The 40,912-nt window shown below is 68.4% G+C and carries 38 protein-coding genes (1 of these 38 running past the window's edge); 9 read left to right on the top strand and 29 right to left on the bottom strand.

Annotated elements, in window-relative coordinates:
* The 17 genes from VNF92_03610 to tilS all read right to left on the bottom strand — a co-directional run.
* Positions 1-458, bottom strand: the 5' portion of a protein-coding gene (locus tag VNF92_03610) for a chemotaxis protein CheA (protein HVA56950.1). Its footprint begins 1,453 nt before the window's first position; only the first 458 of its 1,911 coding nucleotides appear in the window; the start codon lies at positions 456-458; its stop codon lies beyond the left edge, outside the window.
* Positions 459-466: 8 nt separating this feature from the next.
* A complete protein-coding gene (locus VNF92_03615; protein HVA56951.1) occupies positions 467-829 on the bottom strand; it encodes a response regulator in 363 nt (120 codons plus the stop codon).
* A gap of 147 nt (positions 830-976) precedes the next feature.
* Positions 977-1,396, bottom strand: a complete 420-nt coding sequence (locus tag VNF92_03620) for a chemotaxis protein CheW (GenBank protein ID HVA56952.1) — start codon at positions 1,394-1,396, stop codon at positions 977-979.
* A complete protein-coding gene (locus tag VNF92_03625; protein HVA56953.1) occupies positions 1,389-2,384 on the bottom strand; it encodes an RluA family pseudouridine synthase in 996 nt (331 codons plus the stop codon). Before VNF92_03625 ends, VNF92_03620 begins: the two co-directional genes overlap by 8 nt.
* Positions 2,377-2,877, bottom strand: a complete 501-nt coding sequence (gene lspA / locus VNF92_03630) for a signal peptidase II (protein HVA56954.1) — start codon at positions 2,875-2,877, stop codon at positions 2,377-2,379. The genes VNF92_03625 and lspA (VNF92_03630) overlap by 8 nt, the downstream gene beginning before the upstream one ends.
* Positions 2,878-2,887: 10 nt before the next feature.
* Positions 2,888-3,433, bottom strand: coding sequence for a signal peptidase II (lspA, locus tag VNF92_03635; protein HVA56955.1), 546 nt, complete (start codon positions 3,431-3,433; stop codon positions 2,888-2,890).
* Complete coding sequence (locus VNF92_03640; GenBank protein HVA56956.1) at positions 3,420-3,833, bottom strand: TraR/DksA family transcriptional regulator; 414 nt, start codon at positions 3,831-3,833, stop codon at positions 3,420-3,422. The genes lspA (VNF92_03635) and VNF92_03640 overlap by 14 nt, the downstream gene beginning before the upstream one ends.
* 1 nt (position 3,834) lies before the next feature.
* On the bottom strand, positions 3,835-7,089 hold the full coding sequence (gene ileS, locus VNF92_03645) for an isoleucine--tRNA ligase (GenBank protein HVA56957.1): 3,255 nt from the start codon (positions 7,087-7,089) through the stop codon (positions 3,835-3,837).
* Positions 7,086-7,934, bottom strand: a complete 849-nt coding sequence (locus tag VNF92_03650; protein HVA56958.1) for a purine-nucleoside phosphorylase — start codon at positions 7,932-7,934, stop codon at positions 7,086-7,088. Before VNF92_03650 ends, ileS begins: the two co-directional genes overlap by 4 nt.
* Before the next feature lie 11 nt (positions 7,935-7,945).
* Entirely contained in the window at positions 7,946-8,449 is a 504-nt protein-coding gene (locus VNF92_03655) for a DivIVA domain-containing protein (GenBank protein ID HVA56959.1), read from the bottom strand.
* The gene (locus VNF92_03660; protein HVA56960.1) at positions 8,442-9,128 is read right to left on the bottom strand and encodes a YggS family pyridoxal phosphate-dependent enzyme; all 687 of its coding nucleotides are present in this window, start codon (positions 9,126-9,128) and stop codon (positions 8,442-8,444) included. Before VNF92_03660 ends, VNF92_03655 begins: the two co-directional genes overlap by 8 nt.
* Positions 9,129-9,139: 11 nt before the next feature.
* Entirely contained in the window at positions 9,140-11,041 is a 1,902-nt protein-coding gene (locus VNF92_03665; protein ID HVA56961.1) for a DUF2723 domain-containing protein, read from the bottom strand.
* 50 nt (positions 11,042-11,091) lie between these two features.
* A complete protein-coding gene (cdaA, locus tag VNF92_03670) occupies positions 11,092-11,892 on the bottom strand; it encodes a diadenylate cyclase CdaA (GenBank protein HVA56962.1) in 801 nt (266 codons plus the stop codon).
* Entirely contained in the window at positions 11,889-12,779 is an 891-nt protein-coding gene (gene folP, locus VNF92_03675) for a dihydropteroate synthase (GenBank protein HVA56963.1), read from the bottom strand. The genes cdaA and folP overlap by 4 nt, the downstream gene beginning before the upstream one ends.
* Positions 12,776-14,761, bottom strand: coding sequence for an ATP-dependent zinc metalloprotease FtsH (ftsH, locus tag VNF92_03680; GenBank protein HVA56964.1), 1,986 nt, complete (start codon positions 14,759-14,761; stop codon positions 12,776-12,778). Before ftsH ends, folP begins: the two co-directional genes overlap by 4 nt.
* On the bottom strand, positions 14,762-15,301 hold the full coding sequence (gene hpt, locus VNF92_03685; protein ID HVA56965.1) for a hypoxanthine phosphoribosyltransferase: 540 nt from the start codon (positions 15,299-15,301) through the stop codon (positions 14,762-14,764).
* Entirely contained in the window at positions 15,294-16,595 is a 1,302-nt protein-coding gene (gene tilS, locus VNF92_03690) for a tRNA lysidine(34) synthetase TilS (protein ID HVA56966.1), read from the bottom strand. The genes hpt and tilS overlap by 8 nt, the downstream gene beginning before the upstream one ends.
* Before the next feature lie 103 nt (positions 16,596-16,698).
* Here tilS and VNF92_03695 point away from each other — a divergent pair, with 103 nt between their 5' ends.
* The 6 genes from VNF92_03695 (at position 16,699) to VNF92_03720 (ending at position 25,245) form a co-directional block, all read left to right on the top strand.
* Positions 16,699-16,881: a hypothetical protein gene (locus tag VNF92_03695; protein ID HVA56967.1), complete on the top strand. Its 183-nt coding sequence runs from the start codon at positions 16,699-16,701 to the stop codon at positions 16,879-16,881.
* 96 nt (positions 16,882-16,977) lie between these two features.
* Positions 16,978-19,848, top strand: coding sequence for a hypothetical protein (locus VNF92_03700; protein HVA56968.1), 2,871 nt, complete (start codon positions 16,978-16,980; stop codon positions 19,846-19,848).
* A 251-nt stretch (positions 19,849-20,099) separates the two neighbouring features.
* Positions 20,100-21,497, top strand: coding sequence for an outer membrane protein transport protein (locus VNF92_03705; GenBank protein ID HVA56969.1), 1,398 nt, complete (start codon positions 20,100-20,102; stop codon positions 21,495-21,497).
* Between the two features lie 35 nt (positions 21,498-21,532).
* A complete protein-coding gene (locus VNF92_03710) occupies positions 21,533-22,750 on the top strand; it encodes an SGNH/GDSL hydrolase family protein (protein ID HVA56970.1) in 1,218 nt (405 codons plus the stop codon).
* 1,035 nt (positions 22,751-23,785) lie between these two features.
* Positions 23,786-24,268, top strand: a complete 483-nt coding sequence (locus tag VNF92_03715; GenBank protein HVA56971.1) for a hotdog fold domain-containing protein — start codon at positions 23,786-23,788, stop codon at positions 24,266-24,268.
* A 2-nt stretch (positions 24,269-24,270) separates the two neighbouring features.
* Positions 24,271-25,245, top strand: a complete 975-nt coding sequence (locus VNF92_03720; protein ID HVA56972.1) for a nitronate monooxygenase — start codon at positions 24,271-24,273, stop codon at positions 25,243-25,245.
* A 20-nt stretch (positions 25,246-25,265) separates the two neighbouring features.
* Here the strand turns inward: VNF92_03720 and VNF92_03725 are convergent, their stop codons facing one another.
* Complete coding sequence (locus tag VNF92_03725; protein ID HVA56973.1) at positions 25,266-26,024, bottom strand: CPBP family intramembrane glutamic endopeptidase; 759 nt, start codon at positions 26,022-26,024, stop codon at positions 25,266-25,268.
* 112 nt (positions 26,025-26,136) lie between these two features.
* Between VNF92_03725 and VNF92_03730 the strand changes: the two genes are divergently transcribed.
* Together VNF92_03730 and VNF92_03735 are read left to right on the top strand one after the other, a co-directional pair.
* A complete protein-coding gene (locus VNF92_03730) occupies positions 26,137-26,634 on the top strand; it encodes a hypothetical protein (protein ID HVA56974.1) in 498 nt (165 codons plus the stop codon).
* Between the two features lie 104 nt (positions 26,635-26,738).
* Entirely contained in the window at positions 26,739-27,539 is an 801-nt protein-coding gene (locus tag VNF92_03735) for a hypothetical protein (protein HVA56975.1), read from the top strand.
* Here VNF92_03735 and fahA read toward each other — a convergent pair.
* The 11 genes from fahA to VNF92_03790 all read right to left on the bottom strand — a co-directional run bounded on the left by fahA (position 27,536) and on the right by VNF92_03790 (position 39,991).
* A complete protein-coding gene (gene fahA, locus VNF92_03740) occupies positions 27,536-28,861 on the bottom strand; it encodes a fumarylacetoacetase (GenBank protein ID HVA56976.1) in 1,326 nt (441 codons plus the stop codon). The genes VNF92_03735 and fahA overlap by 4 nt on opposite strands.
* The gene (locus VNF92_03745) at positions 28,858-29,769 is read right to left on the bottom strand and encodes a hypothetical protein (protein ID HVA56977.1); all 912 of its coding nucleotides are present in this window, start codon (positions 29,767-29,769) and stop codon (positions 28,858-28,860) included. Before VNF92_03745 ends, fahA begins: the two co-directional genes overlap by 4 nt.
* The gene (locus VNF92_03750) at positions 29,766-30,335 is read right to left on the bottom strand and encodes an SET domain-containing protein-lysine N-methyltransferase (GenBank protein ID HVA56978.1); all 570 of its coding nucleotides are present in this window, start codon (positions 30,333-30,335) and stop codon (positions 29,766-29,768) included. The genes VNF92_03745 and VNF92_03750 overlap by 4 nt, the downstream gene beginning before the upstream one ends.
* Positions 30,336-30,363: 28 nt before the next feature.
* The gene (locus tag VNF92_03755) at positions 30,364-30,840 is read right to left on the bottom strand and encodes a hypothetical protein (GenBank protein ID HVA56979.1); all 477 of its coding nucleotides are present in this window, start codon (positions 30,838-30,840) and stop codon (positions 30,364-30,366) included.
* 165 nt (positions 30,841-31,005) lie between these two features.
* Positions 31,006-31,485 (bottom strand): pyridoxamine 5'-phosphate oxidase family protein, encoded by a 480-nt coding sequence (locus VNF92_03760; GenBank protein ID HVA56980.1) that lies wholly within the window; start codon positions 31,483-31,485, stop codon positions 31,006-31,008.
* 98 nt (positions 31,486-31,583) lie between these two features.
* A complete protein-coding gene (locus VNF92_03765; protein ID HVA56981.1) occupies positions 31,584-34,691 on the bottom strand; it encodes an efflux RND transporter permease subunit in 3,108 nt (1,035 codons plus the stop codon).
* Positions 34,688-35,740: an efflux RND transporter periplasmic adaptor subunit gene (locus VNF92_03770; GenBank protein ID HVA56982.1), complete on the bottom strand. Its 1,053-nt coding sequence runs from the start codon at positions 35,738-35,740 to the stop codon at positions 34,688-34,690. The genes VNF92_03765 and VNF92_03770 overlap by 4 nt, the downstream gene beginning before the upstream one ends.
* On the bottom strand, positions 35,737-36,942 hold the full coding sequence (locus VNF92_03775) for a TolC family protein (GenBank protein HVA56983.1): 1,206 nt from the start codon (positions 36,940-36,942) through the stop codon (positions 35,737-35,739). The genes VNF92_03770 and VNF92_03775 overlap by 4 nt, the downstream gene beginning before the upstream one ends.
* A 48-nt stretch (positions 36,943-36,990) precedes the next feature.
* Positions 36,991-38,277 (bottom strand): ATP-binding protein, encoded by a 1,287-nt coding sequence (locus VNF92_03780; protein ID HVA56984.1) that lies wholly within the window; start codon positions 38,275-38,277, stop codon positions 36,991-36,993.
* Between the two features lie 3 nt (positions 38,278-38,280).
* Positions 38,281-38,949, bottom strand: coding sequence for a response regulator transcription factor (locus VNF92_03785; GenBank protein ID HVA56985.1), 669 nt, complete (start codon positions 38,947-38,949; stop codon positions 38,281-38,283).
* Positions 38,950-39,187: 238 nt separating this feature from the next.
* Positions 39,188-39,991 (bottom strand): hypothetical protein, encoded by an 804-nt coding sequence (locus VNF92_03790; GenBank protein HVA56986.1) that lies wholly within the window; start codon positions 39,989-39,991, stop codon positions 39,188-39,190.
* Between the two features lie 320 nt (positions 39,992-40,311).
* Between VNF92_03790 and VNF92_03795 the strand changes: the two genes are divergently transcribed.
* Positions 40,312-40,854, top strand: coding sequence for a hypothetical protein (locus tag VNF92_03795; protein ID HVA56987.1), 543 nt, complete (start codon positions 40,312-40,314; stop codon positions 40,852-40,854).
* The last annotated feature ends 58 nt before the right edge of the window (positions 40,855-40,912 follow it).

A 40,912-nucleotide genomic window follows, 5' to 3' on the forward strand; every position in this document is an offset into this window, starting at 1 on the left:
CCCGTCCCCTCGGGCGCCGGCGCCGTCCACAACTGCTCATCCATCGGCCCCGGCGCGATCGCCGCCTCGGCGCGCGGTGTCACACCCCCCATGGCCCGCAGCCGCTCGAGCACCGGGGCAGCGCTCACGTCATCGCCGTCGCCCGCTACAGCGGCCTCGACCGCCTGCTCCAGGACGTCCGCGGCGCGGAAGAGCACGTCCATCACCTCCGGCGTGATGACCATCGTCTTGCGACGTACCCGGTCCAGAAGACTCTCCATCTCGTGCGACAGCTCCGCCACGACGCCGTACCCCATGGTGGCGCTCATCCCCTTCACCGTGTGCACGGCGCGGAAGATGGCGGTCACCGGCTCGTCACCGCCGGCCCCGCGTTCCAACTGCAGCAGCCAATGGTTCACCGCCGAGACGTGCTCCCGGCTCTCGGTGAGGAAAAGCTCGGCGTAATCAGAAGTATCCAACGCGCCGATTATCCCAGCACGCGCTGGACAGCTTCGAGCACGCGGCTTGGCTGGAAGGGCTTCACGACAAAGTCCTTGGCCCCTGCCTGGATCGCTTCCACCACGAGGGCTTGCTGCCCCATGGCGCTGCACATGAGGATCTTCGCCTGCGGATCGAACTTGGCGATTTCCCGCACCGCGTCGATGCCCCCCATGTCCGGCATCACGATGTCCATCGTGACCAGATCCGGACGCAGCTGCTTGTACTTCTCCACGGCCTGAATGCCGGTCTCCGCCTCACCCACGATCTCGAATCCGGCCGACTGGAGGATGTCCCCTACCATCGTCCGCATGAAGATCGCGTCGTCACAAATCAACACCGTGTGGCTCATGTCGCTCCCGTTGTGGACTGACTGCCCGCGAGCGCCGCTGCGCTCGTTGGTCTGGCCGACGCCCTGGCGGTAGGAGGTTGGAAGGGAGCAGAGAGGAATCCGGCGAGCGAGGGTCTCGGTCTTGCCCTCCCACCCTACTACGGAAGTTTACAGCAGCACCTGACCTATGAGCGCCGCCACATCAAGTACAATGACGACTGTCCCGTCCAGATGTCCCAGCCCCCGCACCACCTCGTCGGCCCGTTCATCCGGCACCGGATCCACTTGCAGCGGGGTCACGTCCATCACGTCGCCCACCACCAGTCCCAGCCGCCGCCCGTTGATCTCGACGATGATCATCGACCCGTCCGCCGTCGCCGCGGCAGCGGCCGCCAGCCTCACCCCGAGATCCACCACCGTGATGATGGTTCCCCGCACGTTCACCAGGCCGTTGACGTACGGCTGGGCGCCCGGCAGTCGGGTGGCCGGCCGGAACGGGACGATCTCGCGCACCGCGGCGATATCACAGCCGTATACCGTCGATCCGACGCGAAAAAGCAGCGCCCGCAACTCCTGAGACTCAGCCATCGACCCGGTAGAAGCCAAAGTAATCCAAGGGATCGGCATCGCCGAACGCAACGTCTTCGCCGGCCACGGCGGCGAGCGCCGCGCGCAAGTCGGCGGGCAGCGCCGAATGGAGTTCGATCCGCTCCCCGGTGACCGGGTGCCGGAAGACCAACCAGGCGGCATGCAGAAAATGTCGCTTCGGCGGGAGCGAGACCAGACGCCGGGCGCCGCCACCGCCGTAGGTGTCGTCGCCCACCACGGGGTGCCCGATCGACGCCAGGTGTACGCGAATCTGGTGGGTGCGGCCCGTGGACAGATGCGCTCGCAGCAGGTCGACGGCGCTGAATCGCGCCAGGCGGTGGAAGACCGTCTTGGCGGCGCGCCCCGTGGCAACGACCGCCATTCGTTTCCGGTCCCGCGGGTCGCGGCCCAGCGGACGGTCCACCGTCACTTCGTCGCCCGCCAGGTGCCCCCAGCAGAGCACGGCGTATCGACGCACGATCTCCCGGCGCGCCAGCGCGGCCCCCAGCATGCGGTGCGCCCGATCGGTCTTGGCCACGAGCAGCAGCCCCGAGGTCTCCTTGTCCAACCGGTGCACGATGCCCGCGCGGTCCTCGGTTTCGCCCCCGCCCTCGGTCAGTGCGCCGCCGCGTCCTTTGAGCGCGTTCACCAGCGTGCCGCTCCAGTTGCCGGGCGCGGGGTGCACGACCATGCCCGCCGGCTTGTCGATCACGAGCACGTCGTCGTCCTCGTACGCCACCGACAGCGGGATCGACTCGGCGATCACCTCACGGGCCGGCGGCGGCGGCACGCTCACTTCCACCATCATTCCCGGTCCGGCCCGGAAGCTGGCCTTCTCACGGGCGCCGTTCACCAGCACCCGCCCCTCGGCGATCAGCGTGGCCGCGTGGTTGCGCGAGAGGTCGAGGCGCGTCGCCACCAGCACGTCGAGCCGCGGTGCGTCATCCGGCGCCGCGAACCGCTCCAGGCGCGGCGCCCGCTCACTCACGCGAGTGCAGCCGCTGGCGCTCCTCCAGCCAGAGCGCCACGGCGAGGAGGCAGGCGCCGATCGTCACCCCGGAGTCCGCGACGTTGAACGTCCAGAATCGAATCGTCCCCACTCCCAGATCGATGAAGTCCACCACCCCTCGCCCTGATTGCAGACGGTCCAGCAGATTCCCCGCCGCGCCACCCCAGACCAGGCCCAGTCCCAGGGTCTTGAGCCGCTCCCCCGGCCGGCTCTCCCGTTGGATGAGCCAGATCCAGACGAGCGCGCCGGCCGCGAACCCTCCGAATACGAGCCGCGAATAGCGGCCGAGCGACATGCTGAACGCCGCTCCCCGGTTGAAGGCCAGGGTGAGGCGGCCGTACGATCCGAGCACGTCGTGCGGCACGAACGGCGTCAGGTATCGCACGGCGAGCAGCTTGGTGATCACGTCGAGCACGACGATACACCCGGCGGCGGTCCAGAACAGGCGGCCGTTGGACTGGGCGCGTGTCATCGAGGGCCGGTCAGGAGGGTTCGCCAGCGGGATGCTCGCCGATCGCCGGGGACGGGGACGGAGCCGCCGCCGCGGCCGCGCGACGGTCCTCGGCCCACAGGACGATGGCGAGTAGCACCGCGCCGACCGTGACCGCCATGTCGGCCACGTTGAACGTCGGCCAGCGGGCGTTGCGAAGTCCGACGTCGATGAAGTCCACGACGCCCATTCCCGAACGGAGGCGATCGACGAGATTGCCGACCGCGCCACCGCACACGAGGGCGAGCGCCAGGGTACGCGGCACGTTGCCCGGACGGGTGGTGGCGTACAGCCGGGACAGGATTGCCAGCGCGGCGACGATCAGCGCCATGAAGATCCAACGCGAGTAGGGCCCGAAGCTGATGCCGAACGCCGCCCCCGGATTGTACACCAGGGTGAGACGCACGGCATTGCCCAGCACCTCGTGCGGCAGCAGAGGCAACGGCAGGAAGCGCTGTGCCATCGCCTTGGTGACCGCGTCGGCCGCCGTCACCGCGACGAGCACCGGCCAGAACAACACGGCGTTATTTCTTGCCATCTTCCTCACGCTGTTTGCACTCGATGCAGTAACGCGCGTGCGGCAGCGCGTCCAGCCGATCGAATCCGATCAGGTTGCCGCACGATTGGCAGAGCCCGTAGGTCTCGGGCGCCCGGTACAGGCGGCGCAGCGCTTCGTCGATGTGCCAGAGGAACCGCCCCTCCTGGCTCGCGAACAGGAATGCCTTCTCGCGCTCCATGGCGTCTGTGCCCTGGTCGGCCATGTGGAACGAATAGCTGCTCAACCCGCCGTCGGCGGATTGTGGCGTGGCGCCAAAGGCTTCGTCGTACTGCCCGAGTTCCTTGAGCACGCGCCGGCGCTCGTCGAGCAGCCGCTTCTCGAAGTGCTGCTGCTGCTTCTTCGACAATCCCTTCACCTTGTTCACGCCTTTGATGGCCATGCTACTCCGCCTTGTTTATGGCGATGCGCGCCGTGGCTCCATCGAGCTCCACGGCCTGCATCGTCGCCTGGTCATTCATTGCGGCGTCTTCGCGCCAGACGACACCCGTCGCCAGCACTTCGCCGCCAATCCACCCACCGTGGGTCTCCACGGCCTCCCGTACGGCGGGTTCGCCGCCGACATACAGCACGATCCGGTCGCTCACCGCAAGACCCGACTCCTTTCGCATCCGCTGCACCCGGCTGACCAGTTCCCGGGCCAGTCCTTCGAGCCGGAGTTCCGGTGTCACGAGCGGGTCGAGCGCCGCAAAGAACCCCGCTTCCTCCTGCACCACAAGCGCTCCCGACGCCCGTCGCACGATCGTGACGTCCTCGGCGTCGAGTTGGTGCGTCTCCCCACCCGCGTCCACGGTTACTGGATCGCCGCGCAGAAACCCGCGCAGTGCGTGGGCCGTCAGCGCCTGGACCGCCCGCGCGGCCAACGGGGTCTGCTTACCGAATTTCTTGCCCAGCGTGCGGAAGTTGGGTTTCGCCTCCAGCGTCACCAACGCGTCGCCGGTAGTCGCGAAGTCTACACGCTTGACGTTGAGTTCGTTGGCCAGCAGCTCGACCAGCGGCGCCAGCTCGGATTCCGGCACATCGGGCGCCACGCACACCATCCGGGACAGCGGGTAGCGCACCTTGACCCCGGCATCCTCGCGCGCCGCGCGGCCCAGCTTGGCCAGGGTGCGCACGGCGGCCATCGCCTGCTCGAGCGCCGGGTCACGGGGCGCCGCTTCGGCGCGCACGTACGGCGCCAGGTGCACCGACTCGCCGGTCAGTTCGCGATGCATCCAATCGCTGAGAAACGGCGCCAGCGGCGCCAGGAGCCGGCAGGTCGTCACCAGCACTTCGTACAGTGTCGCGAACGCCGCCCGATTGTCGGCGGCGTCCACTTCGTAGAAACGGCCGCGGCTCAGTCGCACGTACCAGTTGGCCACGTCGTCGTCCACGAAGCGCATGAGCAGGCGCGCCGCCCCTGTGGCGTCGTACCGCTCGAGCGCTGCATCCACGTCCTGTTCCACAGTGGCCAGCCGCGACAGCATCCACCGGTCGAGCGGCGCCCGATCCGCCACCGGCGGATCGGCGGACGAGGGTGCCCACCCGAAATTCGCGTACTGCGCGAACATGCCGCTGTACACGTTCCGCAAGGTGAGCAGGAATCGGACCGCCTGTTCGCGAATCGCGCGCTCGTCGAACTTGCGCGGCACCGACACATCGGCCGACGCCACGAGGAACAACCGTACGGCGTCCACGCCATACTCGGCGATCACCGCCCACGGATCCACCACGTTGCCCTTGCTCTTCGACATCTTCTGGCCGTCGGCATCGAGCACGAGGTCGTTGACCACCACGTGCCCGTACGGCGCGGCGCCCGCCCCCACGCGGCGCGTGGCCACGCCGGCGTTGTTCGGCAGTGCGTCGCCCAACCCGGTCGCGATCGCGAGCAGCGAGTAGAACCAGCCACGCGTCTGGTCCACCCCTTCGGCGATGAAGTCCGCGGGGTACTGGTGTTCCAGCCGCTCTCGGCTGCCCGCGGTGTGCGGATAGCCCCACTGCGCGAACGACATCGAGCCCGAGTCGAACCAGGTATCGATCACTTCACTCACCCGTCGCATCGTGCCCGCGCAACCGCTCCGCGCGCACCCCCACGCGTAGCCGTCCACGTGCGGCTTGTGCGGATCGAAGTCAGCCGGTAGCGCGGCGCCGCCATGCTCCGCCAGATCGGCGAACCCGCCCACCACGTCGACGTGGGTCTCGTCGGCATCGCACACCCACACCGGCAGCGGCGTACCCCAGTAACGATCACGCGAGATCGCCCAGTCGATGTTGTTCTTGAGCCATTCCCCGAATCGTCCCTCACCCACCTCGGGCGGATGCCAATCCACGCGCGCGTTGCGGGCCAGCATCTGGTCGCGGTAGGCCGTGGTCTTCACGAACCACGAGGTGCGGGCGTAGTAGAGCAGCGGGGTGCCGCACCGCCAGCAGTGCGGATACGAGTGCGTGGTCTTGCCGGCCTTCCACAGCACGCCGCGGCGCTTCAACTCCTCGATGAGCAGCGGGTCGGCGGCCTTGACGAACATGCCACCCACGAGCGGCAAGTCGCTGGGGAACTCGCCCCGCGCGTCCACCGGCTGAAGGAACGCCAGTCCGTGCCGCTGCCCCGCGGCGTAGTCGTCCGCGCCGAACGCCGGCGACATGTGCACCACACCGGTGCCGTCTTCGGCCGACACGAACTCCTCGCCCACGATGATCTCGTGCTCTCCCGGGCCGTAGGACACCCAGTCGAAAGGCCGGCGGTAGCGCATGCCCGCCAGTTCGGCGCCGCGCAGTAGGCGCACCAGCTCCCAGCGTGAGGCGAAGTCCTCACCCAGCACGGCCTTCACCCGCGACTCGGCGAGGATCACGGTGCGCGCGTCCGCGCCCGTCTTGCGCACCAACTCGACGTAGCCCAGATCGGGATGCACCGCGAGCGCGGTGTTCGAGACCAGCGTCCACGGCGTGGTGGTCCAGACGAGGATGCGGCGGCCGGCACCGGTGTTCGCCTCCGGCGTGACCAGGTCGAGCGCCACGTACACACTCGGGTCCTCCACGTCCTCGTATCCTTGCGCCACCTCGTGGCTCGACAGCGCGGTACCGCAACGGGGGCAATACGGCAGGATCTTGTGGCCCCGATACAGGTAGCCGCGGTCGTACAACGTCTTGAGCGCCCACCACACACTCTCCACGTACTCGTTGTGGTAGGTGACGTAGGGGTGCGCGTAGTCCAGCCAGTAGCCGATGCGGCGGCTCAGCTTCTCCCAGTCGGCGCGGTACGTGAACACACTCTCGCGGGACAGGCGGTTGAATTCCGCCACCCCCAGTTCTTCGATCTGCTGCTTGCCGCTGATGCCGAGCCGCTTCTCGACCTCGATCTCCACCGGGAGGCCGTGCGTGTCCCATCCGGCCTTGCGCTCCACCCGGAACCCCTTCATCGCCCGATGTCGGCAGAACAGGTCTTTGATCGTGCGCGAGAACACGTGGTGGATGCCCGGCTTGCCATTGGCCGTCGGCGGCCCTTCAAAGAACACGAATGACGGCCGGTCCCCGGCCGCCGCCAGCGTGCGCCCGAACAGGTCCTCCGACTCCCAGCGCGCCAGCACCTCGCGCTCGAGATCGTCGGCCGACCGGTCGGCCGGCAGCGTCGCGAACCGCGTCGCGCCCGAGACGACGGTCACATGCGCTCCAGCACGCCGTGCACCAGCCGGCCCAGCTTCGGTTCCGCCGCCCGCGCCACGGCGATCACGTCCGCCAGGCTCGTCGGTTTGAGCGTCTCGGGAATGCACGCGTCGGTGATGATCGACACGCCCAGGACTCGCATCCCTTCGTGCACCGCCACGATCACCTCCGGCACCGTCGACATGCCCACCGCGTCGGCCCCCAGGCGGCGCAACATCCGGTACTCGGCCCGCGTCTCGAGATTCGGGCCGGCCACCGACACGTACACCCCTTCGCGCAGCGTCATCCCTTCGGCCCGCGCCACCTCGCGCGCCATCGCCCGCAGCGCCGGGTCGTACGGATCTGACATATCGGGAAAGCGCGGGCCCAGCGCATCATCGTTGGGCCCGATGAGCGGGTTGTCGCCGAGCAGGTTGATGTGGTCGGCAATCAGCATCAGGTCCCCCGGCGCCCACTCGGGATTCATCCCGCCGCAGGCGTTGGACACGATGAGCACCGACGCGCCCAACGCGTGCAACACGCGCACGGGCAGCGTGACCTGTTGCAGCGAATAGCCTTCGTAGCGGTGGAACCGTCCCTGCATGGCCACCACCGTCCTGCCCGCCAGCGTGCCGCACAGCAGTCGCCCCGCGTGGGCCTCGACGGTCGGCTCGGGAAATCCGGGGATGTCGGCGTACGTAATCACCGCCTCGACGTCGATCTCCTCGGCCAGGTGCCCCAGCCCCGTGCCGAGAATCACCGCCGCGTCGGGGCGCCGCGGAAAGCGGGCGCGCACGGCGTCGGCGGCCGCGGCAATCCGCGCTTCCATGGGGCGGTCGGCGACGGTGGATGCGAGCGTCGGCATGCGAACGGCCGTCAGGCGTCCTCGCCGTTGGCGGCGGCGGGATCGTCGAGAGAAGCGCTCTCGGCGGCGTCGAGTTCCGCCAGCTGTCGTTCGAGCAGCGCCCGGTACTGCGCTACCTGCGTACGCCGCGAGCGCTTGAGCCCCGCCAACTGCTGTTCCAATTGGCGGAGATCGTTGCGCGCCTGGTCGAGCAGCCGGTCGCCCTCGGCCCGCGCCTCCCGGACCACGAGATGTCCTTCCCGTTCGGCCTGCTCGGCGATCTCCCCTCGCAGTTGCTGCGCCGAGACCAGCGCATCGTTCAGCGCCTTGTCGCGCTCGCGGAACGCCCGCAGTTGCTCGTGGAATCCCTTCGCCTTGGCTTCCAGCTCGAGATTGAGCCGCGTCAGCCGCTCCAACTCCTCGGCCACCTGTTCGCGGAACTGGTCCACGCGCTCGCGGTCGTAGCCACGCATCGCCCGACCGAAATCGTAACGCCGCACATCGAGTGGCGTGAGATGAAACGTGTCATCAATCATGCGCTCTCGCTCCGAAGAGAACCGTACCCAGGCGGACGCAGGTGGCGCCCTCCTCCACCGCGATCTCATAATCGTTCGACATCCCCATCGACAACTCCGTGGCCTCGTGGCCGGCCCCGCGCAGCACCTCGCGCGCGCGGCGAGCCCCCGCGAACACGACGCGAAGCGAACCCTCGTCGGCGCCCAACGGCGCCATCGCCATCACGCCCCGCACCCGCAACCCACCGAACCCGCGCAACCGTTCGGCTTCTTCCTCCCACGCGGCCGGCGCGTACCCACCCTTCGACTCCTCGCCCGCCACGTTCACCTGCATCAGTACGTCGAACGTGCGCCCCTCGTCGCGTGCCTGCGCATCGATTGCGTCGGCCAGCGCCGGCCGGTCGAGCGAATGCGTGAGATAGAACCGCGACAGCACCTTCACCTTGTTCCGCTGCAGGTGCCCGATCAGATGCCAGCGGGCGTCGGCCCGCACGGCCTCCATCTTCTGCAGCGCTTCCTGCACCCGATTTTCCCCCACGTCCCGCACGCCGGCCGCGACGGCCGCCTCCACGGCGTCGGCCCCGTGGGTCTTCGTCACGGCCACCAGCATCACCGTCTGGCCGTGTCCCCCGCGCGCCACCGCAGCGCTGATCCGTCCCCGCACTTCCACCACCCGTTCCGGCAGGTCCAAAAATGGCATAACACAAGAATTTACCGGAAGTTACATAGCGAATCAAGGGATTCGGACGGGCGTCCCCGAGCGCGGACGACCGCGTAGCGCGGACAGCCCAGCAGCGCGTCAAAATAGCCGTCTGCAGCATCGGTCGAAGGCCGCACGCCGACGCCCACAGTCGCGAGCGGCGGCGCCAGCGCCAGAGCAGCCGTCGTGTCCACGGTGATCCCCGAGGCGCCGGCGCGCTCCGCCGCCGTGTCGAGCACGAAGACCAGCCCGTTGGCGATCCACGCCCGGCCCAGCGCCTCCCGGTCGGCGGCCGCCACGGCAACCGACACTGCCACCGGACGTCCCTGCGCCACCGCCCGTTGCACGACGATGGCCGCCTCCGACAGGTCGTCGCCACCCCAACTGGTCACCGCCAACGCGGGCAGCAGTCGGCCGCGGCGGCGCAGCTCAGCGCGATACCAGCCCGCCGGCATCAACGGCAGCGTCACCAGCCGCACGTCGCGCCGAATGCCCAACACCTCCTGCGCGTACCAGAGTGGGTATGTGTCGTTGTCGCCCGCGGCGAGCAGCACCCCATTCGGTGGCGTCGCGTGGAGAATCCCGGTGGCCCAGCGCGCCGGCAGCGAAGCCTCCGGCTCGTGCCGCCGCGTCACCGCACTCCAGTTCAGAACGATCGGCACCGAGGCAAGGGCCACGCCCGTGGCCGCGCCGAACCTGAACCGCCGGGCCAACGCCACCGCGCCGTAGCCGGCCCACAGCCCCCAGGCCCAGAAGCCGAGCGAGAAGAAATAGTCACGCTCGCGTGCCTCGTGAACCGCCGTCGCCGGCAGCACGCCCGCGCCGAGCGATGGACCGGCCTTGAGATTCAGATAGGCCGCCACGCCCAGCGTACCGCACACCAAGAGCGTGAGCAGCGCACGCCACGTGCGCCGGTCGGCCTGCCGATGGCGCGCGGCGCCGAACACGCCGAGGGCCAGAAATGCCACGGTGGCCAACGTCCGCCCCACGCTCGGCAGCACCGTGGCGCCCAGACCAAGCCCCACCTGCCAGTCGGCGTACTGCCCAACGTTGGCGAGTTGAAGCCACGCGGGCGCCTGCCGCGGCCACAGCGGCGCCACATCATACTGCCGTCGCGCCACGGCGTCGAGCAGCGCCGGCCACGTTGACGGGTTCCCCTGATTGATGAACGGATCAAGCCGCGCGCGCACGAGCATGAATGCCACGGCCGACAGCGCCACCGCGCAGACCCCCACCACCGCGGCGGTCGCCGCCGCGGCGCGGCGGACTCCTTCGCGCCGGGCCAGTAGCGCGGCGGCAGCCGCGAGCAGGATCACGCCGGCCACGACCACGGGTGCCCTCACCAGCCCCGCACCGATCGCCACCGCCCAGACGCCCGCCAGCACGACCGCGCGCGCGAAATCCACCCCGTCGTCGCGCTGCGCCACGAGCACGATTGCCGCCGGCGTCGCCACGAGCGCGCTCAGATGGAGCGGAACGGCGAGCACCACCAGGTACGCGGTGAGCACGAGCCACCGAACACCGGGTTCGCGGCAAGCCCGCGCCGCCGCCGCCAGCGTCACCATGGCCAGCAGCAGGGACGCCGCGTACACCTCAGTCTCGGTGGCATTGAGCCAGACCGTGGACATCGCCCCGGCCGTCAGCGCCGCGGCCATGGCAGCGCCCGCCGGAACGGCGGCGCTGCCGTTGGCGATGATCCAGGCGGCGAGCCCCGCCGCACCCGCCGTGCTCAGGGCCGACACGAGATTGGTGGCCACCGCGTACGGCACGACGTGGCCGACCAGCGACGCCCAGCTGTGGAGCAGCAGGACGAACAGCGGCGTGCCCGGCGGGTGCGGGATGCCCAGGGCGTGCGACGCGGCGATGAATTCACCGGCGTCCCAGAAGGTCACGCCGGGCGCGAGCGTGGCCACGTACACCGCCAGAAGCGTGGCCGCGGCCAGGACGGCCGCGCGCCGCGCGCTCAGACGGCCGCCTCCGGCAGTGCCACGTCGAACCCGTCGTCGGCGGCCGTACCGCTCAGGCGGTCGCGCACGGAGGCCGGCGTGACGTCGCGCCACAGCCGCCCGCGCTCGGCCATCGCGATCTGCGCCGTCTCTTCCGACACGACGATCACCAGCGCGTCCGTTTCGTCGGCGATGCCCATGGCCGCGCGGTGGCGGGTACCCAGCGAGCGGTCGTTGAGCGCGTGCTGGGTGAGCGGCAGGATGCACGCCGCCCCGATGATCGAGTCGCGGCGGATCACGACCGCGCCATCGTGCAGCGGTGAGTGTGGGGTGAAGATGGTGACGAGGAGGTCGGCCGACACGCGCGCCTTCATCCGGGAACCGGTCGCCACGTAATCGTCGAGCGGCACCTTGCGCTCCACGGCGATAATCGCTCCCAGGCGCGCCTGGCTCAGCCGTTCCACCGCTTCGGCGATCTCGTCGCCCGCGCTGGTCAGCTCCAGGCGCGGCAGGAAGCGCGCCATGGGCGTGCGCCCCAGGTGGGCCAGCGCCGCCCTCAGTTCGGGCTGGAATACGACCAGAGCCGCGAACACTCCATATGAGAACAATAATTGGAGCAGTTCCACGATCATGCCGAGCTTGAGCAACCAGGCCACGGCGTAGGCCGCGAACAGCAGGAGCACGCCGAACAGGATCTGGACGCCCCGCGTGCGCTGGAACAGCACCAGCACCCGATACACCACCGCCGCGACGATCAGGATCTCGATCACGTCGCGCCATCCCGCGTGGAACAATCGGAAGTTCTCGACGACGCTCACGTGGGATCCGCCCCCGCCCCTGTCCCGGCCCGTACCACCGCCCACGCCACGTCCAGCGACTGGCGTGCTGGCCGCACGTCGTGGACGCGGAACAGTCGCGCGCCCAGCATCAGCGCCGCCACGTGCGCCCCTACCGTACCGGCCACGCGGTTCGTCGCCTGCGGCTCGCCCGAGATCTCGCCCACGAATCGCTTGCGCGACGCCCCCACGAGCAGCGGGTAGCCCGCCGCGCACAGCCGCGGAATTCCCGCCAGCATGGCGAGCGACTGCTCCGTTCGCTTGGAAAAACCCACGCCCGGATCGAGCACGATCCGCTCCCGTTCCACGCCGGCCGCACGTGCGGCCACGACGCGCTGTTGAAGTTCGCCCAACACATCCTCCACCACATCATCGTACTCGGCGTGCGCGTACGTCGCCATATCGCGCACCGTGCCGCGGGAATGCATGATCACGAACCCGGCCCCGTGCCGGGCGCACACCGCGGCCATCCGGGGGTCCAGCCGCCCGCCCGACACGTCGTTCACGATGTGTGCGCCCTCGCTCAGCGCCGCATCGGCCACCGCCGCCTTGACCGTGTCCACCGACACCAGCACGCCGGGAAGCCGCCGTACGACCTCGCGGATCACGGGGAGCACGCGGTCCAACTCGGCCGCCACCGACACCGGCTCGGCTCCCTGTGGCCGCGTGCTCTCCCCGCCCACGTCGATCACATCGGCGCCTTCGGCCGCCAGGCGCTCGGCGTGCGAACACGCGGCATCGCGCGAAAAAAAGTTACCCCCGTCGCTGAAGCTGTCGGGGGTAACATTCACGATGCCCAATAGGCGCGGCCGGTCGAGCGACAACACGCCGCCGCGCACGCCCCACACGGGCGCCGCCGCGGCGCTCACGCCGGAGACGGTTCCGGCCCTCCCAGGAGCGGAGGATTCATGGGCCGCGCCTCGGCGGCAGCCGGCGGAATCGGCGGCGGGACCAGCATCGGAGGCGGCGACAGCGGAGGAAGCTTCTCGCCGCGCATCAGCACCGCGATGTCTTCGCGGGTCAGCGTCTCGCGCTCGAGCAGCGCGCCCGCCACCAAGTGCAGCAGGTCCACGTTCTCCTGCAGCGTCTCCTTGGCCCGCTCGTAGGCGCGGTTGATCACGCGCTTCACCTCGGCGTCCACGAGTTGGGCCGTCTGCTCGGACACCTCGCGGTGCCGCTGGATCTCGCGGCCCAGGAACAGGTCGTGCTCGTTGTCGCCCACGAGAATCGGTCCGATCGCGTCGGAGAGTCCCCACTGGGTCACGTACCGGCGCGAGATGGACGTCGCTCGCTGGATGTCGCTGGCCGCCCCCGTCGTCACACGCTCGTGGCCAAAGATCAGTTCCTCGGCCGCCCGCCCGCCGAACGCCATCACCAGCCCCGCTTCGATCTGCTGGCGGGTGATGGACACGCGGTCGTCTTCGGGGAGCGTGAACGCCAATCCGAGCGCGCGCCCGCGTGGTACGATCGTCACCTTGTGCAGCGGATCGTTGCCCGTGGTCTTGATGCCGCAGATAGCGTGCCCCGCTTCGTGGTACGCGGTGAGACGGCGCTCATCCTCCTTCATCACCATGCTCTTGCGCTCGGCGCCGAGCATGACCTTGTCCTTGGCTTCCTCGAAGTCGGCCATGAAGATCTTATCGTGCCCGCGGCGCACCGCGAGCAGCGCCGCCTCGTTCACGAGATTGGCCAGATCGGCCCCCGCCATGCCAGGCGTCCCGCGAGCCAGCGTCGTCACACTGACATCCGGCGCCATCGGCTTGTTGCGCATGTGCACTTTGAGAATGCCCTCGCGCCCTCTGAGGTCGGGCGCGTCCACCACGATCTGGCGGTCGAACCGACCCGGGCGCAGCAGCGCGGGGTCGAGCACGTCGGGTCGGTTCGTGGCCGCAATGAGGATCACGCCGTCGTTCGACTCGAAGCCGTCCATCTCGACCAGGAGCTGGTTGAGCGTCTGCTCCCGCTCGTCGTGTCCGCCGCCCAGGCCGGCGCCGCGATGCCGCCCCACGGCGTCGATCTCGTCGATGAAGATGATGCAGGGAGCATGAGCCTTTCCCTGTTCGAATAGGTCACGCACCCGGGACGCGCCCACGCCCACGAACATCTCCACGAAGTCGGAGCCCGACATCGAGAAGAACGGCCGGGCGGCCTCGCCGGCCACCGCGCGCGCGAGCAGCGTCTTGCCCGTGCCCGGAGGGCCCACGAGCAGCGCGCCCTTGGGCAGGCGCCCGCCCAAACGTGTGAACTTTTGCGGATCGCGCAGGAACTCGATGATCTCCTGCAGCTCCTCCTTGGCTTCGTCCGCCCCCGCCACGTCGGCAAACGTCACCTTGGGCGTGTCGCCGGTGAGCAGCTTGGCCTTCGACTTGCCGAACGAGAACGCCTTGTTGCCCCCCGCCTGCATCTGGCGGAAGAAGAAGATGTAGATCCCGATGAACAACAGCCACGGCGCAACCGTCATGATGATCTGGAAGATCGACGGCCGCTCGTCCTCCGCCTTGATGTTGACGTTCTTGGCGTTGAGCTTGGTCACCTCCGCTTCCGAATTCTCCACCGGATAGCGCACGGTGAACTTGCTTGCCTGTTGCCCGTTCACGGTCACCGGCTGATTGAAATCGCCGGTGCCGGTCTTGCCGCCGGTGATCGTGATGTCCTTGATGTTGTCGCGCGACAACTCGTTGTTGTACTGCGTGTACGAGATGGAGGGGGCCTGGTCGCTCCGCCCGCCCGACAGCTGCAGCAGCGCCACGGGGATGAGGATGACCAAAATCCAGAACGAGATCGTCTTGGAAAGACGACCCCAGTTGTTGCCGGGCTTCGGCTGTTTGTTCTGAGGCGTTTGCGTTGGCATCTACTGCAGACTCGCGATGTACGGGATGTGCCGGAAGTTTTCCGCGTGATCCAAGCCGTACCCCACGAGGAATTCGTTCGGCGCGTCGAAGCCGACGAACCGCGTGGGGTCCCGCAGTTCTTCGGCGATGTGCTTGTGGAGCAGCGCGCAGATCGCCAGCGACCGCGGGTTCCGCTCCTTGAGCAGGCTCATGAGGCGGTTCAGCGTGCGTCCAGTGTCCACGATGTCCTCCACCAACAGAATGTGCTTCCCCTCCAGCGTCGTCTCGGGATCGTAAAGCAGGCGCACCATGCCGCTCGACACGGTGCCGTCCCCGTAGCTCGCCGCCACGAGAAAATCCACCTGCAGCGATCGCCGGATCTGCCGGACCAGATCACTAAGGAATATAAAGCTTCCTTTGAGCAGACCGAGCACGAGGAGCTCACCCTCGGGATAGGCGGCCGTGATCTCCTCGCCAAGCTCATGCACCCGGGCGGCGATCTCCGCCTCCGAATACACGATGCGCTTGACGGTCCGGCCCATCAGGCGCGGATCAGCCACGGTCGTCAAACTCACACACGTAGGACACTTCCGACCTGCCGGGCCGGGCGGTTGCCGCACTCCCGCGGCGTACCCCAGGAATCCACACCACCTCTCCGTTCGACTCCACCACGGGCCACTGCGACCGGCGCGGCCCCGAAATCCGGGCGTCGCTCAAGAACCGCTTCACCCGCCGGGTTCGCGTACTGCCCGCGGTCACCATCCGGTCTCCCGGACGCCACGGCCTCACCACACTCACCGCGTCCGCCGACAGCGTCGCCGTCCAGGGATCGCTGACACGCTCGGCCCCAGGCGCGAACCGCCACGCCCCGAACCGCACCTCCGTGCTGCCTTCCAGCGACAACTCCTCCGCGCGATCGCGCGCCGACCGCCGCAACTCGAACCGGTCGCGTCCGCGGTGAAGTTCCCACCCGCCGGACACCTGCACGCGCCCACCGACTCTGCCACTAATAGTAAACGCTGCGAGCCGTTCGGTTCCCCTTCGGTCGAGTGCCACTCCCACCCGCGCCGCCAAAGCCGGCCACAGCGCGCCGAGTGATTCCCGACGATACCCGGCCACCCCGGACACCGCAACGGCCAGACGTCCGTCTTCCGAAACCACTGAAACATCGCGCGCCACCGCGTCCAACTCGCGGCGTACCGACGCGGAGGCAGCCGCCCACTCCAGCAGCGCCTCGTCGATGTGAGGGCGCACCCGCCGCAGCGCCGGCAGCAGATCGAGCCGGACCCGGTTCCGCAGAAACCTGCGCGACTCGTTGGTCGGGTCGTCCATGAACCGCACCCGCGCGCTACTCGCAAACGCACGGATCGTGCCGCGATCCAGCGCCAGAAAGGGCCTCAAGACTGCGCTTTCGGCATGGAGGCCCGCCAATCCGCGGGCCCCGCTTCCCCGCAGCACGCGCATCAACACCGTTTCGATATGATCGTCGCGCGTATGGGCCGTCGCCACCCGAGCGGCATGTTCTCGGGCCACCCGGCGAAGGAACGACCATCGCGCTTCGCGCCACGCCGACTCCGTCCGTCGACCCGCCGTTCCCCCGCCGTCCACGACGGCCACGTGGAGCGCCGCGCATTCGGCCCGCACCAGCGCCACCGCGTCTCGCGCAGCCGGCCCCGTGCCGTGATCGAACGTCGCCACGGCGGCTACCCGGCTTCGGTCGGTGGCCATGACGGCGTGAAGCAGCACCATGGAATCACACCCGCCCGACACGGCCAGCACGAGCGGCCCGCTCGTCGAGGCGAGCGCGCGGCCGGTTTCGCGCAGCACCGATGGCTGCCGTCGTGAGGAGCGCACCAAACGAAAGGTAGCGCCGCCGGCGCCACCGGCCAGCACCCTCTGGAACGGGAGCGTGACCCGTGATATCTTGGCCCTACGGTCTTCGAACCCAGGAGCTTTCGTGAACACCCAGGGCCCGCTCGCAACACTCTATGTCGGCATCGCGCTCTGCGCGTTCTATACCGCACTGGTGTGGATCAACACGCTGCTGCCCTTCTTCCTGCAGCCGCTGTTCGTGATTCCGGCCACATGGGCACTCGAAGTGATCCAGGGCAAGAGGCCCGGCGCCGGAGGCGAAGGCTGAACCGCCGCTGTGTCCGGTAGCTCGCGCCACAGCATCCAGGGGGTGAGGCAGATGGCCTCGCCCCTTTCGCGTTTGGGGCGCATCGCGGCGCGCGCCATGGCACTTCTGGCCGCAGCGCACACGCTCGCTGCGCAGGATCCGACGCGCCCATATGAGCAGTGGCGCACGCTCGAGACCGCGCACTTCCGCTTCCACTACCCGCAGGCGTACGAAGCCTGGACGCGCGACGTGGCCGCCCACATGGAGGCCGTGGATTCGGCCGTGACGCGCCTCGTCGGATTCACGCCTGGCAAGACGGTGGACGTCGTCGTGGACAACCCGTACGACCTGCCCAACGGCTCCGCACTCCCCATCCTCGACGCGCCGGTACTCACTTTCTGGCCGGTTCCTCCGAACCCGCGCGACGACATCGGCAACTGGCGCAGCTGGGGCGAGATGCTCTCGGCGCACGAATTCGCGCACCTCGCGCACCTCATGCGCCCCTCGCGCAACCCGGTCGACCGCGTGTTGTGGTCGCTGATGCCGGCCGATCTCGGGCCGCTTCCCATCAAGCTTCCGCGCTGGGCCATCGAGGGATACGCCACGTACGTCGAGGGCAAGGTCACGGGCAGCGGACGCCCGAATGGCGCCTGGCGCGCCGCCATCCTCCGCCAGTGGGCGCTCGAGGGCGCGCTGCCGACGTACGATCAGATGAGCAGTTGGGGGGCGTTCAACGGCGGCGACTTCGCCTATCTCGCGGGCTCGGCCTTCTTCGAGTGGCTCACCGAGCAGTATGGAGACTCGACGCTCCCGCACGTGTGGCGCCGCGCGTCGGCGCGCGTGGATCGTACCTTCGACGACGCGTTCACCGGCGTGTTCGGCGATCCACCGCGCGTGCTGTACGGCCGGTTCACGGCGCAGCTCACGGCGCAGGCGCTCGACGCACGACGCGCGATCGGCGCCGACGGACTCGTCCAGGGCGCGATGGTCCAGCACCTCGACTGGGGCACGGGCGACCCGGCCTTCTCGCGCGACGGCTCGCGAGTGGCGATCGTGCTCCGCTCGGGCACCGCCCCGGCGCGCACCGTCGTGTGGCGCGCGGCAACGCCGCCCCCCGACACCGCCGCAGCGCGCCGCGTGCGCGATAGGCTGGCGCGCGATCCGGAGGATGTGCCCGCCGCGCGGTTCTACCCGGACCCGCGAACGCCGATCGCCACACTCCGCGCCGTGGCCGGCCAGGCGTTCGTCGAACCGCGGTTCCTAGACGACACCCACGTGTTGGTGAGCCGCCTCACCGAACAGGCGGACGGCACGATGCGCCCCGACCTCTATGTGTGGGACGCGGCGCGTGGCGGCGTACACCGAGTGACGCACGACGCCGGCCTGCAGGACGCCGACCCGGCTCCCGATGGCCGGAGCGCGATCGCCACCCGCTGCGCCGCTGGCAGTTGCGACGTGGTGCGGGTGAACCTGCAGACGGGCCGTTTCGCTGCGATCGCGGTGGGCACGCCGCACCGCTCGTACTTCCGCCCGCGCTTCGCGCCCGACGGTACGCGGTTCGTGGTGAGCGCGTCGGTGGACGGCCACTGGGCCCTCTTCCTGAGCGATTCTGGGGGCGACTCGTTGTCATCCATTCTCCCGAACGACCGCGCGAATCGGTACGACGCCACCTTCACACCGTCCGGCGACACCCTCGTGTACGTGTCCGACGCGAGCGGCGTGATCAACATCGCGGCGACTGAACTGGTAAGGCCGGCGGAATTCTTGCTCACACGCGTCACCGGCGCCGCCGTGGCACCGGCCGTCGACCCCGCCACCGGCGCCATCTGGTTTCTCAACCTGCATGCCCGCGGGTACGACGTGCGCACACTCGCACCGCGCAGCCCCCCGGCGTATCCGGTGGACATCGTCGGCCGGTTCGGCGTCGCGGCGCCTCCCAATCCCGTCGCGACTGCTCTCCCGTCGACAGCCCTGGTCGCCGAGCCAGTGGCGTACGGGCTGGGCCCACGGAAAACACGCGTCCTCCCGGGCGAGACCTACGGCCCCGACGGATTCGCGGCGAGCCTCTTTGCCAGCAACCTGGACGTGATAGGGCGCCTCACCGCTCTCGCCGGCGGGTCATGGGGCGCTCGCACGCAATGGAACGGCGGCACGGCCGCCCTGGCCTGGCGCGGATCGCGCCTGGAACTCGACGCGGGGGCGCACTGGGCCCGGCGTCTCCCGTCGCTGGGCTCGGCCAGCGGGGTGGCCGGCCGGGCGCTGGACGACACGCGGCGCGGCGGCCTGGTGGCCGCTGCGTTCGACGCGGACGGCGACCAATACGCGTGGCGGGCCCGCGTCGGCGCGGGCGTCGAGCGGCTCGCACTATCTGAGAACACAAATGACCTCACGCGGTCCCTCGTGTTCGCCGAGTGGACGGGGTCGTTGGCGCAGACGCGTGGGCGGCGGGCCGTGGTGGAACGGCTGGCCCTGCATGGCGACGCGGGACGCACCGGCACCGACAACGTCCGGCGATTCGTGGCCCGAGCGGGCCTGGCGGCCACCGGAATTGGGCCGTTGCCAGCCGCCGTGTCGGCGACCTACGGGCGCATGACGGGAAGCGCCCTCCCATTCGAGCGGTTCGCGGCAGGCGGGCTGGCCTCGCCGCTGGTTGATTCGAGTCTCACGGCCGCTCGCCTGCCCTTCAGCGCTCTTCCCAATGGCAGTGTGGTCCCCGACGCTCCCGGATCCGGGAGCGCGCTACTCGCCTATCGCGCCTCGATCCCCCTGGCCGTGCTGGCCCCCTACTATGAAGCCGTGAGCGTAAGCGACGGCGGCTGGTTCGTCCACTGGAACCGCGCACTGGGTGCCGAGGTCCACCTGCGGCTCAGCAGGTTGGCGCAGCTGTTCGTCCCGGGGGTCGAGGTCCGCCTCGGGGTGGCTCGGTCGCTGGACGCTCCCTACGCGGGTCGGACCACCTTGTACTCGGAGGTCCGGTACATACCGTAGTCGCAAAGAAGTCTCGCAGATGGGCCAACCGGGCCAATCTCCGTCAGGCTTTGGGCAAACCCCCTCTGTCGTTATGCGGCGAACCGCTTACACTGTTGTTTCTGAATGGCCTGTGTTGCATGCCGGTTGGCGGACTTCATCTCGCAAAGCGGCGGGAGCTTGCGCGCTGAGCGACGGTGATGTCATTCGTTCGCAGTCCCCTCGTTTCGGCCGCACGCCAAGTGCGGTCGTGGCATACCAGGAGGATGGAGATGAGTCTTCACCGTTTCACAGCGCTCGGCCTTGCGGCGGCGTTGGTCGCGATTCCGGCGTCGGTGCATGCGCAGGGATTCGGGCTGAATGAGATAGGGAGCTGCGCGATCGGGCGAGGGTACGCCGTGACGAGCGCGCCGTGCCAGGACGCCTCCACGATCTACTGGAACCCGGCCTACGCGGCGGCGCTCTCCGGCAATTCGCTGGTCGTGGGCGGCGCCTCAATCGCCGTCTCCGGCGCGTTCACCCGCGACACCTCGATGGGCCGCTATCCCGCCGATCCCCCGACGTCGTATGCGCCCCACTTCTTCTTCACCCACCGGCAGAGCGAGAATTTCTCGTGGGGCCTCGGCGCGTACGTACCCTACGGCCTCACCTCGCAGTGGCCCGGCAACTTCCCCGGCCGTTTCGTGGCCGACAAGGCGTCCATCGCCACCATGTACTTCCAGCCCAACTTTGCCTGGAAGCTCAATGACCGGTGGATGATCGGAGGCGGGCCCGTCGTCGGCTACTCCAGCGTCGAACTCATTCAGAGCCTCGACCTCTCGCAGCAGGTGGCGGAGATCGGCCCTTCAGGCCCGATCACCTTCGGCATGCTTGGTATTCCCGCCGGCACGGAATTCGCCCGCGGTACGCTCAAGGGTACGGCGTATTCCTACGGCTTCACCCTCGGCCTGTACGGAAAGCTCTCCGACCACTGGACCATGGGCGCGCGGTACCTGTCCTCGCTGAACTTCAAGTACAGCAACGGCAAGGCGACGTTCCAGCCGGTGCAGACGGGGCTCACGCTCGCCGCCGGCAATCCGTTCAGCGTGCTTCCCGGCACGCCGGTGGACGCCCTCGTGGCCAGCCAGTTCACGTCGGGCGGCGCGCTCGTCGCGCAGGGTGGATCCACCGAACTGGTTCACCCCGATCAGGCCGAAGTCGGATTCGCCTACGACGGGTTCAATCGGTGGCTGCTGAGCGCTGACTATGCATGGATCGGTTGGGCGCGGTTCCACCAGCTCGATATCCACTTCTCCAACCCGGCGCTCGGCACCGTCACGAACATCGAGGATTACAACAACTCGTCGGCCATCAGGCTGGGCGCGCAGTACACGGCCCACAACAACTGGCAGTGGCGCGTGGGCTTTGCAGGCGTCGCGGCTGCCGCGCCGCCGCAAACGGTCACCCCAATTCTCCCCGATCAGGACCGCTCCAACTACACCGTCGGCTTGGGAATTCCGCTCACCACAGGGCTGACCCTCGACGCGGCGTACGCGTACGTCTGGACCCCGGGACGTCGCGGCCGCATCGCGAACCCCACGTCGCCGAGTATCAGCGGGTCCACGCTGAACGATGGCGTCTACACCCTGTTCGCCAACATCATCTCGATCAGCCTCAAGGCGTCGTTCTAAGACCACCCACCGGAGAATTGCGGATGTCTCGTACCATGAATCTCCTTCGCGGTGCAGCGGTCGCCGGGCTCCTTGGGACCCTGGTGAGCTGCCAAGCCGAACACACCGTAGGCCCGCTCTATTCCGCCGGCCCACTGTTCCAGAGTTATGTCTCGCTGGGCAACAGTCTCACGGCCGGTTACCAGTCGGGCGGTATCGACGATTCCACGCAGCAGCGTGGCTATGCCGTGCTCCTGGCTCGGCAGTTCGGCACGCGGTTCGCGTACCCATCGCTGTTGAACCCCGGCTGCCCGCCGCCCATCTCGGTGTTCCAGACGGGTGCGCGCGTCACACCCACCGGATACCCGCCCAGCACGGAGGCCTCCTGCTACCTCCGCAACCCGACATCGGTGACCGACATACTGAACAACGTCGCCGTACCGGGGGCCTTCGTGGCCGACCTCACGTCTCCGAACGGCGCGGCAGGGGCAAACGCGCTCACGACGTTCATTCTTGGCGGATTGACCCAGGCACAACGGGCGCTGCTGGCCAAGCCGACGTTCGCGACGATCTGGATCGGGAACAATGACATCCTTGGCTTCGCCCTGTCGGGCCAGCCCGCCGGCGCGACGCCCCTGACCACGTTCACGGCCAACTATGACGCCATGATCAGCCAACTCCTGGCTGGAGCACCGAAGCTCAAAGGCGTCCTGCTGGGAGTCATCCAGGTCGCCGCCGCTCCGCAACTGTTCCCGGCTGCGGCCCTGGCCAACCCGCTGTTCGTCGGCGGCTTGAGCCAGGCGGTTGGCACGCCGGTCACCATCCACCCGGACTGCCTCACGCCCCCCGGCAACCAATCGCTCATCAACATCCAGATCATCACGCTCCTCCAGGGGATGGCTGCGCAACACCAGACCCCGATCATCGTCTGCGCCAAGGGCGACGTCCCCGGTCTGGGCGACTTCCTGGTGTTGGACGCCGCCGAACAGGCGACGGTGTTCAACCTGATCAACTCGTACAACGCCTACATATCCCAGAAGGCGGCCTCCATCGGGTTCGCCTATTGGGATCCGAACGCCCTTCTTGCTCAGCTCGCAACAGTCCCCGGGGCGATCAACTACCCGCCCAACCTTGCCAGCCTCACAGCGCCCTTCGGGACTGCCATCTCACTGGACGGCATCCACCCAAGTAGCTCGACCCACATCGCGATTGCCAACGCGCTCATCGGCGTGATCAACGCCAAGTACGGCACAAACGTGCAGACGATTCAGTAGCAGGACCGATGGAACGGGCGTGAGCGGGGGGCAGCCTGTCGGCTGCCCCCCGCCTCTCTATGCCACCCCAGGCTGTGGCGACCCATGAATGGTGCTGCACCCACCAGAGCGCGGCACGGCACGGTCCAGCGGTGCCGAGCCACTCCGGCTGACAACATGGCACGACTGGTGGAAACAGGGTGGGCGACTGATCAGTCGTTTCGGTGCTGCCGTCTCTGAACAATGCGTCGATTCCGGATGCCGTGGGCCCGGGGCACGTAGCCCGGTGCAAGCACTCCGGGGAGGGGAATCGCCGTGCATGACGATCCGCACGTCGATCCGGAGCTTGCCGCGCTGTTTGGCAGAAGTCCGGAATTCCTGGGCTCACGATCCTTCTCTGCGCCGCAACCACGCGGAACCTGGTTCAGCGTTCGGGGGCATAGCGCGCACCAGTGAACCCATCGGACAGCGGCCATTTGCACGGCGTGCTAATAAATGTGATATCGTTGCAACATACTATGCATACGTTGTTTGATGCATGTATGATGAAGTACATTAGATCACTATTATCAACAGCTACCTGAGCCACGATTTCGCCATTGATCAGGCCGTTCTTTGGGGGGCCGGGACTCTGTTCACCGGCTGCAGGCCGCTGCCCTCCGCGACGCGAAGTCCGGTCCCCTCCCTGCCCGTCCCGCCATCCAACCGCATAACGATCGTCTGCGCGCCGGACACGGTCGTTCCGCGATTGGACGCCAAACAGGCCAGATCGTTTCCGCAACAGACCGGGTGTCATCGAGCAAGGAACCGCGTGACCGCCGCCTCTCACCCATCGATTCGCCACGTGATGTCCAGCGCCATTCTGGCATGTAGTGGACGATCCACGCAAGTTCGATGGTACGGCCAGGCCAGCGCAGATATGCCCAACGTTCCGTCGCAAGCATCCCGCCTCTGGACTGCGGGCGAGCCTTGCCCGCCCCTAGCATCCGTCTTAGGATGCGGTCGCGGGGCGCGGAGAGGTCCTTCGCTCCGCTTGATTCCAACCAGAAGGCCCAAGTGCCCGACTCGATGGATGCCCCCGGCGGCAAGATCAGCACCTGGTGGCGCCGCCTCAGCCGGCTCCCGGGAGGCCGCTGGTTGTTCAGCCTGCTGCTGGGGCGGATGGCACCCTATACCGGGTCGATGGGTGCTCGGGTGGTCGACTTGCGGCCCGGATACGCCAAGTGGACCCTGCGGGACCGCCGGAAGGTCCGGAATCACCTCAACTCGGTCCATGCTGTGGCCCTCGTCAATCTGGCCGAAGTAGCCAGCGGCACCGCCATGCTTGCCGGACTGTCCCCCGGCACCCGGGGAATCGTCAGGGGACTGTCCATCGAGTATCTCAAGAAGGCGCGCGGCATGCTCACGGCCGAATGCCGCTGCGACCCGCCCGCAGTGGACCACGAGACCGACTACACGGTCGAGGCCACGATCACCGACCAGCAGGGCGACGCGGTGGCTCGCGCGAAGGTGCTCTGGCGCCTGGCCCCCCGGAGCTAGGGGTGCGCCAAACCGAGCTGAACCGCCAGGCAGGCATCGAAGTGCCGCTCATCTGCGGCGCCATGTATCCCTGCAGCAACCCTGAGCTGGTGGCGGCGGTCTCCGCGGCCGGCGGCATCGGGATCGTCCAGCCCATCTCGCTCACCTACGTCCACGGGCACGAGTACCGCGAAGGACTGCGCTACATCCGCCGGCTGACCTCCAAACCCATCGGGATGAACGCACTCATCGAACAATCGTCCCGCGTGTACCGGGAACGGATGACGCGCTGGGTAGAGGTGTCGCTGGAGGAGGGGGTGCGATTCTTCGTCACGTCGCTGGGAAACCCGCGCTGGGTGGTAGACCGGGTCTCCCGGGCCGGGGGAATCGTCTACCACGACGTCACGGAGCGCAAATGGGCGCTCAAGGCCAGGGATGGGGGTGTGCACGGGCTGATCGCCGTGAACAGCCGAGCGGGCGGACACGCCGGCCCCAAGACGCCCCGCGAACTCTACGACGAGCTGCACGATCTGGGGCTACCACTCGTCTGCGCCGGCGGGATTGGGGAGCCGGCGGCGTTCCGCGCGGTGCTCGACATGGGCTACGCGGGCGCCCAGCTCGGCACGCGGTTCATCGCGACCACCGAGTGCAACGCGGCCGACGATTACAAGCGCGCCATCGTGGAGGCGTCGGAAAGCGACATCGTGCTCACCGAGCGGCTCACGGGCGTGCCGGTGGCGGTGATCAACAACGCGTACGTTCAGCAGTTGGGCACGAAATCCGGCCCGGTGGCGCGCTGGATGCTCCGCCACCGCCGCACCAAGCATTGGATGCGGACCATCTACGCCCTGCGGTCGGTGCGGAGGCTCAAGAAATCGCTGCACGCCGCCGAGGGCGGCGCCGACTATTGGCAGGCGGGCAAGAGTGTATCGCAGATCCACGGCATCGAGCCAGCGGGCCAGGTCGTGCGCGAGTTCGCAGCCGCCATCGCCGACTGACCGCGCCCGGCGCGTATCGGTTAGCCCACGAGCACCCAGATGTCGTACAGGGCGTGCGTCCAGGCCGTGATCCCGAAACCGCGCGTGAGGTACAGCGCGCTGAACGCCACGCCGCTGATCGCGCGGAACACGAACGACTGGAGTTGCAGCGGTTCGCCGTACGGTCCGATGTAATGAAACGCCGAGAAGGCAAGCGCGCCGACGACCGTGGCGATCGCGCCGGCGGTGAATCGGCTCAGCCCCAGCACGACGCGCCCGCCGAATGCGAGTCCGCCCACGAGCAGCACGCGGAAGACGAGTTCCTCGTAGAGTCCGGCGCCCAGCGACAGCATGAGCCGCGTGGTCGCGTCCATGCCTTGGATGGGCCCCGCGGCGAGTGCGCTGAGGTGGGTGAGGAGTTCCGCCGTTGCCGTGCCCACGACGATTCCGAACAGCAGCGCCAGCACCGCCGACTCGGCGATCATCAACGGAAACATCGTGAACCGGACGCCGCCGCCCCGTCGCACGTCGCGGTACACGAGCAGGGCGCACACGAGAATCACGACGGCCATGAGAGCCAACGGTCCCGGCGGGCCGAGGAGCGCGTACGCCACGTCGCGCAGGAGCACGTCGGCGCCGTTGAGGATCTCGCCGCCGGCCACGCGGGCCGGACGCGCGGCGGCCAGCCCCTCGTAGAGCACGAGTAGCGGGAGCGCGAAGAGCAGGCTGTAGCGGGGCGACCGGCTGGCCGCCCAGTACGACTGGCGGCGTGTAGACGACCTGGTTGGCGGCGACGTCATGATCTCATCGTACGTTGGGGCATCGGCGAAAGTTTGGCGGCCCGGGGTACCGGCGGTTGCACGCAGCGGCGATACTCTGTGGGCAGGCCCTCACCCATTCTTCGCCTCTGCCATGTCTCTCGACGACTTGCTCCGGTTCGACCTCGGATTCTCCACGCAGGACGATGACGACCAATGGCTGCCCGCGGCCGCCGACGAGAGCGAAGGATACGACGTGCGCTGCTGCCTGGCCACGGGGCCCTCGACGGCCGGCGCGCCCCCCACATCGCTCACGCTCCAACCCGGCGACGAGGCGACGGTGGGTACGGGACTCTATGTGACCCGCACGTTTCCCAAGCATGTCGCGATGTTCGTGCTCCCGCGGTCGTCCACCGGCAAGCGCAGCATCACCATTCGCAATTCGCCGGGACTGGTCGACCGCGCGTACGTGGGCCGCGAGATCAAGCTCATGCTGCGCAACGACGGCGCTGAGCCGCAGACGGTGGCCCATGGCGAGCGCATCGCGCAACTGGTGTTCGTGCTTTGCGCGCATCCTTGCGTGTCGCGCACCCAGCCGCTCGACGCCGGCGATGCGGGCCGCCAGGGCTTCGGATCCACCGGCCGGTTCTAAGCACTCCCAACGGTCGGCGAATGGCACCGCGCAGCGCCCACCGCTAGCTTTTCGGAGTCGGCTGCGGCAATCCGGCTGCGGCAATCCACCCCTCAGGAGATCTTATGCTCGTCCGCGCCCTCACCCCTATGGCGCTTGCGGCACTGCTCGCGCTTCCCGCCGGCTCCGCCGCGGCCCAGCAGTTCCACTATGCCCCGGGCACCGCGCAGTACCGCATGACCGTGGACGCCAAGATCACGACGACGGCCATGGGACAGAGCAGCGACAACGAGATCACGTCGATGCAGAAGTTCACGATGGCGCTCACCAACGAGTCGGCCGACACGATGGCGATGGCGGTGACTATCGACTCGATCTCGCAGATGACGCCGATGGGGGCGCCGCCCGGGCTCGACTCGCTCGTCGGCAAGAAGGTGCGGGCGTTCGTCTCACCCGTGGGCGAATATTTCAGAACGCAGATCGACCCGGCCGACACGGCCGGACTGCTGAGCAGCCTGGCCGACCAGGTCGTGCACGTTCTGCCACGCATCCGCGTCGGGCTGGCCAACGGGGCCACGTGGACCGATACCCTGGAGGCCACGACCACGCAGAGCGGACTTCAGCTCAAGCGCCAGGTGATCTCGGTGTACACCGTGGCCGGCGATACGACGGTGAACGGCACCAAAGGGCGCAAGCTCGTGCGCACGTCGACGTCCACCACCACCGGCAGCGGATCCATTCAGGGACAAGCCGTCGCGATGGATGGCACCTCATCGGGCACGGGGGTCGCGGTCGTCACGACCGACGGGGCCTTCCTGGGGAGCGCGGGCGCTGAAATGGTGAAGTCCAAGCTCACGCTCACCGATGCCGGCGTCACGTACGACATCGACACCAACGCCACGACGAAGATCGACCGCGCGAATTAGCGGGGAGCGGCCGCGGCCGGCGCGATCCGGCCGCGGCACTCGCCGAATCCGATGCGCGCATACCCCTGGCGCTCGCAGTAACCCCGCAGCACCACCTCGTCCCCGTCTTCGAGAAACGCGCGCGTCTCGCCATTGGGGAGCGCCAGTGGTTCCGTGCCCTTCCAGGTGCGCTCGAGCAGGCAACCGCGCGATTCCTTGGCCGGCCCCGACACGGTGCCGCTCGCCAGCAGGTCACCCGGCTGCAGGTTGCACCCGTTGCTCGTGTGATGCGCCACGAGCTGCGCTACGGTCCAGTACATATCCGTGAAGCTGCCGCGACTCACGAGGAACTCGCCCGCCCCCTCGGCCCGCATGCGCGCCGTGCGGAGCCACGCCTCCAGCGTGATCGCGATTCCCGCCCCCTCGCCCGGCGCCGAGAGATATGCGAGCGGCGCCGGATCGCCCGCCGGCCGAGCGAATGCGGGCGCGCGGAAGGGTGCCAGCGCGTCGAGCGTCACGACCCAAGGCGACACCGTCGTCGCGAAGTTCTTGGCGAGGAACGGTCCCAGCGGCTGATACTCCCACGGCTGGATGTCGCGGGCCGACCAGTCGTTCACTAGACAGAGGCCAAACAGATGGCGTTCGGCTTCGGCCACCGGCACCGGCTCGCCGAGCGCGTTTCCTGTGCCGACGAACATGCCGACTTCCAGTTCGTAGTCCACGCGGCGCGACGGCCCGAACACCGGCGGCTGCGCCGGATCGTCTCGCGTCTGTCCCCACGGCCGCCGCACGTCGCTCCCCGTGGCCACGATCGACGACGCGCGCCCGTGGTAGCCGATCGGCACGTATTTGTAGTTGGGCAGCAATGGCTGGTCGGGGCGGAACATCGAGCCGACGTTCGCGGCGTGAAAGATCGACGCGTAGAAGTCGGTGTAGTCGCCCACACGCGCCGGCACGAAGAGGTCCGCCTCGTCCATCGGCACGAGCAGTTCGGCGGCGTGGCGCTCGCCCGCCCCACCCATCCGCAGGACGTCGCTCAACGCCAACCGTAGCGCGCGCGCCATGTCCGGGCCCATGCCCATCAATTCGTTCAGCGAGTCGTCCTCGCAGGCGCGGGCCGCGTGCAACGCATCACCGCTCACCAGGCCGTGGCCGACGAGCGCCGCGACGTCGAGGATCTGATTGCCGATGGCCACTCCCACGCACGACTGTCCGGCGCCGGAACTCCGCCGGAACACGCCGAACGGGAGGTTCTGGATAGGGAAGTCGTGGCCCGGCACGTTCGCGCTCGCCACCCACGAGCGGAGCGCGGGGTCGTGGGTGCGGTCGAGGGCGGCGCTCACAGCATCCCCAGCCGGCGCAGATCGTCCACCGGCTCGCGGAACGAGCAGGAGCCGAACGCCAAGGCGTGGTGCCGCGCGGCATGCAGCGCTTCGGCCGTCAGCACCACCTCGCGCCACCGCAGGCGATCGCCTTCGAGTTGGATGGCCGACGGGTCGCGCTCGTCGAGCAACGCGAGCACGGCCGCGTCGTCTCCGCCCTGGCACATCAGAGCGGCCGCCAGGAGTACGTTCAGGAAGCCGTACATCGTGCCGCGTGGCGCCTTCGCCTCGTAGGTGAGCGGATACTCGGCGCGCAGCGGGTGGTGCAGACCGGCCGTGGCCTTGAACGCAACCCCGTGCTCGAGGCAGCAGCGCATGAAGCGCACCACGTGGCGCTCGGCGGGAATGGCATCCGCCGTCACGCCGCCAGTGCGGATCTTGGCCTTGGCGCCGATCTCGCCGACCGCGGCGATGAGCGAATCCGGATCTTCGAGCACCGGGACTTCGATGAACGCGTCGAACCCGCTCACGATTTCGCCGGCGGCCAGGATCTCGGCGCAGTGGGACGCCCTGATCTCGACCGTATCCACGTACACGGCTCCATGGCGCACGTCGCGGTGCCGGTCGTTGAAGGCGTGGATGGACCGCATATCCACGGCGGCGTCCGCGCTCACGAGCGCGCTCAGCGCCCACGACTCGGCGGCCGACGCGGGTAGGATCTCGCGCCCGGCCGCGTCGAACGCCTCGAGGCGCGACGCCGGGACGACGAACCGCCCGAGCATCCACGCCGCGGCACCCCGCCGATCCTCGTCGTAGGCGTGGACCGCGGCTTCCATGGAAAGGCTGGCCGGCGGAAAGAGGCCGGCGTAGTCCACCGCGCGCTCGAGCAGCGCGGTGAGCGCAGGCCCTACCGTCCGGGCCCGAGTCACGCCTTCCGGTGCGTGTGGCCGGCGTGACGGCTCGCCGCGTGGCGCGCCGCGCCGCGCGACGCGTGCCACGCCCTGGCGATCTTGCGGCGACCGTCCACCTTCACGATCGTGCCGCGGCAGTTGGCTGCGCCGCACCGGCAGCCGTAGAAGTGCAGGTCTTCTTCGGTATAATCGCGCACGTGCTCGAACTGGTAGTCGTAGGCCAGCTCCGCCCCCTTGGGAATGTCCCGCAGGGCGTCGATCCAGATGTGCCCGCGCTCGATGATCGCATCGCAGTTCGGATTGCACGAATGGTTGATGAATCGCGCCTCGTTGCCGCCGTGCGCGGCATCGATCACCGTGCGTTGGTTGAGCGTGAACAGGAACGTGTGGTGGCGCTCGGCGCGGTCCTCGTCGGGATACCGTCGGTCGGCCTCGGCGCCGGTGATGTGCTCACCTGTGTATTCGATGATGCGCGTGCCTTTGGGGATATCCACGATCGCGAACGCCCCGGTGCCCTGAATGCGAGAGCGGCGGAGCCGGAACCAGGGGTTCGGGCGCCGCCTCACCTGCTTGCGTATGGTCATGCCCAGCTCGGCAAAGCGTGATGAAGGATCAGACGGCCTCGGGCCGTTCCTTCCGATAAGCGTCGGTCGTGTGGCGCAAGGCGAGCAGCGCCGATGCCTCGAATTCGAATTCCATGGCCAACGCGGCCAGGAGTTGGGAGTCGTGCCGCGACATCTTGCGGGCCGCTTCGTCGCAGGCGTTGTGGCGCCGCAGGTAGTCGCGGCCGGCATGCCAGAGTGCATTGGCGCGCTGGCGCCACCCCTCTTCGGTGCCCGGGTCCTGGGCCGCCGCCAGCTCGTAGGCATCGAGCAGCTTGCCCAATCCGTCGTGCATCACTTCGCAGAACTGTTGCGCGGAGAGGACCTCGGTTTCCACATCGGACTTCTCGACGATGCGCGCCACCCGATCATGCTGGCGGCAGCATTCTGCCGCCGAGCGGCAGAGGGCATCGGCAACAGCGAGCGCGGAGTTCGGCGGATCGGTCGACGGCGCGGCCGTGGCAGCGGACAGCTTGGACTTCGGCATGAGCGTCGGGAATGCGGAGGTGGGACGCGAAACGCGACGGGGGCACCGCCGCTCGCGGGTACGCTGCAAGATGAGTGGGCCCGCCCGCAAACGGTAGTGCCCACCGGGGCACTCCGGGTGGGGAAACGGCTGGTTGGCGGGGTGCCCTCCGAACCGCCGGCCCCACTACTTGGCGGTCTTTTCCTTGGTCGCGCGCCGGCGCTTGCCCTGCTTGGCCTCGCGTCCCGTCAACTCGTCCACGTGGATCCCGAACATCACCGTGCGGAAGGGCGCCGGGTCGCCTTCCTTCAGGGTACGCGGCACGAACCGCCGGAGCAGGTCGACCGCCCGCTCGTACTCGGCGGCGTTGGCCTCCCCCGCGTCGGGGCTCAGCAGGTACACCGTGCCGTGTGCCACCACGCTGCGCCAGTCGAAAATGGCGTGCACCTCGTCCACTTCGAACGCGACGTACGGGTGATGCCCGATGGTCGTCAGCTTGCTACCCTCAGCGGTGCGGCCAAAGATCCAGCCGTTGTCGAACACGTAATGGATGGGTTCGATGTCGGTCCGATCCTTGAACGAAAACGCCAGGCGTCCCACGTGGTTCACGGCCAGCAGCGCCTCGCACTCCTCGGGGGTCAGTTCGCGAAAAGTCGGCACGGTCATCGGGAGCACCTCACAGGGACGGCAGGACATCCGCCGCCGTCGCACGATCGTCCCCGAATTCTACGACAACCCCGTGGGCACGGCCAGCCGGGAACGCCCTATTCCGTACCGGGTGCAATCCGGTAGCCACGGCCGCGAATCGCCACGAGCAGAGTCGGCACCACATAGAGCGTGATGGGTGTGGACAGTCCCAGGCCGCCGATCACCGCCAGGGCGAGAGGCTTCTGCATTTCGCTGCCGGCGCCGAGTCCCAACGCGAGGGGCAGGAGCCCGAACAGCGTGCACAACGTCGTCATCAGGATCGGGCGCAGACGGACGCGCGCGGCGTCGCGGATGGCCGGTTCCAATTCCATCCCGTTGTGGGTCATCCGGTAGTGCGTGAAGTCAAGCAGGATGATGCCGTTCTTCACGATCAGTCCCACGAGCAGGATCAGCCCCATGAACGACGAGACGTTGAGCGCCGTGCCGGTGACAAGCAGCAACACCATGGCACCCACGAACGACAGCGGGGCCGCGAGCAGGATCACGAACGGCTCGACGAACGACTGGAACTGGATCACCATCACGCCGACCACGCTGGCGGCGGCCAACGCGAGCACCAGCAGCATCTGATGAAACGCGTCCTGCTGGCTGGCGTACTGGCCGGCCAGCTCGACGCGCGTGCCGGTGGGCGCGGGATGTCCGGCCAGCACCCGCTTCACGCCGTTCACGACGTCGCCCAGGGCCTGGCCGTTGCCGATATCGGCGGTCATCGTGATCAGTTGCGCCTGATTCTCACGCGTCAATTCGCTGCGCGTGTCGGCCTTGGTGAACGAGACGAGCGACGACAGGGGAGCAGCCGTATGCGTGAGCGGCGAGACGATCGGAATGGCGCCGAGGCGCAGCGGATCGTAGCGCACCGAATCGGGCGCGCGCACGCGCACATTGATGGACCGGTCCTCCAGCAGGAGTTGCCCTGCGTCGACCCCGAACAGGGCACTGCTCACGTCCTGGCCAATCAGGCCGGGCGTCAGCCCGAGTCGGCTGGCCTCGGCTTCGTGCACACGCATCGAGAGTTCCGGGTCCGGCTCGGTAACCCCGTTGTAGAGATCCACCAGACCCGGAATGCTGTCGAGGGCGGGCGAGAGCTGCCGGGCGTACGCCTCGATCTGTTGGAGGCTGTCACCGAACACCTTGATCTCGACCGGATTGGTCACCCCAGACATGTCGTTGATGCCGTCCGACAGGATCTGGACGAATTCGATGCGCAGCCGAGGCACCGCGACGTCGAACTGCTTGCGCAGACTGTCGATCACTTGGAAGATGGTCCGGCGACGCTGGCTCTGCGGCGTGAGGCGCACCGAGATGTCGCCCCGATTCAACTGCGTGGCGAACAACCCGAGTTCCGCGCCGGTGCGCCGCGACGTCCCGGAGACCTCGGGAGTCTGCGCCAGGATGTGCTCGACGATGTGCAGTTGGCGGTCCGTCTCGGTGAGCGCCGTGCCCGCCGGGCTCCAGTAGTCGAGCACGAAGGCCCCCTCGTCCATGTCGGGCAGGAACCCCGTGGACGCGGCGCGATAGGCGGCGTATCCGGCACCCACCAGCAGCAGCGCCCCCACCATCACCCACCGCGCGTGGCGCAGCACCGCACCCAGCGATCGCTCGTACTCCATCGACAGCGCGTCCACGGCCCGTCCCACCACATGGAGGATGCCGCGCTTGTGGCCCGTCGGGTCCTGATCGGCCTCGAATTCGGCGTCGCGCGCCGTGAGGAATTGCTCGCTGAGCAGCGGAATGACGGAGAAGGCGAGCACGAGTGAGACCAGCACGGCAATGGTCAGCGTGAGCGACAGCGCCTTGAAGAACTGGCCGACGACGCCTTCGAGCAGTCCCAGCGGCAGGAACACGACGACCGTGGTGATCGTCGACACCGTCACCGCCCATATGAGTTCCTGGACGGCGTCGCGGATGGCGACGCGACGATCCGACGTCAGATGCAGATGCCGGACGATGTTCTCCGTGATCACGACGGCATCGTCGATCACGAGCCCGATGGCTATGGCCATGGCCCCCAGCGTCATCAGGTTGAGGGTCTGGCCCAACAGGCTCATCACGAACAGCGTGATGACCATCGTCAGCGGGATCGACGCGGCGCTGATCGCCGTGATCCTGGCGTGGCGCAGGAACAGCAGCAGAATGACAATCGCGAGCAAGGCGCCGATCAGCATCGCATCGCGCACCGCAATCACGGCGTCGCGCACCAGTTCGGCCTGGTCGTACACTGCTTTCAGATGGACGCCCGGCGGCAGCGACGCCGCCACGTTGCGGGCAATGGCCGCCACGCTGTCGGCAATTGCCACCGTGTTGCCGCCGATCTGGCGCGTGATGTTGATGAGGGCGGCGGGGTGCCCGTCGCCGTCGATGATCTGCGTGTGATCCGTCGTCCCGAACGTGACGGTGGCGAGATCGCGCACGCGCAGGCCGTGGCCAACCACGACGTTGGCGATGTCGTCCACCGTGTGGGCGTCATTCGCGGTCACCACGAGATACTGTTTGTAATCCTTGTCCACTCGCCCGACCGCCGTCAGCCCGATCGCGTCGCGGATGGACGAGGCCAGATCGTCATAGCTCAGCCCCTGCGCCGCCAGACGGGCCGGATCGGCCACCACCTCCACTTCCCGGACGTCTGAGGCCTGTACTTCCACCTGCCCCACGCTGGGCACCCGCGAGATGAGGGGCTTGAGCTGGTAGCGAGCCACGTCGTACAGCGTCGCCGGATCGCCCCCTTCCACGTTGTACGATAAGATCGGATACACCGAGGGCGTGATCCGGTCGGCGCGGATGGTGAGCCCCGGGGGCAGCTCTGGACGTACCTGGTTCACCTCGGCCTGCACCAGTTGGAGTGCATAGATCATGTCCGTGCCGGGCGCGAACAGAATCTGGATCTCGCTCCCGCCGCGAATCGACTTGGAGTCCACGCGCCGCACGCCGAGCACCGTGCTGATCGCCTCTTCCAGCGGGCGGGTGATGCTGAACACCACCTGCCGTGCGCTCAGCGACGAGCCTTCGACCACCACGGTCGCCCGTGGGAACTGCAGTTCGGGATAGATGGATGACGGCATCCGGAGCCCTGCCCAGACCCCGGCCACGCTCATGAGGGTGACCGCCAGATAGATGAATCGCCGTTGGGACGCAACGACGCCAAAGAGAGACCGATCGCCGGTCACGGCTTCACCGTCACGATCTTCGCGCTATCCGATACCCCGTATGCCCCGTAAGTGACGACCGTTTCCCCGACCTTCAGGCCGCTGAGGATCTCCACGTACGCCTCGGTCCGCGCGCCAGTGGTCACGGGGCGCGCATGCGCGATGCCCGACGAATCGACGACGAACACGCGATAGCCCTCGCCTTCCGGTACCAGCGCCTCAGCGGGAACCGCAATCGCTTTGTCGTGGCGACCGACGACGATGCCGGCCATGACGGTCTCGCCCACGCGAAGCGTGCGTTTGGGCCTCGCCACGATGACCCGCACCGGCACGGTGCCGGTGGCCGAGTCCAACTCGGCCCCCACGTCGGCCACCGTTCCCGTTCCCAGCGTGTCGCCATTCAGCGACTGCCCCGCCACGACCGCCACCGTCTGACCCGGTTGCACATGCGCGGCGTCGGAGGGCGACACGTGCACCATCACGTCGAGCGCACGCGGATCGGTGACCTCCACCATCGGTTGCGTCATGTCGACCGATGCGCCGAGCACCGCGTTCATGACCGTGACGACGCCCGCCAGCGGAGCACGCAGCGTGGACAGCTGCTGGTCGCGGCGCGCCGTGACCTGCGACGCCCTGGCCTGCGCCAGCGCCGCCGCCGCCTGCTCCACGTCCTTGCGCGGGGCGATCCCTTCGGCTGCGAGTCGTACCGCGCGGTCGTACGCCTGCTGTGCGTTCTGCAGCGCCGACGTGGCTCCCTGCAGCGCGGCATCGAACGTCTGCTGCTCGAACTGGACCAGGGGATCGCCGGCCTTCACACGCTGACCCAGCGTGACGAAGATCCTGGCCACGCGGGTCGGGGCCGGCGCGGCCAGTTCCGCGAAATGCCCGGGCCGCTGGACAACGGAACCGATCGCGTTCACGGTCTCGATGAACGGGCGCGTCGAGATGACCGCCGTGCGCGCGCTGACCACCACCTGGGCCGCGGCGCCCTGATCGCCTGAGTCGGCCGCGGAGCCGCCGCATGCGCCGAGCGTAAACAGCGCCACAAAGAGCAAGACGTGTTTCATCATGGGATTCCGGAGGCCGAAGCGGTGAGAAGTCGCAGCGCCGCCGCCGCCGCATTGGCCGCGCCGACGTCGTCGATGTACTGACCCAGGGTGTCGCGCGCACTGCGCTGCGCTTCGAGCACCGCGGGGAGCGCTGATTCGCCTTCCCGATATGCGGTGAGCGCCATCGCCGCCACCCGGTTGGCCCCGGCCAACAGTTGACGGTCACGTGCCACTCGCTGTTGCGCGATCGACTGTGCCTCGGTGACCCGAGCGATGTCGCGGGCGCTCTCGAGCTGGATGAGCCGCAGTTCGGCGCGGGCCCGATCGCGGTCAGCCTCAGCGGCGGCCACACCGCTCTGATTCTGATTGAATAGCGGGAACGGAAGCGCGATGCCGATCACCGGCAGATACCCGCTCTGCGTGGGGTCGTGGAAGTCCACGCCAAGCTGCACCGACGCCGTTCCCCAGACGCTGCGGCGCTCCGCGTCCACCGCCCGGTCGGTGGCGGTCACGACGTGCTGCGCGGCCCGCACGGCGAGCGGCGTGCCATCGGCGGCTCCCACGGCGGTATCGGACCATGAAAGCGTGTCGGCAAGCGCGATCGTCACCGCGCCCGTAAAGTCGCCCATCACCGCTTGGAGATCGAGGAGTGACGCCGCCGCGGTGAGCGAATCGGCCAGCGCCTGATTCTCCTGACCGCCCGCGGCGATCGTTGCCAATTCGACATCCAGATCGCTCGCATCGCCCGCCGCGCGCCGCGCCACAGCTATGCGGCGCAGGGAGTCGGCGTCCTGAGCATTGCGCCGCGACAGGCGGGCCCGCGCATCCGAGACCACAGCGTTCACATACGTCGTCTCGGCGTCGAACGTGATCGCCGCCCGCTGCAGGGCGAACTGGTCGAGCGCCGCGGCGCGAGCCGCCGTGGCGCTCCCGACGCGGGCCCGGCGCAACCACGGAAAGTCGAGCGGAATGTCGGCGTAGATGTGCCGCTGCGGCGCGTCCTTGGTGGCGCTCAGATTGAGCGTGGGATTCGCGTACGCCCGCGCGCCCAGGAGCACGGCGCGCGCGGCTGAGGTGTCGGCCGCGGCAATGGCCAATCGCGGCCCACGGGCCAGCGCCGCCGCGATCGCATCGGCGCGTGTAACGGGACGTTGCGCCGCGCTCGGCGCGGGGGCGAACGCAACGATCGCCGCGGATGCCGCGGCGATGATCCACCTGTGCATGAGACTCCGGGATGGGAACTTACCGAACGGTATCGCGATGACCTGTCATCATGATGACACCGGCGGGCGAGGCGCCCGCGGGAACACCACCTCGACGCGCGTCCCGGCGCCGACGGTCGACGTGAGTTGGATCTCGGCGGAGTGCACGTCGGCCACCCAGCGCACTATCGCCAGGCCGAGGCCCGTGCCTTCGGCGCGTACCCGTGCCTGGTCGGCGCGGTAGAAGCGCTCGAACACATGTGGCAGATGCTCGGGGGCAATGCCGACGCCGGTGTCGGCGATCACCAGCGTCGGGTGCCCGTCGTCGGCTGCCACGTCCACGTGCACCTGCCCGCCGTCCGGCGTGAACTTGATCGCGTTCTGGAGCAGATTCATCACGAGTTGCCGCACGAGCGTCGGATCGGCGTCGATCGCCGCCTCTTCGAAGGTCCCGACCTCGAGCTTCACCCCCTTGGCGGTGGCGAGTGCGCCCGCCGCATCGACCGCATCGAGCACGATGTCGTCCAGGTAGGTGCGTTGCCGTTGCACGGGGCGCTCGCCGGCATCGGCGCGGGCCAGGGTCAACAGATCGTCCACGATGCCGCTCAGCCGTTCGGCCTCCCGCTCCACCACACCCAGCGCGCTCCGGTACGCGTCATCGTCCCGTCGCTGTTGCAGCGTGACTTCCGCGGTCGTGCGCATCACCGCCACCGGGGTGCGCAGCTCGTGCGCCGCGTCGGCCATGAACCGGCGCATGTGGGCGATGTTCCGTTCCACCGGCTCCATCGACTTGCCCGAGAGGAAGTACCCGCCGGCCGCCACGAGCACGAGCGCCGCGAACGCCGCGCTGCCAAAGGTCACGATCAGCGCCGCGTACTGGTCTTCCAACTGGACCTGGTCGGCCACCACCGCCGCCACCATCGTTATACCGCTCGCCAGCGTGAAACGCTCGGCGTGCAAGCGCAGAGTGTGGTCGTGCCGCGCGCGCCGCCGCCGGTCCACCACACCCTGCGCCACCGCGGCCCGCGCGGCCTCGCGAATCCAGGCGTCGACCACCGGCGGCTTCATCGGTCGCCCCAGCGAATCGAGCAGGTAAAGCTGGCGATCGGGGATGTGCAGTTCGTCCACCGCATCCACCACCAGGCCGTGCGCCGACCGGCTCTCCAACTCGCGAATCCGGGCCGCCCGCTCCAGCTCCAGCGTCGACTCGTGCAACGATACGTCCAACTGGCGTCCGAACTGGCGCCGCACCACCACGAACAGCCCGGCCCCCAGCAGTGTGAGAATAAGCCCCAGGGTGACCACGTACCACGCCGTGAGGCGCAGGCGCAGCGCGGTGAGCGGGCGGAGCGCCATCGCTCAGGGGCCGAAGCGGTAGCCGGCGCCGCGCAGGGTATGGATCAGCTTCGGTTCGAAGTCGTCGTCGATCTTGCGGCGCAACCGGCGCACCAGCACCTCGAGCACGTTGGTGAACGGATCGTGGTTCTCGTCCCATACGTGGGCCGTGATCGCCGCGCGATCGAGCACCTCGCCCGCATGCCGCGCGAACACCTCGAGCAGTGCGAATTCTTTGGCCGTCAACTCGATGTCCCGGCCGCCGCGCTTGACCTGGCGCGTATTGAGATCGACCGTCAGGTCCGCCACTTCCACGCGCTCCGGGGCGATTGCCGGGCCGCGTCGGGCCAACGCCCGCACCCGGGCCGCCAATTCGCTGAACGCGAATGGCTTGGACACATAGTCGTCCGCGCCGGCGTCGAGTCCGTGCACGCGGTCGTCCACGGCGTCGCGCGCCGTGAGCATCAGAATCGGTGTCGTGCTGCCACGCCGGCGGAGGTCGGCACAGAGATCGAACCCCGAGCCGCCCGGGAGCATCACGTCGAGCACGATCACGTCCTGCGCCCCGACTACGGCGCGCTCGTGTCCCTCGGCGTAGGTGGCCGCCGTGGTGACTTCCATGTGCATGTCCCGGAACCCGTCGCGCAGTGCGCGCAGCAGTTCCGGGTCGTCCTCCACGATCAGTACGCGCATGCGCGCCCCCTGGTCCGCACGTCCACGCCGGCGTCCCTCCGCGTTCGGATTGTGATGGCGGCGGGCCAAGGCATTGGTTCCGTCCGCACCCGCTGAATCTTACTCACGCGGGGCGAGTCCGGAATGGCGCGACAGAACGGCACGGCCGCCCTGGCGGCGGCCGAACGCGAAGAGACGTCGCAGTTAGTCCGCGTCGCAGCGCGCGCGGCGCGGCCTGTCGGACGGTGCGGCGGCGGGCCTACCTGGTGCCGACGAGTGCGTAGGTGCCGAGGGAAGCGGAGATCTGCGCGGCCACGTGCCTCTCGCGCTGCATCACGCAGGCGCTGTACCAATCGGCGCCGCTGGTCGGATCATCGCAGACGATTGGCGCCGTCTTGCCGTAGGCGATTTGCGGCATCGTGTGGCCGTAGATCTCATGGCCCAGCACGCGCTCCAGGTACCGGTTGAACATCGCCGTGTCGTCGGCCGTGCGGCCGGCCTCGCGCAGCGCCGACTCCAACCCCGCGAGCCGCACCACCACCGCAATGTGCTCGATGTGCCGTCCCCGCGCATTGTTGGGCGTGAGCGGGTAGAACGCGGTGAGCGCCTGCCAGCCGGTGACCTGGGCGTATCCCGGCGGGAGTTGGTCCTTGAGCTGCCGCTCCGTGCCGATGACGATCGGGATGCCCGATCGCTCGAGGGCGGTCATGGCCGAGTCGAATGCCGACGAGAGCTTCCGCATGCGGATGATCGTGGCGGCGAGTGTCGAATCGCCGATCGCGATGTTGGGGGCGTAGAGCGGCGCTCCGGCGAGCGAGTTGCTGGCCAGCCGATCGGCGAAGCTCGTGGACGGACCGAACGCAGCCGCCGGTGCAATCGAGGAATAGCGCAGGCTTCCGAACGAAGCCCCGCCGGTCTGGAGCGACGAGCACGCGGAGAAGATGGACGCGGCGAGGATGACAAAGGCCCAGCGAGCGGAACGGAGCACCGGTCGATCAGCAGCGCGGAAGAACCGCGCACCGACGACGCCATGGGTGTTCGTGAAGAGCGAGCGCTGCAGCATCGGTTGAATCTCAGTTCGCTCAAGGGAGCGAGTGCATGCTTCAGCGCGGCGTCGCGCGTTACGCAGGTAAGACTCACCGGTCTCCAGCAAGTGTCCAGTGTTTAGACACTACACGATGTTCAGATTGCGCTATACATGGCAACAATGCCTGCATTTTCGCCAAATTGGCCATTATTGGCGGTCATCGGCCGATGGCGATAGGTCATTTAGTCCTATGCTGGAAGTTGATGGGATCGCCCACGACTCTTGCGACCTTCGCATTGACCACCGGGCAGGGCCACCGCATTCTGTTGCACCTCTCCACCGACAGGATCTGTTCCATGCAGCTGCGCTCAGCGCTCGTCCGCCTTGCCGTTGCACCGTTTCTGATCGGCTGTGCGTCCGGTTCGAACTCCGAACCCGCCTTCAAGACGGTTGCGATCGACGATGCGGGGGCCGTGCGTACGACCACGACTCCGGGGGCCCCGGAGGCATTCGCCGCGCCGGAGGCCAAGGTGTGGGACGCGCTTGCCGCGGCGTATGGTGCGATCGGCCTCACCGTGAATCTCAGCGAGCCGGCTGGGCACCGCATGGGGAGTTCGAACTTCTATCGTTCGGGCCGCATGTACGGACAGCCGGTGTCCCACTTCGCCAACTGCGGGGACGGGATGACGGGGCCGCTGGCCGACACGCGCCGGGTCTACTTCTCGGTTGTGACGACGGCGACTGCGGTGGACGCCACGCACACCGCGCTCGTGACCGGCGTGAGTCCGACGGCGGTCGACATCTCCGGAGGGAGTAGCGACCGCATTTCGTGCGGGTCCACCGGCGCCCTCGAAGCGATGCTCTACGACGCCGTGGCGCGGCAACTCCGTGCGAAATAGCGCCCCGCGCTCGGGCCGGGCGCGGGGCGTTTCGCCAACCGAGAGCGGGGTCGGGACT

Source organism: Gemmatimonadaceae bacterium, assembly GCA_035533015.1.
Taxonomy (GTDB): domain Bacteria; phylum Gemmatimonadota; class Gemmatimonadetes; order Gemmatimonadales; family Gemmatimonadaceae; genus JAGWRI01.

Coding starts and splice junctions, on each gene's coding strand:
- VNF92_03705 (HVA56969.1), top strand. CDS start 20,100: ATGAGTCTTCACCGTTTCACAGCGCTCGGCCTTGCGGCGGCGTTGGTC.
- VNF92_03770 (HVA56982.1), bottom strand. CDS start 35,740: ATGATGAAACACGTCTTGCTCTTTGTGGCGCTGTTTACGCTCGGCGCA.
- VNF92_03650 (HVA56958.1), bottom strand. CDS start 7,934: ATGCCGACGCTCGCATCCACCGTCGCCGACCGCCCCATGGAAGCGCGG.
- VNF92_03795 (HVA56987.1), top strand. CDS start 40,312: ATGCAGCTGCGCTCAGCGCTCGTCCGCCTTGCCGTTGCACCGTTTCTG.
- lspA (HVA56955.1), bottom strand. CDS start 3,433: ATGGCAAGAAATAACGCCGTGTTGTTCTGGCCGGTGCTCGTCGCGGTG.
- VNF92_03620 (HVA56952.1), bottom strand. CDS start 1,396: ATGGCTGAGTCTCAGGAGTTGCGGGCGCTGCTTTTTCGCGTCGGATCG.
- VNF92_03615 (HVA56951.1), bottom strand. CDS start 829: ATGAGCCACACGGTGTTGATTTGTGACGACGCGATCTTCATGCGGACG.
- VNF92_03725 (HVA56973.1), bottom strand. CDS start 26,024: ATGACGTCGCCGCCAACCAGGTCGTCTACACGCCGCCAGTCGTACTGG.
- VNF92_03710 (HVA56970.1), top strand. CDS start 21,533: ATGAATCTCCTTCGCGGTGCAGCGGTCGCCGGGCTCCTTGGGACCCTG.
- VNF92_03775 (HVA56983.1), bottom strand. CDS start 36,942: ATGCACAGGTGGATCATCGCCGCGGCATCCGCGGCGATCGTTGCGTTC.
- ftsH (HVA56964.1), bottom strand. CDS start 14,761: ATGCCAACGCAAACGCCTCAGAACAAACAGCCGAAGCCCGGCAACAAC.
- VNF92_03700 (HVA56968.1), top strand. CDS start 16,978: ATGGCACTTCTGGCCGCAGCGCACACGCTCGCTGCGCAGGATCCGACG.
- VNF92_03655 (HVA56959.1), bottom strand. CDS start 8,449: ATGATTGATGACACGTTTCATCTCACGCCACTCGATGTGCGGCGTTAC.
- VNF92_03760 (HVA56980.1), bottom strand. CDS start 31,485: ATGACCGTGCCGACTTTTCGCGAACTGACCCCCGAGGAGTGCGAGGCG.
- VNF92_03790 (HVA56986.1), bottom strand. CDS start 39,991: ATGCTGCAGCGCTCGCTCTTCACGAACACCCATGGCGTCGTCGGTGCG.
- VNF92_03735 (HVA56975.1), top strand. CDS start 26,739: ATGCTCGTCCGCGCCCTCACCCCTATGGCGCTTGCGGCACTGCTCGCG.
- VNF92_03660 (HVA56960.1), bottom strand. CDS start 9,128: ATGCCATTTTTGGACCTGCCGGAACGGGTGGTGGAAGTGCGGGGACGG.
- VNF92_03640 (HVA56956.1), bottom strand. CDS start 3,833: ATGGCCATCAAAGGCGTGAACAAGGTGAAGGGATTGTCGAAGAAGCAG.
- VNF92_03730 (HVA56974.1), top strand. CDS start 26,137: ATGTCTCTCGACGACTTGCTCCGGTTCGACCTCGGATTCTCCACGCAG.
- VNF92_03785 (HVA56985.1), bottom strand. CDS start 38,949: ATGCGCGTACTGATCGTGGAGGACGACCCGGAACTGCTGCGCGCACTG.
- lspA (HVA56954.1), bottom strand. CDS start 2,877: ATGACACGCGCCCAGTCCAACGGCCGCCTGTTCTGGACCGCCGCCGGG.
- VNF92_03780 (HVA56984.1), bottom strand. CDS start 38,277: ATGGCGCTCCGCCCGCTCACCGCGCTGCGCCTGCGCCTCACGGCGTGG.
- VNF92_03755 (HVA56979.1), bottom strand. CDS start 30,840: ATGCCGAAGTCCAAGCTGTCCGCTGCCACGGCCGCGCCGTCGACCGAT.
- VNF92_03750 (HVA56978.1), bottom strand. CDS start 30,335: ATGACCATACGCAAGCAGGTGAGGCGGCGCCCGAACCCCTGGTTCCGG.